The 55,914-nt window shown below is 68.7% G+C and carries 51 protein-coding genes and 4 tRNA genes (1 of these 55 only partly in view); 31 read left to right on the top strand and 24 right to left on the bottom strand.

The window, feature by feature from the left end; all coding sequences use genetic code 11:
• Positions 1–600 carry the 3' portion of a hypothetical protein gene (locus INT51_RS16915; protein WP_193106507.1) on the top strand. 240 nt of this gene lie to the left of the window's left edge, so the window shows 600 of its 840 coding nt (coding positions 241–840); its start codon lies beyond the left edge, outside the window; the stop codon is at positions 598–600.
• Here the strand turns inward: INT51_RS16915 and INT51_RS16910 are convergent, their stop codons facing one another.
• Positions 601–1,962 carry an MFS transporter gene (locus INT51_RS16910; protein WP_193106506.1) on the bottom strand — a complete coding sequence of 454 codons (1,362 nt, stop codon included), beginning with the start codon at positions 1,960–1,962 and terminating at the stop codon, positions 601–603. It lies immediately after the preceding gene.
• A 137-nt stretch (positions 1,963–2,099) separates the two neighbouring features.
• On the opposite strand from INT51_RS16910, the gene INT51_RS16905 reads away from it, so the two are divergent.
• From INT51_RS16905 to INT51_RS16880, 6 genes are read left to right on the top strand one after another with little or no spacing between them, the layout of a single operon-like run.
• Positions 2,100–5,024, top strand: coding sequence for a Na+/H+ antiporter subunit A (locus INT51_RS16905; protein WP_226985857.1), 2,925 nt, complete (start codon positions 2,100–2,102; stop codon positions 5,022–5,024).
• Positions 5,014–5,712 carry a Na(+)/H(+) antiporter subunit C gene (locus INT51_RS16900; RefSeq protein ID WP_193106504.1) on the top strand — a complete coding sequence of 233 codons (699 nt, stop codon included), beginning with the start codon at positions 5,014–5,016 and terminating at the stop codon, positions 5,710–5,712. Before INT51_RS16905 ends, INT51_RS16900 begins: the two co-directional genes overlap by 11 nt.
• Positions 5,709–7,271 carry a Na+/H+ antiporter subunit D gene (locus INT51_RS16895; protein ID WP_226985845.1) on the top strand — a complete coding sequence of 521 codons (1,563 nt, stop codon included), beginning with the start codon at positions 5,709–5,711 and terminating at the stop codon, positions 7,269–7,271. The genes INT51_RS16900 and INT51_RS16895 overlap by 4 nt, the downstream gene beginning before the upstream one ends.
• Positions 7,268–7,807 carry a Na+/H+ antiporter subunit E gene (locus INT51_RS16890; RefSeq protein ID WP_193106503.1) on the top strand — a complete coding sequence of 180 codons (540 nt, stop codon included), beginning with the start codon at positions 7,268–7,270 and terminating at the stop codon, positions 7,805–7,807. Before INT51_RS16895 ends, INT51_RS16890 begins: the two co-directional genes overlap by 4 nt.
• Entirely contained in the window at positions 7,804–8,334 is a 531-nt protein-coding gene (locus tag INT51_RS16885) for a monovalent cation/H+ antiporter complex subunit F (protein ID WP_193106502.1), read from the top strand. The genes INT51_RS16890 and INT51_RS16885 overlap by 4 nt, the downstream gene beginning before the upstream one ends.
• Positions 8,331–8,921: a monovalent cation/H(+) antiporter subunit G gene (locus tag INT51_RS16880; RefSeq protein WP_193106501.1), complete on the top strand. Its 591-nt coding sequence runs from the start codon at positions 8,331–8,333 to the stop codon at positions 8,919–8,921. Before INT51_RS16885 ends, INT51_RS16880 begins: the two co-directional genes overlap by 4 nt.
• A 21-nt stretch (positions 8,922–8,942) precedes the next feature.
• Here the strand turns inward: INT51_RS16880 and INT51_RS16875 are convergent, their stop codons facing one another.
• The gene (locus tag INT51_RS16875; RefSeq protein ID WP_193106500.1) at positions 8,943–10,619 is read right to left on the bottom strand and encodes a formate--tetrahydrofolate ligase; all 1,677 of its coding nucleotides are present in this window, start codon (positions 10,617–10,619) and stop codon (positions 8,943–8,945) included.
• Between the two features lie 170 nt (positions 10,620–10,789).
• Here INT51_RS16875 and INT51_RS16870 point away from each other — a divergent pair, with 170 nt between their 5' ends.
• The 3 genes from INT51_RS16870 to INT51_RS16860 all read left to right on the top strand — a co-directional run bounded on the left by INT51_RS16870 (position 10,790) and on the right by INT51_RS16860 (position 13,330).
• The gene (locus tag INT51_RS16870) at positions 10,790–11,152 is read left to right on the top strand and encodes a hypothetical protein (RefSeq protein ID WP_193106499.1); all 363 of its coding nucleotides are present in this window, start codon (positions 10,790–10,792) and stop codon (positions 11,150–11,152) included.
• Positions 11,153–11,438: 286 nt separating this feature from the next.
• Positions 11,439–12,047, top strand: a complete 609-nt coding sequence (locus INT51_RS16865) for a TetR/AcrR family transcriptional regulator (RefSeq protein ID WP_370540823.1) — start codon at positions 11,439–11,441, stop codon at positions 12,045–12,047.
• Positions 12,048–12,103: 56 nt separating this feature from the next.
• On the top strand, positions 12,104–13,330 hold the full coding sequence (locus tag INT51_RS16860) for an NAD(P)/FAD-dependent oxidoreductase (protein ID WP_193106497.1): 1,227 nt from the start codon (positions 12,104–12,106) through the stop codon (positions 13,328–13,330).
• A 137-nt stretch (positions 13,331–13,467) separates the two neighbouring features.
• On the opposite strand, the gene INT51_RS16855 is transcribed toward INT51_RS16860, so the two are convergent.
• Positions 13,468–14,028: a GNAT family N-acetyltransferase gene (locus INT51_RS16855; RefSeq protein WP_193106496.1), complete on the bottom strand. Its 561-nt coding sequence runs from the start codon at positions 14,026–14,028 to the stop codon at positions 13,468–13,470.
• A gap of 37 nt (positions 14,029–14,065) precedes the next feature.
• Here INT51_RS16855 and INT51_RS16850 point away from each other — a divergent pair, with 37 nt between their 5' ends.
• Complete coding sequence (locus tag INT51_RS16850) at positions 14,066–14,683, top strand: TetR/AcrR family transcriptional regulator (protein WP_193106495.1); 618 nt, start codon at positions 14,066–14,068, stop codon at positions 14,681–14,683.
• Between the two features lie 92 nt (positions 14,684–14,775).
• Here the strand turns inward: INT51_RS16850 and INT51_RS16845 are convergent, their stop codons facing one another.
• On the bottom strand, positions 14,776–15,378 hold the full coding sequence (locus tag INT51_RS16845; protein WP_193106494.1) for a response regulator: 603 nt from the start codon (positions 15,376–15,378) through the stop codon (positions 14,776–14,778).
• The gene (locus INT51_RS16840) at positions 15,375–16,574 is read right to left on the bottom strand and encodes a sensor histidine kinase (RefSeq protein ID WP_193106493.1); all 1,200 of its coding nucleotides are present in this window, start codon (positions 16,572–16,574) and stop codon (positions 15,375–15,377) included. The genes INT51_RS16845 and INT51_RS16840 overlap by 4 nt, the downstream gene beginning before the upstream one ends.
• Before the next feature lie 244 nt (positions 16,575–16,818).
• On the opposite strand from INT51_RS16840, the gene INT51_RS16835 reads away from it, so the two are divergent.
• Entirely contained in the window at positions 16,819–17,214 is a 396-nt protein-coding gene (locus tag INT51_RS16835; protein ID WP_193106492.1) for a DUF1330 domain-containing protein, read from the top strand.
• A gap of 294 nt (positions 17,215–17,508) precedes the next feature.
• Complete coding sequence (locus tag INT51_RS16830; protein ID WP_193106491.1) at positions 17,509–18,606, top strand: dimethylarginine dimethylaminohydrolase family protein; 1,098 nt, start codon at positions 17,509–17,511, stop codon at positions 18,604–18,606.
• Positions 18,607–18,719: 113 nt separating this feature from the next.
• Here INT51_RS16830 and INT51_RS16825 read toward each other — a convergent pair.
• The 4 genes from INT51_RS16825 to INT51_RS16810 all read right to left on the bottom strand — a co-directional run bounded on the left by INT51_RS16825 (position 18,720) and on the right by INT51_RS16810 (position 20,296).
• A tRNA-Phe gene (locus INT51_RS16825) sits at positions 18,720–18,795 on the bottom strand.
• A gap of 95 nt (positions 18,796–18,890) precedes the next feature.
• Positions 18,891–19,913, bottom strand: coding sequence for an NADP-dependent oxidoreductase (locus INT51_RS16820; protein ID WP_193106490.1), 1,023 nt, complete (start codon positions 19,911–19,913; stop codon positions 18,891–18,893).
• A 97-nt stretch (positions 19,914–20,010) separates the two neighbouring features.
• A tRNA-Asp gene (locus INT51_RS16815) sits at positions 20,011–20,084 on the bottom strand.
• A 139-nt stretch (positions 20,085–20,223) separates the two neighbouring features.
• Positions 20,224–20,296: transfer RNA gene (locus INT51_RS16810), tRNA-Glu, on the bottom strand.
• Between the two features lie 171 nt (positions 20,297–20,467).
• Between INT51_RS16810 and INT51_RS16805 the strand changes: the two genes are divergently transcribed.
• Positions 20,468–20,833: a metallopeptidase family protein gene (locus INT51_RS16805; protein WP_193106489.1), complete on the top strand. Its 366-nt coding sequence runs from the start codon at positions 20,468–20,470 to the stop codon at positions 20,831–20,833.
• Between the two features lie 95 nt (positions 20,834–20,928).
• Here the strand turns inward: INT51_RS16805 and INT51_RS16800 are convergent, their stop codons facing one another.
• On the bottom strand, positions 20,929–21,612 hold the full coding sequence (locus INT51_RS16800; RefSeq protein WP_304502228.1) for a response regulator transcription factor: 684 nt from the start codon (positions 21,610–21,612) through the stop codon (positions 20,929–20,931).
• Positions 21,594–22,733, bottom strand: a complete 1,140-nt coding sequence (locus tag INT51_RS16795) for a sensor histidine kinase (protein ID WP_304502227.1) — start codon at positions 22,731–22,733, stop codon at positions 21,594–21,596. Before INT51_RS16795 ends, INT51_RS16800 begins: the two co-directional genes overlap by 19 nt.
• A 199-nt stretch (positions 22,734–22,932) precedes the next feature.
• Here INT51_RS16795 and INT51_RS16790 point away from each other — a divergent pair, with 199 nt between their 5' ends.
• The 4 genes from INT51_RS16790 (at position 22,933) to INT51_RS16775 (ending at position 26,837) form a co-directional block, all read left to right on the top strand.
• The gene (locus INT51_RS16790) at positions 22,933–23,925 is read left to right on the top strand and encodes an ABC transporter ATP-binding protein (RefSeq protein WP_193106488.1); all 993 of its coding nucleotides are present in this window, start codon (positions 22,933–22,935) and stop codon (positions 23,923–23,925) included.
• Positions 23,926–24,069: 144 nt separating this feature from the next.
• Entirely contained in the window at positions 24,070–24,804 is a 735-nt protein-coding gene (locus INT51_RS16785; protein WP_193106487.1) for an ABC transporter permease, read from the top strand.
• A gap of 97 nt (positions 24,805–24,901) precedes the next feature.
• Entirely contained in the window at positions 24,902–26,536 is a 1,635-nt protein-coding gene (locus tag INT51_RS16780; RefSeq protein ID WP_193106486.1) for an alpha/beta hydrolase, read from the top strand.
• A gap of 228 nt (positions 26,537–26,764) precedes the next feature.
• Positions 26,765–26,837, top strand: a tRNA-Thr gene (locus INT51_RS16775).
• A gap of 131 nt (positions 26,838–26,968) precedes the next feature.
• Here INT51_RS16775 and INT51_RS16770 read toward each other — a convergent pair.
• Positions 26,969–27,517: an STM3941 family protein gene (locus INT51_RS16770; RefSeq protein WP_193106485.1), complete on the bottom strand. Its 549-nt coding sequence runs from the start codon at positions 27,515–27,517 to the stop codon at positions 26,969–26,971.
• A 143-nt stretch (positions 27,518–27,660) separates the two neighbouring features.
• On the opposite strand from INT51_RS16770, the gene INT51_RS16765 reads away from it, so the two are divergent.
• Both INT51_RS16765 and INT51_RS16760 read left to right on the top strand, forming a co-directional pair.
• Positions 27,661–28,164: a Fur family transcriptional regulator gene (locus INT51_RS16765; RefSeq protein ID WP_193106484.1), complete on the top strand. Its 504-nt coding sequence runs from the start codon at positions 27,661–27,663 to the stop codon at positions 28,162–28,164.
• A gap of 97 nt (positions 28,165–28,261) precedes the next feature.
• Complete coding sequence (locus INT51_RS16760; protein ID WP_193106483.1) at positions 28,262–29,755, top strand: catalase; 1,494 nt, start codon at positions 28,262–28,264, stop codon at positions 29,753–29,755.
• A 143-nt stretch (positions 29,756–29,898) separates the two neighbouring features.
• Here INT51_RS16760 and INT51_RS16755 read toward each other — a convergent pair whose 3' ends face one another.
• Together INT51_RS16755 and INT51_RS16750 are read right to left on the bottom strand one after the other, a co-directional pair.
• Positions 29,899–30,282 (bottom strand): universal stress protein, encoded by a 384-nt coding sequence (locus tag INT51_RS16755; protein WP_193106482.1) that lies wholly within the window; start codon positions 30,280–30,282, stop codon positions 29,899–29,901.
• Between the two features lie 102 nt (positions 30,283–30,384).
• Complete coding sequence (locus INT51_RS16750; protein WP_193106481.1) at positions 30,385–31,059, bottom strand: 1-acyl-sn-glycerol-3-phosphate acyltransferase; 675 nt, start codon at positions 31,057–31,059, stop codon at positions 30,385–30,387.
• A 258-nt stretch (positions 31,060–31,317) separates the two neighbouring features.
• Here INT51_RS16750 and INT51_RS16745 point away from each other — a divergent pair, with 258 nt between their 5' ends.
• From INT51_RS16745 to nrdE, 4 genes are all read left to right on the top strand, one after another.
• Entirely contained in the window at positions 31,318–33,069 is a 1,752-nt protein-coding gene (locus INT51_RS16745; protein ID WP_226985843.1) for a Gfo/Idh/MocA family oxidoreductase, read from the top strand.
• A 630-nt stretch (positions 33,070–33,699) separates the two neighbouring features.
• On the top strand, positions 33,700–33,957 hold the full coding sequence (gene nrdH / locus INT51_RS16740; RefSeq protein WP_193106480.1) for a glutaredoxin-like protein NrdH: 258 nt from the start codon (positions 33,700–33,702) through the stop codon (positions 33,955–33,957).
• Positions 33,958–33,979: 22 nt separating this feature from the next.
• The gene (nrdI, locus tag INT51_RS16735) at positions 33,980–34,378 is read left to right on the top strand and encodes a class Ib ribonucleoside-diphosphate reductase assembly flavoprotein NrdI (RefSeq protein ID WP_193106479.1); all 399 of its coding nucleotides are present in this window, start codon (positions 33,980–33,982) and stop codon (positions 34,376–34,378) included.
• A 5-nt stretch (positions 34,379–34,383) separates the two neighbouring features.
• Complete coding sequence (gene nrdE / locus INT51_RS16730) at positions 34,384–36,516, top strand: class 1b ribonucleoside-diphosphate reductase subunit alpha (RefSeq protein ID WP_193106478.1); 2,133 nt, start codon at positions 34,384–34,386, stop codon at positions 36,514–36,516.
• A gap of 95 nt (positions 36,517–36,611) precedes the next feature.
• Here the strand turns inward: nrdE and INT51_RS16725 are convergent, their stop codons facing one another.
• The 3 genes from INT51_RS16725 to INT51_RS22755 form a co-directional block, all read right to left on the bottom strand.
• Positions 36,612–37,634: a permease prefix domain 1-containing protein gene (locus INT51_RS16725; RefSeq protein WP_193106477.1), complete on the bottom strand. Its 1,023-nt coding sequence runs from the start codon at positions 37,632–37,634 to the stop codon at positions 36,612–36,614.
• On the bottom strand, positions 37,631–37,966 hold the full coding sequence (locus INT51_RS16720; RefSeq protein ID WP_193106476.1) for a PadR family transcriptional regulator: 336 nt from the start codon (positions 37,964–37,966) through the stop codon (positions 37,631–37,633). Before INT51_RS16720 ends, INT51_RS16725 begins: the two co-directional genes overlap by 4 nt.
• 156 nt (positions 37,967–38,122) lie before the next feature.
• A complete protein-coding gene (locus INT51_RS22755; RefSeq protein ID WP_304502226.1) occupies positions 38,123–39,562 on the bottom strand; it encodes a DUF418 domain-containing protein in 1,440 nt (479 codons plus the stop codon).
• A 328-nt stretch (positions 39,563–39,890) separates the two neighbouring features.
• On the opposite strand from INT51_RS22755, the gene nrdF reads away from it, so the two are divergent.
• Positions 39,891–40,859, top strand: coding sequence for a class 1b ribonucleoside-diphosphate reductase subunit beta (nrdF, locus tag INT51_RS16710; RefSeq protein ID WP_193106475.1), 969 nt, complete (start codon positions 39,891–39,893; stop codon positions 40,857–40,859).
• Between the two features lie 25 nt (positions 40,860–40,884).
• Entirely contained in the window at positions 40,885–41,496 is a 612-nt protein-coding gene (locus INT51_RS16705; RefSeq protein ID WP_193106474.1) for a 4'-phosphopantetheinyl transferase superfamily protein, read from the top strand.
• Positions 41,497–41,506: 10 nt separating this feature from the next.
• On the opposite strand, the gene INT51_RS16700 is transcribed toward INT51_RS16705, so the two are convergent.
• A complete protein-coding gene (locus INT51_RS16700) occupies positions 41,507–42,892 on the bottom strand; it encodes a M1 family metallopeptidase (RefSeq protein WP_193106473.1) in 1,386 nt (461 codons plus the stop codon).
• Positions 42,889–46,758, bottom strand: coding sequence for a Pls/PosA family non-ribosomal peptide synthetase (locus INT51_RS16695; RefSeq protein ID WP_193106544.1), 3,870 nt, complete (start codon positions 46,756–46,758; stop codon positions 42,889–42,891). The genes INT51_RS16700 and INT51_RS16695 overlap by 4 nt, the downstream gene beginning before the upstream one ends.
• Positions 46,759–47,052: 294 nt before the next feature.
• On the opposite strand from INT51_RS16695, the gene INT51_RS16690 reads away from it, so the two are divergent.
• Positions 47,053–47,349: a GlsB/YeaQ/YmgE family stress response membrane protein gene (locus INT51_RS16690; protein WP_193106472.1), complete on the top strand. Its 297-nt coding sequence runs from the start codon at positions 47,053–47,055 to the stop codon at positions 47,347–47,349.
• Between the two features lie 150 nt (positions 47,350–47,499).
• On the opposite strand, the gene INT51_RS16685 is transcribed toward INT51_RS16690, so the two are convergent.
• Positions 47,500–48,153 carry a YigZ family protein gene (locus INT51_RS16685; protein ID WP_193106471.1) on the bottom strand — a complete coding sequence of 218 codons (654 nt, stop codon included), beginning with the start codon at positions 48,151–48,153 and terminating at the stop codon, positions 47,500–47,502.
• Between the two features lie 125 nt (positions 48,154–48,278).
• On the opposite strand from INT51_RS16685, the gene INT51_RS16680 reads away from it, so the two are divergent.
• Positions 48,279–48,845, top strand: a complete 567-nt coding sequence (locus INT51_RS16680; protein WP_193106470.1) for a hypothetical protein — start codon at positions 48,279–48,281, stop codon at positions 48,843–48,845.
• Positions 48,842–49,204 carry a GRAM domain-containing protein gene (locus INT51_RS16675; RefSeq protein WP_193106469.1) on the top strand — a complete coding sequence of 121 codons (363 nt, stop codon included), beginning with the start codon at positions 48,842–48,844 and terminating at the stop codon, positions 49,202–49,204. The genes INT51_RS16680 and INT51_RS16675 overlap by 4 nt, the downstream gene beginning before the upstream one ends.
• A 106-nt stretch (positions 49,205–49,310) precedes the next feature.
• On the opposite strand, the gene INT51_RS16670 is transcribed toward INT51_RS16675, so the two are convergent.
• The 3 genes from INT51_RS16670 to ectA form a co-directional block, all read right to left on the bottom strand.
• Entirely contained in the window at positions 49,311–49,703 is a 393-nt protein-coding gene (locus INT51_RS16670; RefSeq protein ID WP_193106468.1) for an ectoine synthase, read from the bottom strand.
• Between the two features lie 105 nt (positions 49,704–49,808).
• On the bottom strand, positions 49,809–51,080 hold the full coding sequence (gene ectB / locus INT51_RS16665) for a diaminobutyrate--2-oxoglutarate transaminase (protein WP_193106467.1): 1,272 nt from the start codon (positions 51,078–51,080) through the stop codon (positions 49,809–49,811).
• Positions 51,081–51,170: 90 nt separating this feature from the next.
• Entirely contained in the window at positions 51,171–51,734 is a 564-nt protein-coding gene (gene ectA / locus INT51_RS16660) for a diaminobutyrate acetyltransferase (RefSeq protein WP_193106466.1), read from the bottom strand.
• A 330-nt stretch (positions 51,735–52,064) separates the two neighbouring features.
• Between ectA and INT51_RS16655 the strand changes: the two genes are divergently transcribed.
• Complete coding sequence (locus tag INT51_RS16655; RefSeq protein WP_193106465.1) at positions 52,065–53,579, top strand: sodium:alanine symporter family protein; 1,515 nt, start codon at positions 52,065–52,067, stop codon at positions 53,577–53,579.
• 94 nt (positions 53,580–53,673) lie between these two features.
• Here the strand turns inward: INT51_RS16655 and INT51_RS16650 are convergent, their stop codons facing one another.
• Positions 53,674–54,504, bottom strand: coding sequence for a VOC family protein (locus INT51_RS16650; RefSeq protein ID WP_193106464.1), 831 nt, complete (start codon positions 54,502–54,504; stop codon positions 53,674–53,676).
• A gap of 185 nt (positions 54,505–54,689) precedes the next feature.
• On the opposite strand from INT51_RS16650, the gene INT51_RS16645 reads away from it, so the two are divergent.
• Positions 54,690–55,769 carry an acyltransferase gene (locus INT51_RS16645; protein WP_193106463.1) on the top strand — a complete coding sequence of 360 codons (1,080 nt, stop codon included), beginning with the start codon at positions 54,690–54,692 and terminating at the stop codon, positions 55,767–55,769.
• Positions 55,770–55,914: the final 145 nt, after the last annotated feature.

Here is a 55,914-nt window from a genome sequence, read left to right as displayed (position 1 = left end):
GAGGACCCGGCGCCCGAGGGGATGGGGGACTCGCACGGGTACGCACGGGCGTTTCCCGCCGGGCTCCCCTTCGGGGTGGAGCGGCGGGCGCTGGACCTCCTGTGGTCGCTGGGGCGCCGCCTGTACGGCGCGGTCGTCACCGACGACGGGAACCGGCTGGAGCCCCACCCCTTCCATGTGCGCGACCTGACCGTGGTCAGTCCGCACGCGCTGGCCCCGGAGTCCCTCGCCCAGCTGCTGGCGCCGCTGGAACCCGAGGCGGAGCTCGACGAGATCCCCGAGGGCACCCCTCGCACCGGGTACAGCGCGACGATTCCTCTGCCTGACGGGGACGAGATCTCGGTGCGGGTGTCCCGCAGCACGCGGCCGACGGCCCTGGCCGAGCTCAGCTGGTTGGACAGCGCGGTCGCCTACGAGCTGGTCCACCTGCCGGCGGATGGCGAGGAGGATGCGCTCGAGTCGCCGGATGCGGCCACTGCCGATCGGTGGTCGCTGGCGTATCGCCGCGTCGGATTGATCGCCGGACTGCTGACCGAGACCGTCGGCGGCTACATCGTGGATCTCGAGGGCTTCCTGGTGGATCCGGCCGACCTGGCCTGATCAGCCGGCCACCGGTGCCTTGCCGGCGGCGCCGAGCCTGATGGGGACGAACGCGACCAGTCCTACGGTGATCACGATCACGATGCCGAGGATGCCGGTTCGGGTGTCCTGGAAGAGGGCGACGGTCGCGGCGAAAGCGGCGGTTCCCAGGAAACCCAGGGCCCGCCCCGTCGTCGCGTACAGGCCGAAGTTCTCGGTCTCGCGGCCGGGCTGCGACAGCCGCGTGAGCAGGTTCCTGGAGGCGGACTGCACGGGGCCGACGAACAGGCAGATCGACAGGCCCGCCACCCAGAACACGAGCGCCGAGCCGAAGGCCAGCACCACCAGGCCCAGCACGATGATGCCGAGGCAGCCGACGATGATCACCGGGCGAGGGCCGACGCGGTCGTCGACGCGACCGCCGAGGAAGACTCCGATACCGGCGACCAGGTTGGCGGCGATGCCGAAGAGGATGATCTCGACGGTGGAGAAGCCGTAGGCGTTGGCCGCGAGCACACCTGCGATGGAGAAGACCGCGCCCAGGCCGTCACGGTAGATCGCCGAGGCGACCAGGTACTGCAGCATGATGGGTTCCTCGCGGAACGCACGGATCACGCGCTTGATGATGCTCGCGTACCCCTGCCACGGGTTCCACCGTTCGCCGGGGGCCGACGCCGGATGCTTCGGAGCCCAGAGCATGAGCGGCAGCGTGCCGACCAGGATCCACAGGGCCACGAACACCGGGATCGCACGGTAGTTCCACCCGCCCTCCCCGGTGATGCCGAGCAGCCCGGTCCCGGGCATCACGAACAGCACCAGCACCATGCCCAGGCACACGATGGAGCCCCAATAGCCGACCGCCCAGGCGGTGCCGGAGACCTTCCCGCGGTTCTGCGGCGTGGAGACCTCGGGCAGCACGGAGTTCACGAACACTCCGGCGAGCTCGCTGAACACGACGGCGAGGGCGATGAGGATCGCGCCGAGGGCGAGGTAGTCGGAGTCCAGTGCGACCACCGGCATCAGCGCCACCACGACCACGGTGGCGATCGTGGTGATGCGCAGCAGTGCGTTGCGGGCACCGCCGCGGTCCGCGAGATTTCCCAGCAGCGGCGCGAGCAGGGCGATCGCGACGGCGCCGACGGCCTGCCAGGTGGTCAGCACCTGGGAGCCGTGGTCCTGGGCGGCTTTGATCGCCTCCTCGCCGACCGCGCCCTCGGAGGCCACTGCGCTCGCGACATAGGTCGCGAAGACGAAGGTGAGGATGACGGAGCTGAAGGCGGACATCCCCCCGTCCCACAGGGCGAAGGAGACGACGGGACGTCGGGGGTGCCGCGGAGCGGAATCCGGTGCGACCCGGTCGCCCTGGTCAGGGATGGTGGCCATGAGCACACTCTACGGAGCGCGCCGGGCCCCGCTGCACCGCAGGTGCGAGATGACCCTCAGAATTTACTGAGCGCGCTCCCGTAGAATGCTGGAGGCCCCTTTCCCCGCGCACGATGGACGGAGACTGCGTGTATTCGATGCTCCTCGCCCACCTTGTGGCTGCGCTCCTCGGGCCGGTCCTGGTGCGGTTGATGGGGCGCAACGCGTTCTTCCCCCTGGCTGCGGTGCCCGCGGCGTCCACCATCTGGTTGGCGACGATCGACCCGCGCGCTCTCGCCGACGCCCCGCTGGACGTCTCGATCCCGTGGATCCCGGCCTTCGGTATCGACCTCGCCTTCCGCCTGGATCCGTTGAGCTGGGTGATGGCGATGATCGCCACCGGCATCGGGGCGATCGTGCTGCTCTACTGCGCCCGCTACTTCAAGGACACCGAGCCCGGACTGGGCCGGTTCGCGGGCGTGCTGACCGCCTTCGCCGGTGCGATGGTCGGCCTGGTGCTCTCCGACGACGTGATGGTGCTCTACACCTTCTGGGAGCTGACCACCGTCTTCTCCTACCTGCTCATCGGGCACTACCAGGACAAGCAGGCGTCGCGCCGTGCCGCGATGAACGCCTTGATCTCCACCACCGCCGGGGGACTGGCGATGCTGGTGGGCCTGCTGATGCTCGGCGCCGAGGCCGGCTCCCTGCGCATGTCGACGATCCTGGCCTCCTCGATGTGGGCCGACGCCGGCCCCTACCTCGTCATCGCGATGGTGCTGATCCTGGCCGGGGCGATGACGAAGTCCGCCCTGGTCCCCACCCACTTCTGGCTCCCCGGTGCGATGGCAGCGCCGACGCCCGTCTCCGCCTACCTCCACGCCGCCGCGATGGTCAAGGCGGGCGTCTACCTGATCCTGCGCATGGGCCCCGCGCTGACTTTCATGGAGGGGGTCAGCATCGCCATCGCCGTGGTCGGCGCGGCGACGATGCTGCTGGGCGGCTGGCGAGCCCTGCGACAGACCGACCTCAAGCTGCTGCTGGCCTATGGCACGGTCTCCCAGCTCGGCTTCCTCTCCGCGATAGCGGGACTGGCCACGCACGACGCGCTGCTGGCCGGGCTGGCGATGCTGATCGCCCACGCGGTGTTCAAGGCACCGCTGTTCATGGTCGTCGGCATCATCGACAAGAAGTTCGGCACCCGCGACCTGCGCGTCCTGTCCGGGGTCTGGAAAGTGGCGCCGGTGGTCGCCCTGATCGGCACGGTGTCGGCGGCGTCGATGGCCGCGGTGCCGCCGCTGTTCGGCTTCGTCGCCAAGGAGGCCCTGTTCTCCGCGCTCTGGTACGGCGCCCCCTGGCATCGGGTACTGCTGATCGCGTTGGTCGCCGGATCGATCCTCACTGTCGCCTACTCCTGGCGGTTCGTCCACGGCGCCTTCGGCGCCGCACCGGGGGCCCCGGTCGTCGAGACCCCGAAGATTCCCGTGCTGTTCTGGGCCCCGCCCGCCCTGGTGGCCGTGTTCTCGGTGGTCCTGGCATTCCTCGGCGGCCCCCTCGAGACGATCCTGCGCGGCTTCTCCGCCGTGCTGCCGGAGACCGGGGAGGGGATCCATCTCGTGGTGATCCCGCACGTGGGCGTGCCGCTGCTGGCGTCCGTGGTGGCTCTCGGCGTCGGCGCGCTGCTGTGCCTGATCGCACGGCCCGTCGCGAGGATGCAGAAGAAGGTGTCCCCGCTGAGCTGGGCGAACGAGGAGGCGCTCGACCGGATCGATGCCGAGCGCGCCTTCCGTCGGCTGATGCGCAGCATTGATGCCGTGTCCGTGGCCATCACGCCGCTGTTCCAGCGGGGCTCGCTGCCCTACACCCTGGGCACCATGCTGCTGGTGCTGATCGCTCTGGTGGCCCCGATCGCGATCTCGCAGTCCCAGGTCCCGGACAACCTGGTGCTGTTCCACCATCCGATCGAGCTCATCGTGCTTCCGGTCGCCGCGCTCGCCGCGCTCGGCGCCGCGCGGTCCCGGCGCCGCCTGCGCGCGGTATTCCTGATCTCGGTGACCGGTTATGCGGTGGCCTTGCTGTTCCTGGTCGCGGGTGCGCCGGACGTCGCCACCACTCAGGTGCTGGTCGAGACCGCGATGACCGTGGTGCTGGTGCTGGTGCTGCGCAGGCTGCCGACGCACTTCTCCCGTCGGCCGCTGAGGATCGGCGCCTGGGGGCGCTGGGCGATCGCGATCAGCACGGCCGTCGTGCTGTGCGGCTCTGCGCTGTACGCCGCGGATGCTCGCTATCTCGAGCCGCTCGGCCCGGGCCTCATCGAGACCGCCTACACGATCGGCGGCGGGCACAACGTCGTCAATGTGGCCCTGGTCGATGCTCGCGTGTGGGACACGATGGGTGAGATCTCGGTGCTGCTGGTGGTCGCCACCGGCGTCGCCTCCCTGATCTTCGTGACCCGTCGCGAGCAGTCGATCTCCCGTGTGAGGGACCTGGACTCGCGCACCTCGATCTGGCGTCGACACGCGGATCCGGCGCTGCCGCAGAACGCCCTGGACTTCGATGCCCGACCCGATGACGTCGGCGGCGGCAACCGGTGGCGCACCTGGCTCTCGGCCGGCCTCACCCTGGCACCGGAGCGGCGGATGGTCATCCTCGAGGTCACCACGCGCATCGCCTTCCCGCTGATGATGATCTTCTCGCTGTACCTGCTGATGGCGGGCCACAACCTGCCCGGCGGCGGATTCGCCGGTGGCCTGGTGGCGGGCCTCGCCCTGGCGCTGCGCTACCTGGCCGGCGGGCGGTACGAGCTCTCCGAGGCCGCTCCCGTGCAGGCCGGTCTGGTGCTCGGCTCAGGCATGGCGATCGCCGTGATCGCCGGTGTGCTGCCGGTCCTGTTCGGGGGGACCGTGTTCGCCACGGCCACGCCGGTGGTACAGGTGCCGGTCCTTGGTGAGCTCCATTTCCCCAGCGCCCTCCTGTTCGACACGGGCGTGTACCTCGTGGTCGTGGGCGTCCTCCTCGACTTCCTGCGGACCCTCGGGTCCCAGATCGACCAGCAGCAGGAGGCGGAAGTCGATGTCGGTTAGTCTCGCCCTGCTCCTGACCGCCGGGGTGTTCATCGCCTGCGGCGTCTACCTCGTGCTCGAGCGCACCCTGACCCGCGTGATCCTCGGCTTCGTGCTGCTGGGCAACGGCGTGAACCTGCTGTTCATCGTCGCTGCCGGACCGCCCGGCAACCCGCCCTTCGAGGGCACCGCGGAGCCGGAGACGATGACTGATCCGCTGCCCTTCGCCATGGTCCTCACCGCGATCGTGATCTCCCTGGGCATCACCGCCTTCGGCATGGCCCTGGCCTATCGGGCGTGGCAGCTGTTCGGGCACGACGAGGTCCCCGACGACGTCGAGGACCGGCGCGTGCTGCGCCGTCGGCGCCGACGCTCCGAGGATGCCGAGAAGCTGCCGTGGTCGCAGGCGCTGTCGGAGGAATCGCGCCGGGGCGCGCTCATGCATTCGCAGGGCTTCACTCCGGCCGGTGAGGACCAGCTCGGCTCCGACCTCACCAGTGCCGAGGACGTCCCGCAGGACCCGACCGAGGCCGACGAGGGCCAGGCGAGCGCGCCGCGCCGGGTGTTCCGGCCCAAGGAGCGCGCGGGCCACGGGGCTGACGCCTCCGGTTCCGCGACCGGGCCGGACCACCACGCGGCCGGCGCCCCGGGAGCCGGACCTGCGACCGAATCCGACCGCGAAGACCCCGAGGAAGGAGGAGGGACATGAGCATGGAACTCCTCCTCGCGCTGCCGGTGATGCTTCCGCTGGGCGGCGCGGCTGTGACCCTGCTGCTGCGCCACCATCCGCGCATCCAGCTGTGGCTGACGATCCTCACGCTCGTCGCGATCCTCACGGTCGCCCTGACGATGGGCTGGTACGTCAGCCAGGAGAGCGTGCTGGTCCTGCAGATCGGCAACTGGACACCGCAGCTGGGCATCGTCCTGGTCGCCGACCGGCTCACCGCCCTGATGCTCGTGGTCTCCAGCTTCGTGACCCTCGCCGTGCTGGTGTATTCCAGCGCGCAGACGGTCGACGAGCGGACGGGACGCACCCCGGTCGCGATCTACCACCCGACCTACCTCGCCCTGGTCGCGGGGGTGTCGATGGCCTTCCTCGCGGGGGACCTGTTCAATCTGTACGTCGGCTTCGAGGTGCTGCTCGCGGCGAGCTATGTGCTGCTGACACTCGGCGGATCGGCCAGCCGCATCCGTGCAGCGACCACGTACGTGATCGTCTCGCTGCTCAGCTCCGTGATCTTCTTGTCAGCCATCGCGGCGGTGTATGCGGCGACCGGCACCGTGAACCTCGCGGAGATGGCGGTGCGTCTGGACGGGCTGGAGCCCGGCACCCGCATGATGCTCGAGCTGATGCTGCTGGTGGCGTTCGCGATCAAGGCCGCGATCTTCCCGCTGAGCGCATGGCTGCCGGACTCCTACCCGACGGCGCCGGCTCCCGTGACCGCCGTGTTCGCGGGATTGCTGACCAAGGTCGGCATCTACGCGATCCTGCGCCTGGAGACCTTGCTGTTCCCTGCCTCGCAGACCCAGAACCTGCTGCTCGCCGCGGCGGCCCTGAGCCTGTTCGTCGGCATCCTCGGTGCTGTCGCGCAGACGGACCTCAAACGCGTGCTGTCGTTCACCCTCGTCTCCCACATGGGGTACATGCTGTTCGGCATCGGGATGAGCACCCAGATGGGCATGGGCGCGACCATCTACTACGTCGCCCACCACATCACCGTGCAGTCCACCCTGTTCCTGGGGGCCGGTCTGATCGAGACCCGGGGAGGCACGACGAACCTCATCAAGCTGGGCGGGATGGCGAAGCTCGCGCCGGTGATCGCGGTCCTCTTCTTCATCCCCGCGATGAACCTCGCCGGCATCCCGCCGTTCTCCGGGTTCATCGGGAAGGTCGGTCTGATCGAGGCCGGCATCGAGTACGACCGGGCCTCCGGATGGTTCCTCGTCGGCATCAGCGTCCTCACCAGCCTGCTCACGCTCTACGCGATCGCGAAGATCTGGAACCGTGCCTTCTGGCAGGAGCCCAGCGAGGAGATCGTCAGCCGGGCCTACGTGATGCCGAAGGTGATGACGGGCGCGACCGCAGCGATGATCGCGTTCTCCCTGATGCTGACCGTGCTGGCCGGCCCGATCATGACGTACGCGAACGAGGCGGCCTCCTCGGTGCTCGAGCGCACGCCGTACGTCAGCGCAGTGCTCGGCGACGAGGCGGCCGATGACCTGGCTTATCGCATCGATGACGCCGGGCGGAAGGTGGATACCCGATGATGGCCACACGCCTCCTGGATCTGCGGCGCTCCGCGCTGTGGATCGTCGTCTCCGTGGCCCTGTGGTGCCTGCTGTGGGGTGGGGTAGACCTCAAGAACGTCCTGGGTGGCCTGATGGCCGCCGTGATCGTGTTCATCCTGTTCCCGATGCCGCCGACCGGGCATGAGCTCACCCTGCGCCCCGTACGGTTCCTGAAGTTCGCGCTGCGCTTCCTGTACGACCTGTGCGAATCCGCAGTGCAGGTGGGGTGGTTCGCGATCCGTCCCGGTCCGCAGCCGCCGAGCTCGGTGATCGCCGTGAAGATGGCCTCCCGCTCGGACTTCTTCCTCACCGTCACCGGTGTGCTGTGCACCCTGATCCCCGGATCCGTGGTGGTCGAGGCACAGCGCGCGACCGGCATGTTGTTCCTGCACACCATCGGTGCCGGGACCGAGGAGGAGGTCGAGAAGGCTCGGCGGATCGTCCTCGAGCAGGAGAAGCGACTGCTGTGGGCCATCGGGCGTCGTGAGGTCCTCGAGGAGGCGGGTCTGCGATGAGCCCCTTCGACATCGTCCTGGTGGTCTATGGCGTGATCCTCGCCGTGACGGCGATCCTTGTCGTGTACCGCATGATCGTCGGCCCCACCATCCTGGACCGCGCGGTCTCGACCGACTCCCTGGTGGTGCTCGTGGTGCTGGGCATGGCCCTGTACACGGCGTCCGCGAGGGCCAGCTGGGCGGGGCCTGCGATGTTGGGCCTGACGGGGCTCGCCTTCATCGCCACCGTCACCTTCGCCCGCTTCGTGGCGCGTGAGGAGCCTCTGCAGGGTCGGCGTCGGCGACGCGACGCCGAGGAGGCCGGCACCCACACCGGCCCGCTGGATGCCATCCATATCGACCACGACAGTGCGGATGCGGAGCCGGATCCGATCAACTCCGTCGACGACCAGCTCACCGACCATGACGTCCTCGCCGCGGGCGCCTCGGAGCGAGGCTTCGGGGCCGAGGAGGGGTCCCGGGGTTTCGAGGACGATGACGAGGCGCACGGATTCGGTGCCGAGGACGGGACGGAGGGATGGCGATGAGTGTGGTCGAGATCCTCGCTGCGGTGCTGATCGGTGCCGGCCTGCTGCCGGCCGTGCTGGCTGCCATCGGTCTGAACCGCTTCGACGGCGTGCTCATGCGCATCCACGCGGCCTCCAAGCCGCAGGTCCTGGGGCTGATCCTGGTGTTCTCGGGCGTCAGCCTGGCGGCCGGTTCGTGGTCCCTGGCAGCGTTTTTGCTGGTCGTGCTGCTCGCGCAGATGGCTACCGTGCCAGTCGCCAGCGTCATGGTGGGCCGTGCGGCTTTCCGTCGTGGCTTCGTGCGCGGTGGCGATTACGCGATCGACGAGCTCAGCCCGCGCCTGGCGACGCCCACGGACGATGATGACGACGAGGACGGCTTCATCGACGAGGAGGATGACGACCACGAGGGCATGGCCTTCGACGGCGAGGAGCGCTTCCCGGAGAACATCGTGACCACCACCGCCGACGCCCTCACGGATCACAACTGGCAGGAGCCCGAGTCCGGCGCCGACGAGGTCGAGGACGTCGAGATCATCGACGTCGACCTCGAGGACGAGACGGAGCGCGAAGCCGAGGAGGTCGCCGAGCGCGACCCCCGGCCCTGATCGCGTCCGCGTTACCGGGCGTCAGAAGAGCCCGATGGACTCCCCGTCCTCGGTCACGCCCATGCGCAGTGCGGCCGGTTCCTTCGGCAGGCCCGGCATGGTCATGATCGCGCCGGTCAGGGCGACGACGAAGCCGGCACCGATCTTGGGCACGAGGTCCCGCACGTGCAGCAGATGCCCGGTGGGGGCGCCCAGCAGCACGGGGTCGTCGGAGAAGGAGTACTGGGTCTTCGCGACGCACACCGGCAGCGTGTCCCAGCCGTTGCGCTGGAGCATCCGCAGCTGGGCCGGCGCGCGGTCCTCGAAGACGACGTCGTCGGCGCCGTAGATCTCGCGGGCCAGCGTGCGCAGCGACTCCTCGATGCCGGCGGCGGGATCGTAGAGGTGGTGGAAGTCGCTCCCGCCGCCCGCCTCGATCGCGCCGAGCACCTCGTCGGCCACCGCGAGACCGCCGTCGCCGCCCCGGGACCACACCTCCGAGAGCGCCCCGCGGAAGCCGTTCTGCGCAGCCCAGTCGAGCACGGCCTGGAGCTCGGCCTCGGTGTCGGTGGGGAAGCGGTTCACCGCGATGACGGGCTCGAGGCCGAACTTGCGGAGGTTCTCCACGTGCCGGGCGAGGTTCACGGTCCCGGCGAGGACGGCGTCGATGTTCTCCGTGGCGAGGTCGGTCTTGGCGACGCCGCCGTGCATCTTCAGCGCGCGCACGGTGGCGACCACGACGGCCGCATCCGGGGTGAGGCCTCCGAGGCGTGACTTGATGTCCAGGAATTTCTCCGCGCCCAGGTCGGAGCCGAAGCCTGCCTCGGTGACGGTGATCTCCGAGAGCGAGAGGGCGAGCTTCGTCGCCGCCAGGGAGTTGCAGCCGTGGGCGATGTTCGCGAAGGGGCCGCCGTGCACGAGCGCCGGGGTGCCGCCGAGGGTCTGCACCAGGTTCGGCAGCAGGGCGTCCTTGAGCAGCATGGTGATCGCGCCGGCGACACCGAGATCGGCGACCGAGACCGGTTCGCGGTCGTAGGTGAAGCCGATGACCACGGCGCTGATCCGCTCCTCGAGATCGGCGAGATCGGAGGCCAGGCACAGGATCGCCATGATCTCGGAGGCCACCACGATGTCGAAGCCGTCCTCGCGCGGCACACCCTGGGCGGGCCCGCCCAGACCGACCACGATGGAGCGCAGGGCACGGTCGTTGACGTCGAGAACGCGCTTCCACTGGATGCGGCGCGGGTCGATGCCGAGCTGATTTCCCTGGTGGATGTGGTTGTCCACGAGGGCGGCAAGGGTGTTGTTCGCGATCTGGATGGCGTGGAAGTCGCCGGTGAAATGCAGGTTGATGTCCTCCATCGGGACGACCTGGGCGTACCCGCCGCCGGTCGCGCCGCCCTTGATGCCCATGATCGGGCCCAGGGCCGGTTCGCGCAGCGCCACCATGGTGCGCAGGCCCTTGAGGGTGAACGCGTCGGCGAGGCCGACGGTGGTTGTCGACTTGCCCTCGCCTGCGGGAGTGGGGGACATGGCCGAGACCAGCACCAGCGTGGCGGTGGTGGCGGGAGGCGTCATCTTCCGCACGTCGATCTTCGCCTTGTAGGAGCCGTAAGGCACGAGGGCCTCAGCGGGAATGCCTGCGGTCTGGGCGATCTCGGTGATCGGTTGCAGGGTCGCCGCCTGGGCGATCGCGAGGTCCGGGTTCTCGGCTGACATCGTTGTCTTCCTTCACGGGAGTCGGAGCCCAGGGATCGTCCCGGGCGCTTGCGTCCCTACACTACGGTCGCGGCGCCGACTCGGGCCAGGAACGAGAGCACTGGTCGGGACCACTGCCGGACGGGACAGGATGCTGGACGCCGACGGGGACGTGAGTAGGCTCTTCCCTCATGAGCGAATTGAGCGACTGGCTGGCCGTGACCCGCGAGGACGGGGAGACGGTCGGCTATCTCGAGCCGCTGACGATGGAGTACGACACCGTGCAGCCTCGAACGCTGCTGGGCCACGCCCTCGGGGCGCCGGAGGACTTCGAGGCGGGGGAGGAACGCCTCATCGAGCATGGGATCTCCGAGCTCGCCGAGCCCTGGGTGCTCGATGCCGGGACTGAGGGCGAGGTGGCGGGCCTGACCATCATCGAGCTGTCCCCGCACGGTGTCCTGCTGGCCGACTACCTCGCGACCAAAGGCCTCATGGCGACGGAGAACCTGCACGTGGCCTGGCCGGACCTGGAGGAGCGCCTCACCAGGCGGTGAGTGCTCAGAGGTAGCGCGAGCGTTTGCGTCGTCGCACCTCACCGGCAGACCCCCGCCCACTCTGGACAACGACGAACATGTTCGTTATCGTCGCATCGAACGAACATGTTCGTCCCGAACATGTTCCGGTGAGTGTGAGGACGGTGCAGGATATGGCAGCGGAGCAGGCTATGACAGAGGGGGTGAGCGAGTGATGGTGGAATCTTCGGAACCTCGGAGCCGGCGCGACCGTCCCGCGAAACCACCGCTGTCACGTCAGTGGATCATCGACGTCACGATCGACATCATGCGCCGCGAAGGCCTGAAGAAGGCCACGATGCGGCGGGTGGCGGCAGAGCTCGAGACCGGGCCGGCATCGCTGTACGTCTACATCCGCAATACTGCAGAACTGCACGCCGCGGTGCTCGACGAGGTGCTGGGCGAGATCCAGATGCCCCACGACCGTCCGTGGCAGGAGGAGGTCGAGCAGCTGGTCACCGCGTATCGGGATGTGATCGTGCGCTACCACGGCCTCGCGCGGTCCGCGCTCGTGCAGCGGCCCTCGGGCCCCACCCTCTTCGCCGTGTTCGACAGGCTGATCGAACTCTTCATCGACGGGGCGGGGATCTCTCCGGGCCAGGCGACCTGGGGTGCCGATCTCCTGCTGCTGGTGGCGACCGCCAATGCAGCAGAGCATGCCCCTCACGAGACAGGCGACACCGACACAGGTATGAGTGCGGACGAAGAGCTCGACGCCCTGTTCGCCGCCGTCCGCGCCTCCACGTCGGCGAAGACCCCTTACCTCGCCGCCCACGCTGATGCTCTGCTCGCGGGAGCACCGGAGCAGCGGTGGGAATGGACCCTGCGCGCACAGATCGCCGGGATCGTCGCCACTCCTCAGCCCGTCACCCAGTAACCACCACCGACCCCCGGGTCCGCCGCACGAGGGCGGCCGGCCTGAAGGAGCCTCAGATGACTGATACGACCGATATCCCGGACCCCACCGACTCACCCGACACCACTGCCTCCCCGCACGCCCCCGTGCTCATCGTGGGCGGCGGCCTCGGCGGTCTCACCACCGCGCGCGTGCTGCAGCTGCACGGGTTCGCCGTGACCGTTCTCGAGCTCGAACCCGATCGTCATGGCCGCACCCAGGGCGGCATGCTCGACATCCACGACGAGACGGGGCAGAAGGCGCTGCGCACGGCACGGCTGCACGAAAAGTTCCTCACCCGCATCCACCAGGGCGGGGAGGCGATGCGCATTCTCGACAAGCACGCCACAGTTCTTCGCGACGACCTGGATTCAGGCGCCCTCGAGCGCGCCGAGATCGACCGCGGCAGTCTCCGCGAACTGCTTCTGGATTCCCTTGACGTCGGCACGGTCCGGTGGGGCAGCAAGGTCATCGCCGTGCGGCCCGTGGACGGACAGTTCGGTCGTCACGAGGTCGAGCTGTCGGACGGAAGCAGGCTCAGCACCGATCTGCTGGTCGGAGCCGACGGGGCGTGGTCGAAGGTGCGACCGCTCCTGTCCGACGCGACCCCCGAGTACTCGGGGATCTCGTTCATCGAGGTCGACCTCGATAACGCCGATGTCGATCACCCCGAGCAGTCCGCAGTCATGGGCGAGGGGATGCTGTTCGCACTCGGTGGATCCACCGGCATTCTGGGACACAAGGAGAGCGACGGAAGCCTCCACGTCTACGCCGGGCACCGTGCTCCGGAGAACTGGGTGGACACCATCGACTTCACTGATGTCGAAGCCGCGAAGACTGCCGTGCTCGAGCTCCTCGACGGGTGGGGAGAGGCGCTGCGCGGCATGATCATCCACGCGGACTCCGCGCCGATCCCGCGTCGCATCCATGCCCTCCCGGTCGGACACTCCTGGGATCGCATGCCCGGGGTCACCCTGCTGGGAGACGCTGCGCACGTGATGTCCCCCTTCGGAGGGGAGGGTGCCAACCTCGCCATGTACGACGGCGCCGAGCTGGCGCTGTCGCTCGCGAACCACCCGGGCGACGTCGAGTCCGCGCTTGCTCGGTATGAGGCCGCGATGTTCTCCCGCTCTGCGGAGCTGGCGCAGGGCTCCGCCGACAACCTGGAGATGATCTTCGCGCCGGACGCTCCCCGAGGCCTGGTCGAATTGTTCGCGTCGTTCGACGAGGAGGACTTCTCGCGCATCCCGTCTGCAGCGCAGTGAGGAGCCGGCAGCCTCGCTGGCGCGAGGTCGAAGGGGCCCGAGGCGTCGTGCCTCGGCTTCGCGTCAGCCGTTCGGCGGCCTCGGCCGGCGCAGCCGAGGGTGCTGCGGAACCGAGTGGCCCGCCGTGTGCGCACCCTTCAGGCTGATCCGTTCTCCCGCGGACCGTCGCGGAGCAGATGCGCGTAGTGCAGCAGTTCAGCCCGGTGGCCCGATGGGGCCGTACCGGTGTCGCGGCCCTGGAGCGTGAAGCCGGCCTCGTCGAGGACGCGCTGGGACGCGACATTCTCCGGCAGGGTCCTCGCAGTCAGCTCTCGCAGACCGCTGCGTCGGGAGAGTTCGGCGGCGAGGTCGAGGGCCGCGCTCGTGATGCCGGAGCCGCGATGTGCCGGATGGAGCCAGAACCCGACCTCGGCGCTCTCTGCGCTGACGCCGAAGATCACCAGGCTGCCCGCGAACATGTCGGTCCGGGCGCGGGCCATGGCCAGGACGGCGAGATCGCCGCGTTCCAGGCCCGGGGAGGCATCCTGCTCGATCATTGCTCGCACCGACGCCGGTGTGTACTCGGGCTGGGGCAGGTGCCCGAACTGGCGCACCGCGGGGTCGTCGGTGCCTTGGGCGAAGGCCATGGCGTCGTCGGGGTGGAGGGGTCGGAGCCGAGCTCGAGTGTTCTCGAGCGGGAGGATCGAGGCGTCGAGCATGCAAACAAAACTAACATAGTGTGGTTAGTCTGTGGCTATGAGCTACTGGGATCACGTCAAGCCCGCACGGCGGGCACGGGCCGTCCACGTCCACGACGTCGCCCGCGCCTCCGTCGACCTCCTCGATGACGGTGGCCTGCGGGCTGTGACGGTGCGCGCCGTGGCTGGTCGTCTGGGTGTGGCACCGGCGAGCCTCTACTCACGCGTCGAGTCCGCGGAGGACCTGTTCGACCTCGCACTCGACGACGCACTCGGGAACGATCCCGATATGGCTCGAGCGCTCGTCGAGGACGATATCGACGACCTGATGCTCGCCTACTACCGGCACCTGGTCCGTCACCGCTGGGCCTGCCAGGTGGTCGCGATGCGTCCCCCGCGGGGACCGCACTACCTGAGGCTGTCCGAACGGCTGACGGTGCTCCTCGTGGAGCTCGAGGTCGCGGAGCCGCTGACCCTTGCCTACGCCTTGTCCAACTTCGTCATCGGCAGCGCGACCACCGCACACGTCGCGCGAGGCGAGCACGTTGCCGGGGTCGACAGTGCAGTGGCACCGACGTACGCGAGGCTCCACGCGCAGGGCCATGGCGGGAGCGCGGAGCGTACCGTCCACGCGGGCATCGCCGCCCTCCGCGCAGCCTTCGCGAGGGCTTCCTGAGCGCGGTGGTCCGGAACGTCCCGCCCTTCGCGACCGGGGAATCGAGTCGGTCTGGTTCGTCCAGGGCCCACTCGAGGGCCACTCCGAGCACCTCAGATCCAGCCGCGTTCCTCAGCCAGGAGCACCGCCTGTTGCCGTGTGCGCACTCCGAGCTTGCCAAGCACCGTCGAGACATGATTGCGCACCGTCCCAGGAGCGAGCGACAGGGCACGGGCGATCTGCCCGGTCGTCTCGCCGCGTCGCCCGGAGCGCAGCACATCGAGTTCACGATCGGTCAGCGGGCACCGCTCATCGCTGAGGGCATCCGCGGCGATCTCCGGGTCGACATAGCGACCTCCGGCGGCGACTCGGCGAATGACCTCGGCCATGTCGCCCGCTCCTCGAGTCTTCGGCACGAAGCCGGACACGCCCGAGGAGAGCGCCCGCCGGAGCACACCCGGGCGAGCGTGTCGGGTCACCACGACGCATCGCGTGGCCACCCGGCGCGCCAGCCCCTCGGCCACCTCGACCCCGTCCAGGCCCGGCATCTCCAGATCCAGCAGACAGACATCCGGCACGAGACGAGTCGCCTCGGCGAGTGCCTGGGTGCCGTCTGCGCACTCCGCGACCACCTCGATATCCGCCTCCAGTCGCAGCAGGGCCGCCAGCGCTGAGCGGATCATCGCCTCATCGTCTGCGAGCAGCACCCGGATCACGTCACGCCTCCGCCCGGCACGGTGACGACCACCGTGAAATCGCTTCGCCCTCGACTCACCTCGAGGGAACCGCCCGCCTCGCCCACACGGCGGGCGATCCCCTCCAGTCCGGAGCCGTCCGAGTCGTCCGCTCCGGCCGCGCGATCATTGGATATCTCGTAGCGCCACGCCTGTCCATCGTGGGTCAGCGAGAGCCTGGCCCATGTGCCCGAGCCGTGACGGAGCACATTCGTGGTCGTCTCGCGGATGACCGGTCCGAGCACATCCGCTGGCGCGTGCTCGGTATCCGGAGCGAGGGAAGCCTTGGCCCTCGTCCCCGCAGCCCTCAGCAGATCCACTGCATTGGCGATCTCATCACCCAGAGGCACGGATCGGAACCGCGTCGCAAGATCACGAGTCTCCTGCCGTGCGGCATCGACACTCGCCCGCGCGGCCTGCACCTGCTCCAGCGAGGCCGAGGGGTCCTGCGGCATCAGCCTCTCGGCGAGCTCCAGCTGCAGTGCGATCACCTGCAGATGGTGCCCCTGCAGATCGTGCACATCCGTGGCCATCCGCAGTCGTTCCTGCGTCGCCCCGAGCCGTGCCTCCGCGGCGCGTGCGCGGTCCAGCGACACGAGCACATCCCACCACCACAGCGACATCACCGTCAGCGGGGGCGTGGCGATCGTGAACAGGCCCAGGGGCCACCAGAGCGTGGCCTCGTCCGCCGCCATCTGCGGGAGGGTCAGGCGGGTGTCGACGAGCCATAGTGAGGCCAGGAGGAGCGTCGCCGCGACCAGGATCCGGAGGCGCACGCCGCGCGGCCAGTGCACCAGCACGAGGATCTGCAGGACGGGCGCAGCCGAGATGACCCAGATGCCGCTGACGGCCCAGACCGCCCCGCCGTAGACGAGGCCGATCGTCAGCGGCAGCAGGACGGTGCGCCGCCTCATCCGCGGTGCTTTGGCGTCGCGAGATCGGTAGCCCAGGACCAGGGGTGCAGAGGCAGCGATCCACAGGACGCCGCCGATGGCCACGACGGCCACCGAATCCAGGGCGGAGCCGGCGTGCTGCAGCGTTGCGCTCCAGGTCAGGACCAACGGCGCCTGCCAGAGGAGGACCCCGCTCGCCGTGTACCACCAGGCCACGCTGACGTGCCGCGCGAGCCGCAGCTCCCGGTGCGCGGTCGCGGTGCCCGGGGCGGACGCGATGCTCATGTCCCCACCATATGTGCATGACAGAAGTCACGGATGTCGCGGGAGAAGTGCCGGGGGAGCGGTGACAGTCAGACACTCTCGCACGCGGCCGGGAGCTGCTGGACTGGGTGCATCACGGACAGGAGCAGCACGTGAACCTCTGTGAAGTGTTCAGAGCGGCGCTTGTCCGTGACCGGAAGGGTTGATGGAGAACCCCACGAACATCATATTCACGGGGCTCGGGCTCCAGAGAGAGAGCAGAGATATGGACGACATCACGACGACGCGGAGCTATGCCGTCGGCTTGCTGAGCAGGGTCTCGATGGGCGAGGACATCATCGAGTACCTGCGACGGATCGACGCCACGCTGGCACCGTTCGCTGGCCGATTCCTCATCCACGGGTCGTCCGCTCTGGAGAAGGAGAACACGTGGCCGGAAGACCTGATCGTCATCGAGTTCCCCACCTCGACTGCTGCGGCCGCCTGGTACGACTCCGCGGCCTACCAGGAGATCATCTCGCTGCGCACGGCGAATGCCGAAGGCACAGTCGCACTGTTCGCGGGTGTCGAGCATCCGCACCGGGCAACGGACGTCATCCCCGGCCCGCGATCGGCGGAACCTTCGCCGCGGAGTTCGTCTGGAGCAACTCCGCAGTCCTGACTCCTTCTCGACGAGGCCCGCTGCTGGCCATCGCCGGCGACGCCCCGGCGGTGGACCGCCTCCGTCATACCAATGAGCGCTCAATCCTCGTTCGGCCGGAAATGCTGACTGGTGGTCGGAAACGAAGCCTGCGGGCGATCCGTTTCATGACGAAACAACCTGAGCGTCACACGATGAGCAAAATGCGCGGAAGGCCGCGCCCATCAATTCGAAGGATCCTTGTTCCGCAATCGTATGGCAGCTTCGCTCACAGCAAAGCGCGATAGGGCGCCAAGGACCAGTGAGGGAAAAGATATGACCGGACAGTTCAATCGCCGAAGCCTGTTCAGCGCCGCCATGGTGGCCACCGCCGCGAGCGGAATCGCCGCCTGTGCCTCCCCCGGCGACCAGGGAGAGGTCGAACTCTCTTCGGAACCAGGGGTCTGGATGCCCAATGAGTTCGACCGGCTGCAGGACGTCTTCGTCGGCGCCTACGACTATGACGCGCCGCTGCCGGCGTCGAGCTACTCGGTACTGCAGTACATGGGGGCTGAATTTGCCGATGACATGGACCGCAACGCTGGCATGACGATGCGAGAGGCGCACCCGCCAGAGGTGCTCGAACTCTTCGAGCAGGAGATCGAATCCCTGGTGGCGGTGTACGAGTCCCACGGTGTGCGGGTGCGACGGCCCCGCACGCTCACCGCCGCCGAGTATGAGTTCGTCCAGCCCGGCGGGATACCGATCTACGCGCGCGACCCGGTGCTGGCCCTTCACGACACCATGATCGACGGAGCCGTGATGATGCCCTTTCGCCGCAAGGAGGTCTTCGGCTTCCGTGATGATCTGACCGAGTTGGCCGAGGCCGATCCCGCTGCCCGGCACTTGGCTGTGCCACAACCTGTCCCGACTGAACTTCACCGCGATGTCCCCGAGGAGCCGGGGCCCTTCCTGGAAGGTGGCGACGTCTTCGTGCTGGACAACACGGTGCTGGTGGGCGCTTCCGGCCTGGCCTCCAACAAGGCCGGAGTGAATTGGCTTCGTCGCCACTTCGAAGGGCTGGACTTCCACGAGGTTCGCCTTCAGCATCACTGGCTGCATCTGGACTGCGTCCTGGCCGTGGTGCGACCGGGCCTTGCCGTCTGCCACCGCGATGCCTTTCTGGATGGCCTTCCCGAGCCCATTGCGGACTGGGAGATCATCGAGGCGACTGCCGATGAGGCTCACGTCATGGGCTGCAACACGGTGTGCGTGGAGCAGAACAAGGTCATCATCCCCAATGAGCACACCCGGCTGATCGAAGAGCTCGTGAAACGAGATGTCGAGATCATCGGAGATTTCAGTTTTGAGGGGGTTTCCCGAGGCGGTGGCGGAGTTCGCTGCGCGACCATGCCGATCCGCCGCGGCTACTGAGCACGGACTCCCGTGACCTGAGCCCGTGTCTGCGGAGCTGCACAGATCGAACGCCCCCGTCGTGCGCGCGACTGCGAGAAACAGAAAACCCCCGCCTAGGCGGGGGTTTTCTGTGGTGGCTCCGACCGGCGTCGATCCGGTGACCTTTCGATTTTCAGTCGAACGCTCTACCAACTGAGCTACAGAGCCATGGCCGCAAGCGACCGAGGACCAGGCTAGCAGGGTCCACCGGCAGCGCCCAACCGGGCCCGGGCAGTGAGAGGCATGCCACCCGGGCCCCTCCGTCAGGAGACCTGAACGATCGCCTTGCCGAAGTTCGCGCCGCGCAGCATGCCGACGAATGCCTCGGGGGTGCTGTCCAGGCCCTGGGTGATGTCCTCGGTGTACTGGACCTGGCCGGACGTGACCCAGCCGGTCATGTCGCGCAGGAAGTCGGGGAACATCGTGCTGGCGAACTCCCGCTGGATGAAGCCGCGCAGGGTGAGGCTCTTGGCGAGCACCGAGCCCATCAGCTGCCCGCTGCGATCAGGTCCCTCCGGCAGCGCGGTCGCGTTGTAGTTCGCGGCAAGGCCGCACACCGGCACTCGAGCGAACTCGTTGAGCTGGGGCAGCACGGCGTCCCACACGGCACCGCCGACATTCTCGAAGTACACGTCGATCCCCTCGGGCGATGCCTCCGCGAGGCGGCCCGGCAGGTCCGGGGCGCGATGGTCCAGTGCCGCGTCGAAGCCGAGCTCGCGCAGCTGGGCGACCTTGCGCTCCCCGCCGGCGATGCCGATCGCGCGCGCGCCGTGGATCCGCGCGATCTGGCCGACGGCGGAGCCCACGGGCCCGGTCGCGGCGGCGACCGCGACAGTCTCCCCGGGCTGGGGCTTCCCGATCGCCAGCAGCCCGGCGTAGGCGGTGAAGCCGGGCATGCCGAGCACGCCGAGCGCGGTGGTCACGGGTGCGGCCTCGGGGTCCAGGTGGCGCAGGTGCCCGGTGGACTCGACGCTGTACTCCTGCCAGCCGCCATAGGACAGGACCACATCGCCCGGGGTGAAGCCGTCGGCCTCGGAGCGGACGACCTCGGAGACGGTGGCGCCCACGATGACGTCCCCGATCTCCATCGGGGCCGCGTAGGACTTCGCGTCACTCATGCGGCCGCGCACGTACGGATCCAGGGAGATGTAGCGGGTGCGCAGCAGCACCTGGCCGGCGCCGGGGGAGGGGACCTCGACCGCATCGTGCTGGAAATCGGCGGGGGTGGGAACGCCGTGGGGCCGTGCGGCCAGGCGGATCCGGTGGTTCACAGTGGTGGTGCTCATCATCCGAGCGTATGCCCGCCGCCTGGGGTGCTGTCCAGGCGGCGGGTGAGGGAACGACGAAGGCCCCGGAACGATGTTCCGGGGCCTTCGTGAGGTGCGACCCTGACCAGACTTGAACTGGCGACCTCCGCCGTGACAGGGCGGCGCTCTAACCAACTGAGCTACAGGGCCTTACTGGTGTCTTCCGCCGGGGCGGTTCGACCTAGATAACTCTACCGGACCTGCCAGGGGCTCCAAGCCACTTTCGCTGTGAGCCGTCTCGCACTCCGGTCTCGGCGGTCCGGATCGGGTGACGATCGGTCCGCACGAGTACCCCCAACGGGATTCGAACCCGTGTCGCCGGCGTGAAAGGCCGGTGTCCTAGGCCGCTGGACGATGGGGGCCCGGGCAGTAACTGCCCGACGAAAAGCATACCCATCTCGAGCGCCGGCCGTCTCCAGGTTTCCCGCGAATGCGTCGTAGACGACACCTGCGCGCCGCGCGCAGCACCCGCGCAGGCACGAAGCAGGCACGGAGGTGCCCCCTGCGGTGGGTCCGCGTGGTTCGATGAACCCATGATCCGGATCAGCCGCGAGGACTTCGACGAGGCGGTCGACGACGCCCTGGACTCCCTGCCCGAGGAGATCGCCCGAGCCATCGCGCAGGCCAACGTGGTGATCCTGGTCGAACAGGAACCGCAGCAGCAGCGCACCGCGGGCACTGAGCTGCTGGGCCTGTACGAGGGGGTCCCGCTGGACCAGCGCTCCGTGTTCGACGGCTACGCGCAACCGGATCGGATCTTCGTCTTCCGCGGGCCGTTGCAGCGCGTGGCCACCTCCCGCGACCACCTGGTCCGCGAGATCGCCGTGACGGTGCTGCACGAGGTCGGCCACCTGTTCGGCATCAGCGACGAGCGACTGCACGAGCTCGGCTGGGGCTGAGCGTCCCCCCCCCGGGACCCATCCGGAGGGAACGTTTCGAGACCGGCAGCTCGAGGCAGGGCCGGTCGAGGCGGGGCAGCTCGAGACGGGCCGGTTCAGGATGGGTCGGCGTCGAGGTCGCTGAGCCCGGCCTCATGGGCGATGATCGCGATCTGGACGCGATTGGTGCAGTCGAGCTTCGCGAAGATCTTCGAGACGTGGGCCTTCACGGTCGCTTCGCTCATGAACAGCCGCATCCCGATCTGGGCGTTCGAGAGCCCGGCTCCGACTGCTCCGAGCACCTCCGTCTCGCGTTCGGTGAGCTGCTCGATCCCGGGATGGCGGTCCTGACGGGTGCCCGGATTCGCATCGGAGAAGTGCGAGAGCATGCGGCGCGTGATGGTGGGCGAGAGCATGGCATCGCCGCCTGCGACCACGTGCACCGCACGGGCCAGATCCTGCGGCGGGGTGTCCTTGAGCAGGAACCCGCTGGCACCGGCCTCGAGCGCCTGGAACACGTACTCGTCCATGTCGAACGTGGTGAGCATGATGATCTTCGGTGGGCTCTGCAGGGCGCAGACGGCCTTGGTGGCCGCGATCCCGTCCAGCCCGGGCATGCGCACATCCATCAGCAGCACATCGGGTCGGTGCTTCTGCACCAGCGTCACCGCCTCGGAACCGTCGCTGCCCTGGCCGACCACCTCGATGGCCGGATCAGCCCCCAGGATCATGGCCAGGCCTGCGCGCACCAACGAATCGTCATCGACCAGTCCCACGCGCGTCACGTTGTCATCTGCCACGGGATCACCGCCCTCACTTCGAAGCGTCCATCATCGGTGGGGCCCGATGAGATCGTGCCACCCGCGTGCGTCACGCGGGTCTCGATGCCCGACAGCCCCATCCGGGCTCCGGGCAGATCTGTCGTGTACCCCTTGGGCAACACATTACTGACCTCGATCACCAGGTCCGTCCCCGGCTCACCGATCAGGGCGACCCGGGCCTTGGTGTGCAAGGCGTGCTTGTGGATGTTCGTCAGCCCCTCCTGCACCACCCGGAAGGCGGTGCGCGCGAGCTGATCGGGCACGGGATCGTCGATGAAGTCGAAGAGGTCAACGGCGATGCCGGCCTCCTGCGAGGTGGCGACCAGGCGCCGTACGTCGTCCCAGGTCGGCTGGGGCGCGAGTGGGGCCTCTTCGCCGTCGCTGCGCAGCACCCCCAGCACCTCGCGCAGCTCCGCGAGCGCGGTGGTGGCCGTCTGCCGGATCAGCCCAGCGGACTGCTGGACCTGGGCGCGCTCCAGGTTCGGGTTCACCTCGAGAGCGCCGGCCTGCAGGGCGACCAGGGAGATCTTGTGGGCGACGATGTCGTGCATCTCGCGGGCGATGCGCGTGCGCTCGGCGCGGATCGCCTGCTCCTGCGCGGCCGCCTGCCCCGACTCCGCCTGCTCGGCTCGTGTGTGGAGCTGTGCCAGGAGCATCCGACGGGTCGAGGTGTACATGCCGGTGGCGGCGGCTGCGGCGACGATCAGCATCGTCACCACCACTCCCATGATGCCGACGGCGCCGCCGAGTCCGTCGGCCTGCATCATCAGCGACGGCACCACTCCGCTGACCGCTGCGAGCAGCGAGATCAGGAGGGTGCGCAGGCGGCTATGACTCCGGGTCGCATAGGCGTAGGTGACGACGATCAGGGCGCTGAGCGACCACGTCGCCGCGTTGACCACCAGGAGCAGGGGAAGCAGCCACGGCCAATGGCGGTGTCGGAACATCAGGGCGACCCCGAGGGCCAGGGTGAGACCGGCCTGCCAGAGATCTGTCGCGGAGGCGCGGAAGATCACCAGCAGCACTGCCTCCGCCATGACGACGGCGAAGATCAGCACGTCCTGCCAGATCCGGCGCACCGGCGCCCCCAGTTCTTCCACGGCGTCACTGTATCCGTGGCGGCCCCGCCCGAGGCTCCGCGACCGGGTCGGTCGTCGGGATCCAGTCGGAGGTCGCTCCTGTCGTCGACGGAGGTCGCACGTGCGGGGCTCCGAAGGGCACGGTCGGCCGACGTTCGTCGCGCGGCACCTGGCCGCCGGTCGCTGTTGGCGACCCCGGTCGAGAGAGGACTCTCGTCCCATGACCTCACAGACCACCACCGCAGCCCCCGGTGTCGCAGCCCTCGAGGTGCGCGGCGTGACCAAGCGCTACGGAGACCGAGCCGCCGTCGACGACCTGAGCTTCACCTGCCAGCCCGGAAGCGTCACCGGCTTCCTCGGCCCTAACGGAGCGGGGAAGTCCACCACCCTGCGCATCCTCACCGGCCTCGCGAAGGCCGACGCCGGCCAGGCCCTGGTGGGTGGCGCCGAGTACCGCAGCCTGAGCCACCCCGCTCGTTCGATCGGCGTCATGCTCGACGCGGGCGCCCTCCACCGGGGCCGCACCGGACTGGAGACGCTGCGCCTGGCCGCCCGCACCAGTGGCATGCCCGCCGCGCGGGCCGATGAGGTGCTCGAGACGGTCGGGTTGGCGCACGCCGGCGCCAAGCGCGTCGGCGGCTACTCCTATGGGATGCGTCAGCGTCTCGGTATCGGAGTCGCCCTCATCGGGGACCCCGCAGTGCTGGTGCTCGATGAGCCCGCCAATGGCCTCGACCCCGAAGGGATCCGCTGGATGCGGCGTCTGCTGCGCTCCTTCGCCGACGCCGGTGGCACCGTGCTGCTGTCCAGCCACCAGCTGCGCGAGGTGCAGGCCACGGTGGACCGGATGATCGTGATCGCCGGCGGGCGCCTGGTCCGTGAGGGGACGCTCGATGAGCTCACCACCGAGGGTGGAACCCGCGTGAGCGCCCTGGACCTCAAGATGCTGCGCACTGCCCTGGATGCGCACGGCATCGCCTACGAGCAACGCTCCGAGCAGGAGCTCGAGGTGAGCCTCGCCCCCGAGGACATGGGCCGCCTGGCACTGCGTGAGCAGATCGTGCTCACCGCGCTCGGCGCCACCGACCACGGCGGACTCGAGGAGGTCTTCTTCTCTCTCACCGGGCAATCGGAGTCCGAGCAGCCGAGCCCGGTGCACGCGGGCTCCGGCGACGACGAGTCGACCGTGCCCGTCGGCGTCGGCGGATCCTGACCCGGTTCCGAACACGAACCCTGCTGCTCCGGTCGACCCCGGTCGACTCCGCTTGGCTCCGCCTGATTCCGCTCGAACCCTGTGGCCCGACCCGATCCGGCTCACTGCCCGACTTCACCCCGCAGCTCCCCGAGGAGACGACCCATGAGACCTGCACTCGACCTCCGCGCCCATCTCGACACCCGTGGTACCGCGATCCTGCTGACCATCTCCCTGATCGCCATCGTGGCCTTCGCTGCTCTCGGCGGGCTCCTGCAGCCGCTGATCACCCCCGATGAGACTTCGGTCTTCGAGATCACGGCCTTCATCCTGGCGCTCCCGCTGTCGCTGATCATCCCGATCGTCGCGGTCATGATCATCGCGGGGGAGTGGTCCGACGGCTCCATCCAGAACACGTTCCTGCAGCGTCCCGGACGCACCGGCGTCCTGATCTCCAAGGTGATCACTGCCGTCGTCGTGGTCGCGGTGCTGGTGGCGCTCTCCTTCGCGCTGGCCGCGCTGGCCACCTGGGTGGGCGGTGAGCTGTTCGGTGAGGGCGCGAACTTCGACTCCTTCGACTCGGCGCTCGCCTCCCAGCTCGCCATGCTCGCGGCGACTCTGCTGTTCTCGCTGGCCGTCGGCCTCGCCCTGCAGTCCACCGTGCTGGGTCTGCTCGCGGCGATCGGATTCCCCTTCGTGATCGGTACGGCGAGCGGCATCGCGGCGATCACCGGTTCCGAGACGTTCACCGACGTGGTGCGCGCCCTGGATCTGCAGACTGCTGCCATGGTGCTCGCCGATGGGCAGGCGACCGCTTTCGAGCTGCTCCCGCTCGCCGTGCTCGTCCTTCTTCCGGCCGCTTACGGCGTGTGGCGCTGGAACCGGCGCGAAGTGGGGTGAGGAGTGCGGAGCCCGGCCGTCGCCGACGCCTAGGATGGCCGGGCCCGACGCATGACCCTCCGACCCGGCCCTCGCCCCCAGGACAAGGAACTCCCGTATGACACTCGCCGCTCTGACGCGCCGCCCGCTCTCCCGATTCAGCGCAGCGGCGGCCGTGGCGGTCCTGCTCCTGGCCGGTTGCACGGAGTCGGGCGGATCGTCCGGCGGTGGCGCGGACGGGAGCGACAGCGGCGGCGCCGACCAGAGCGCGTCGACCTCGGAGGCGGAACTCCCGCTCACGGAGATCGGCACCTCAGCAGCCCAGGAGCTGCCCACGGACCCGGCCACCGATCCCGCGTACTCCACGTACTACGAGCAAAACATCGCCTGGGGCGAGTGCGAGGACGTCGATGCCGAAGGCGTCGAATGCGGCACCGTCACCGTCCCGCTGGTGTGGAATGACCCGGAGGCGGGGGACATCGACCTCGCGGTGGCGCGGATCGCCGGCGCCGGTGAGGACACAGGATCGCTCGTGATCAATCCCGGCGGCCCGGGCGGCTCCGGCGTGAACTTCCTGGAGTCGGCGCCGTTCCTGTTCTCGCCGGAGGTGCGCAGCGCCTACGACCTGGTCGGCTTCGATCCTCGTGGCGTCGGCCGCTCCACCGGCATCGAATGCCTCAGCGACGAGGAGACCGACGACTATCGCGCGCAGACCCCGGGATCGGACTCCGCCGAGGACCGGCAGGTCGCCGAGGAATGGAGCAGCCGGATCGCCGAGGCCTGCGAGGCGAACTCCGGGGACGAGCTGCCCTACCTCGACACCTATTCCTCCGCGCGGGACATGGACGTGCTGCGTTCCGCGCTGGGCACCGAGAAGCTCGACTACTTCGGATACTCCTACGGCACCTACCTCGGATCGAGCTTTGCCGACCTGTATCCCGAGCGGGTCGGCCACTTCGTGCTGGACGGCGCCATGGACCCGACGATCACCATGAACGAGCTCAACGCCGGCCAGGCCGAAGGGTTCGAGGAGGCCACCGACGCCTTCGTCCAGGACTGCCTGGACCACGTCGACACCTGCCCGCTGAAGGGCGATGTCGCGGGCGGCAAGGAGCAGCTGCAGGCGTTCTTCGCGGCGGTCGACGCCGCGCCGTTGGACAGCGGCGACCCGGAGCGTCCGCTCACCGGTGCGCTGGCCCGCTCCGCGGTGCTGATGCTGATGTACGAGGACGGGCTGTGGGAGTCCGGGCGCCAGGCTCTGGCCGCCGGGATGAACGGGGACGGCAGTCAGCTGCTCGCCATCGCCGACACCTCCGCCGAGCGCTCATCCGACGGCTCCTACCGCACGAACTCCGCCTTTGCGATCACCGCCGTGAACTGCCTGGACCATCCCGGCGTCGCCGATGAGCAGTGGCAGGAGCAGGAGGCCGAGCGTCTCGCCGAGGAGTTCCCGACCTTCGGCTCCTCGATGGGCGGCGACAACTGCGCCCCGTGGCCGGTGCCGCCGCTGCGCGAGCCCGCCCCCATCTCCGCCGAGGGCGCCGACCCGATCGTCGTGATCGGCACGACGGGCGACCCGGCTACCCCGTACAAGTGGTCCACCAGTCTCGCCGAGCAGCTCGACAGCAGCGTGCACCTCACCTATGAGGGCAACGGGCACACCGCCTACGGGCGCTCGGGCGGCTGCATCGAGGAGCAGGTCGACGCCTACCTGCTCGAAGACACTGTGCCGCAGGACGGCCTGACCTGCTGACGGGGCGCGGAGGTCGCCCTTCGCGCCCCGTCGGGCGGCGCGTCGAACGGTGAGGATCAGCCGGTGAGCACCATGTCGAACACATGGATCGACAGGTTCGTCGGCAGCACCACGAAGTCGATCTCCGTGCCGGAGGCTCGACGCGTGACGGGGATCGCGTCCCCGCGCTTTGCGCGCGTCGCCCCCCGTCCCGTACAGTGATGCGGTCCGCGCGTGACCGGCGGGAACGCCGCCTTAGCTCAGTCGGTAGAGCGATTCACTCGTAATGAATAGGTCATCGGTTCGATTCCGATAGGCGGCTCCGGAGAAGCCCTCCGGTCAGGTGGAATACCTGGCCGGAGGGCTTTGTGCTGTCCAGGGGCACAGCCCAAGGTGGCGCGGACGAACGTCCGACCCGAGGGTCGACCGTTCGTCGAGTGCGACGGTGCTGCGTCACGCAGGCGTCGTCGTGCGGGCTCTGTGCTCCTGGTCCAGCCACGAGGTCAGGGCCGGCTTGGAAGCGGCGATGCCCACCGGAAGCAGCAGGACCTTCTGCGTGCTCCCGTCCTCGAGCTCCCGCTCTCCGGTCACGATGCTGGCCGGAGCCTGGCGCTCGGCCTCCTGCTCGGTCACGGCGAGCACGATCTGGACGACGGAGTCCTGCTTCATGGCATCGACCTCGAGGATCTGGGACCACGGGATCAGGCCGGCACCGGCCGACGTCATGGTGATGCCCTCGGGCGAGACCGTCACGGCTGGGGTGCGCACGAACAGTCGCCGGATATGGAACACCGCGAGGCCCAGGAAGAGGAGGGCGGCGATCCAGCCGACGATCTGCACCAGGGTGTCGCCGAGGAGGGCGAAGGCCAGGGCGATCAGTACGAAGAGCAGGCAGAGAAGGATCGTCAGGGCGGTTTTGCCGCGGGAGAGGGTGAAGGGCACGGAGTGGCCGTGCTCGAGTGTGGTCGCCCAGGCATCGACGTCGTTCTTCGGTGTGCTCATGTATTCCATGCTCTCTCGGCGAGTAGTCGTTTCGACGCTCGCAGACTATCCGTTCCCAGGTCACGCAGCGGACCGCTGCGGCCGGGCCGCCTGAACCGGACGATTATCTTGAATAAGTCCAGATAGATGGCTAGGGTGGAGTCATGCCGACCCTCGACCACACGTCCGCGCTGCGAGGCGCGGGGTTGCGTGTGACCGCTCCGCGGCTCGCGACGATGGACGTGGTCGCCGAGCATCCCCATGGCGACGCAGAGGTGATCGCGCAGGCGGTGCGCGAGCGCTTGGGGACCGTGTCCCGCCAGGCCGTGTACGACGTGCTCAACGCCCTGTCCGACGCCGAGCTGCTGCGCCGGGTCTCCGTCGGCGGCCGCAGCATGCAGTACGAGCTGCATCGTCACGACAATCACCACCACCTGGTGTGCCGCCGGTGCGGCCGCCTGGAGGACATCGCCTGCGCGATCGGCGAGGCCCCCTGCCTGACCCCGCATGATGATCACGGCTTCGAGATCGAGCTCGCCGAAGTGGTCTATCGCGGAGTCTGCTCCGACTGTCGAGCGAGCAGTGCTGACTCTGCTGAGCCCCTCGGCGCCCCGCCTGCTCTCGCCGCGCTCGCCCCCACCGCGCCCAGTGCGCCCGATTCCCCCTGAGGTCACCGGCTCTGCCGGCTCCTCAGGAGTGCAGTACCCCACTGTCCATGGTTCGTGACTGCTTGTCAGAATCCCTCACCACCCCCAGGAGTAGCCCATGACCGACTTCGATCCGACGATCCCGAGCACCACCGAGTCAGGTGCTCCGCGCGAGTCCGATGCGAATTCCCTCAGCGTCGGCGCCGATGGCCCGCTGATGCTGCACGACGTCGCCCTGGTCGAGAAGCTCGCCCGCTTCGACCGCGAGCGCGTCCCGGAGCGCAGCCCCCACGCGAAGGGCTCCGGCGCCTTCGGTGAGCTCGAGGTGACCGAGGACGTCTCGCAGTACACCAAGGCTGATCTGTTCCAGCCGGGCCGCAAGACCCCGATGCTGCTGCGCTTCTCCACCGTGGCCGGTGAGCTCGGCTCGCCGGACACCTGGCGCGACGTGCGCGGCTTCTCCATGAAGTTCTACACGCAGCAGGGCAACTACGACCTGGTCGGGAACAACACCCCGATCTTCTTCGTGCGCGACCCGATGAAGTTCCCCGACTTCATCCACTCCCAGAAGCGCACCCCGGATTCCGGCCTGCGCAACAACACCATGCAGTGGGACTTCTGGTCCAACTCCCCGGAGAGCGCCCACCAGGTCACCTACCTCATGGGTGACCGTGGCCTGCCGAAGACCTGGCGCCACATGAACGGCTACGGCTCGCACACCTACATGTGGGTCAACGAGTCCGGTGAGAAGTTCTGGATCAAGTACCACTTCCACACCAACCAGGGCATGGAGTTCCTCTCCAACGAAGAGGCGGAGAAGCTGGCCGGCTCCGATGGCGACTACCACCGTCGGGATCTCTTCGACTCGATCGCCGGTGGCGAGTTCCCGAGCTGGGAGGTCTCCGTCCAGGTGATCCCCTACGAGGACGCCAAGACCTACCGCTTCAACATCTTCGACCTCACCAAGACGGTGTCCCACAAGGACTACCCGCTGATCAAGGTCGGCACGATGACCCTGAACCGCAACCCGGTGAACCACTTCGCGCAGGTCGAGCAGGCGGCCTTCAGCCCCTCGAACACCGTGCCCGGCATCGGGCTGTCCCCGGACAAGATGCTGCTGGGCCGCTCGTTCTCCTACCCGGACGCGCAGCGCCACCGCATCGGCACCAACTTCAATCAGCTGCCGGTGAACCAGCCGATCGTGCCCACGAACTCCTACGACAAGGAGGGGCACATGCAGTTCCTGCACACCGGGGATGCTCCGGTCTACGCACCGAACTCCTACGGTCGTGCCTACCAGGACGAGCAGGGCCCGTCCGAGACCGGCTGGGAGAGCGACGGCGAGCTCGTGCGCGCCGCCTATTCGCTCCACGCCGAGGACGGCGACTTCGTCCAGCCCGGCATCCTGGTCCGCGAGGTCTACGACGACGCCACCCGCGATCGTCTGGTCGAGACCGTCTCGGGCGGTCTGAGCACCGTCGAGGAGCCGGTCCTGTCCAAGGCCCTGCAGTACTGGAAGAACATCGATGCGGTGATCGGCGAGCGGATCGAGCTGGCCGTGGGGACCTCCAAGGGCGACGAGCAGCCCGGCGGCGACCCGCTGAACGCCTGAGTCCGAGGTTCGTCGCCGTGCCCTGAGCGCCGCGCCGGATCGTCATGACATCGCGGCCCGCCTCCTGATCAGGAGGCGGGCCGCGATGCTCTGTCAACTTCTGCGTGCTCCCAGGGGTGCGCCCTGAGAGGCAGGCGGATCTCTCAGACCACGAGGACTTCGCACGGGGCCGAGACCAGGAGCTTCTGCACGGTCAGTCCCATCAGATGGCGGGCCAGATCGTTCTGACGGCGGATGCCCAGCACGAGCAGTTCCGCCTTCTCCTCCTCGACCACCTGGAGCAGGACGTCGGAGATGTCGTCGTCCGTGTGCTCCTGGCGCATCTCCACGCGCATGGTGGCCTGGCGGAGCTGGTCGCGGGCGATCTCGAGCTGCTGGTCGTCGGCGTGGCGAGGGTCCTGGGAGACGCCGTCACGGACGACGTTGACGACGATCAGCGGGCCTCCGCGCAGCTCCGCCTGCTCGCGTGCGGCCGCCAGCGCCTTGAATCCCACGTCGGTGGGGATGAATCCGACGACGACTGCCATCTGTTCTCCTCGGGTGCGGTCCGGGCGTCCGCCGCGCGCGAAAGATGCGCGACTGGCCCCGATCCTACGGGCTGGACGGAGGCCTCGGCGGCGGGGTCGGTCTCAGATCTCCGCGCGTGCCGAGGAGGTGGGGACGTCGGAGCGGCTCTGGCCGGACAGCTGCTGGATCTCGTCCATGATGCGGGCGGTCATCAGGCGGCGCTTGAGCCCCTTGGAGGCGCCGGGATCGATGTCGCTGAAGTCGATCGCGGCGCCGATGCGCACGCTGACCGCGCCGCGCTCGGGGATCTTCTTCGCCATCAGCTGTTCGGTGCCCTTGAGGCCGACAGGGATCACGGGGCAGCCGGATTCGAGCGCGAGCCAGGCGGCGCCCTGCTTGCCAGGGTGCAGCAGGCCGTCCCGGGAGCGGGAGCCCTCCGGGTAGATCCCGAATCCGGCGCCCTCGCGGAGGATGATCAGGGCGGATTGCAGGGCGCCCTTGCCCGAGGAGAGTGCTTCACGATTGACCGGGACCGCGTCCACCGCGGTGAAGAACCAGTTCAGGAGGCGACCCCTCGGGCCCTTCTGGGTCCACAGGCTCTCCTTGGCGACGAATCGGATCTGGCGCGGGAACGCCACCGGGAGCACGAAGCTGTCGACGTTGGAGAGATGGTTGGAGGCGATGATGAAACCACCCTCGGTGGGCACGTTCTCCAGCCCGGTGACCCGGGGGTTCCAGATGAGCGTGACGAAGGGCCGCACGAAGGTGCGGACCCCGAAGTAGAAGCGACGAGCCATATGGTCCTCCTGTGACGTCCTGAACTGCGCTCCACGATATCCCTGCCACGAGGTGCGGACGTGACCTGATCATTGCGACTGAGCGTCGATGACGCGCAGGTCGCACCGGTGAAGCGGCCCGGGGCTGGTCGGTCTGATGTGGTAGAACAGGCGTGCGTCACGCGCCGAATCCGAGGCGCGATGCCGAGGACGGTCGATGCGCCCGCTGCGATCCCGCGGTGCTGCCGCCGATCCCCGCCGAGCCCGAGGAGCCTGCCGATGCCGAAGACCCTGAACATCGCCGTGATCGGCGCCGGAACCATGGCGCAGGCCGTGCACCTCCCGGTGCTGCGCCGGCGCTGGGACCGGTATGCCGTCACCGCCTTGGTCGACCATTCCCCGCGCCGTCGCAGGGAGTCCTCCGAGGTGTGGGGGCTCGAGGAGGACAAGCGCTACGAGAGCGTCGCGGATCTCATCGCCGCGGTGCGCGCCAAGACCGTGAGCATCGACGCGGCTCTGCTGTCCACCGACGGTCTGCACGTCGAGGATCTGCTGCAGCTGATGCGGCGGGGGATCCCGGTGCTGGTCGAGCCGCCGCTGGGCTTCTCCGAGCAGGAGATCGCGAAGATCGCCGATTTCGAGCGGATGACCGGCCGCCGCCTGGTGATGATGGCCTACCCGCAGCAGTACGACGATTCCGTCTCCCGGATGGCCGAGCAGATCGCCACCAAGGATCTGCGGATGGTCGACCACGAGGTGCTGATGCCGGCGAGCCAGCCGCTGTTCGGGGGCGCGCACGTGACCACGTCCTCGTACGACCTGCCCTCCGAGGTGCGCTCGCAGCGGCGCACCGAATTGCAGTCCGCAGTGGTCGCCGGCTCCGGTGATGGCGCCACCCAGCGCGACCGGGATCTCTACGTCAAGGGGCTGCTGACCGGCGTCGCCCATCAGCTGGCGGTCCTGGAGGCCGTGTACGGCCCGATCGCGCGACTGGCCGCTGTGCGCCACTGGCCCAAGGGAGTGATCCCGGGGTCGATCGAGCTGCTCGGAGAGCTGGACGGTGGCGCGCAGGTGAGGCTGGTCTGGCACTATCTCCCGTTCGCGCCCGAGTACTCCGAGCACATCCAGGTGCTCTCCGCGCGCCGTCGGATGCGAGTAGAGCTCCCCGCGCCGTCCCACGGCGACCGCCGTTCGACCGTGTCCTTGCGGGAGAAGAAGAGCGGCGTGGTCCAGGAGACGGCGACCACCGCGACCAAGGGCGCCGCCGAGGCGATGTGGGAGGCCTTCCATGCCTTCGTCGAGAAGGGTGTCCAGCCCCTCTCGGGGGCCGAGGAGGCCCGCGCCCAGGTCTCACTGCTGCGCGAGGTGCTCTCCACGATCGTGGTCACCGACGGCCGCAGCCTCGAGGCGGACCCGGCCGAAGAATCGGATCCGGTTGATGAATCGGATCGGGCCGACGGCGCGGAGTCGGTCGACGGTGATGAGCCGGTCGAGGGTGAGAATCCGACCGACGAGGTAGTGCCCGCCAGCCAGCAGGCCGATGAGGACGAGACCGGCGAGCAGTCGGGGATCGCTGGGCAGGAGACTGCTGCGAGCGAGCCCTCGATCCTGGTCACCGCACCTGCGGACCCTGCGCAGGACGCCGACGCGCGCGGGGCGACCGCGGCCGCGGACTCTGTGGAAGCCACCGATGAGCGAGGGGTGACCGACGCCGAGGCGGAGTCGAGCAGCCCCGGGCTCGAGTCATCCTCCCTGCCTCGAGAACAGCTCAGCTCGGAGCCCGCCTCCGAACCGTCACCGGTTCCCATCGAGGAACCTGCCGCGGTGACGCTCGAGCAGGAGCAGGCTGTGCAGGCCGTCGGCGCGGACGAGGGCGGCGCGACCCCGGAGGTCTCTGCCTCTCGGGACGCCGACTCGGCAGGCGCTGGCTCGGAGGGGCTCGTGCCACCTTCCGACCCCCTGGTGGACGCATGGAGCCTCGACGACGAGACGGACGGGCAGGACGGCGCACCGGGAGATCGACTCCGCTGACGTCCGCGGTCCGCGGTCCGTAGTGGCCGGGCCCGATGGCCGTCCCCTGTGCCTGCACTCGGCTGTCCACGATCCCTGGAGCCCTCGGCTCCAGGGATCGTGCTGTCTGCCCTGTCCCGACACGCCCGGGGACCGATCCCGATCCGTCGGCCCCCTGGATCCCGACACGCCGAAGCGCATGCGGGACACGCCAGGGATACACCTCACGTCTGGCTCGTTCCCGGCCCTTTCGGGCGGGGGAGGACGGTCCGTCGTCCACCGCTGAGGAGGGCTGTCGGACCCGTCATCCACACTGCTCTGTGCATGCATCCTCGGCTTTCGTGCGTGGCCGCCGCACGATGTCCCCAGTCCTCCCGATCCATCCACAGTCCATCAACACTCGATTGTGGATGACAGGGTTGTAACTCAGTACATCTTGTGGTCGTCGCGTCCGGGCACCACTAGGTGTAGTGTTGATGTCGTTGCAGTGATCCGGTCTTCCCGGGGACCTGCCGCCGCATCGGAAGCACAGATGCGGGGGCGGCGCGAAGGGCTCGGAGCTCTGCGGCACGGTCTTCGGACCTCCTGAACCACCTGCTAGAACCATCCTCTTCGCGCCGCCGGCGCGGCGCTCGAGAAAGGCCCCTTCCCTTGGACATCACCGTGTACTCCAAGCCCCTCTGCGTGCAGTGCGACGCCACCAAGCGCGCCCTCAACAAGGCGGGCGTGGCCTACGACGTCGTCGACATCACCGAGGATGCCGACGCCCTCACCCGCATCAAGTCGATGGGCTACGCGCAGGCTCCTGTCGTCATCACCGAGCAGGACCACTGGTCCGGCTTCCGCCCCGACAAGATCAAGGCGATCGTGGCGGGTGCCGGCGCGCAGCGTCACGCCACTGCCATCTGATCGGCTGCACGGAGGTGTCGGCGTGACGAACCTCGTCTACTTCTCCTCGGTCTCGGGCAACACGCACCGCTTCGTCGAGAAGCTCGGGATGTCGGCCCACCGCATCCCTCTCTATCCCCAGGAGGAGCACCTCGTCGCCGACGAGGAGTTCGTCCTGGTGGTCCCGACCTATGGCGGGGGCAACGGCCGCGGTGCCGTGCCCAAGCAGGTCATCAAATTCCTCAACGATGAACGCAACCGGACCCTGATCCGGGGCGTGATCGGTGCTGGCAACACCAACTTCGGAGAGGCGTACTGCTTGGCTGGGGATGTCATCTCCACCAAGTGCCGCGTCCCCCACATGTACAAGTTCGAACTGTTCGGAACCCCTCGCGATGTGCAGCGGGTCCACGACGGATTGGAAGAGTTTTGGCGACACTGACCGAGATGCCCCCGGTCGAGCACAACAGGCAGCTCGACTACCACGCGCTGAACGCGATGCTGAACCTCTACGGAGCGGACGGCAAGATCCAGTTCGAGCAGGATCGGCTCGCGGCGCGCGAATATTTCCTGCAGCACGTGAACCCCAATACGGTGTTCTTCCACTCGCTGCGGGAGAAGCTCGACTACCTGATCGAGAACAAGTACTACGAGGCCGCGGTCATCGAGCAGTACGACTTCGCCTTCGTGGAGTCGCTGTCGGAGCAGGCCTTCGCGAAGAAGTTCCGCTTCCCGACCTTCCTCGGCGCGTTCAAGTACTACACCTCGTACACGCTGAAGACGTTCGACGGCAACCGCTACCTGGAGCGGTTCGAGGACCGCGTCGTCATGGTCGCCCTCGCTCTCGCCGAGGGCGACGAGCAGCTCGCTCGCAACCTCGTCGACGAGATCCTCGACGGCCGTTTCCAGCCGGCCACCCCCACCTTCCTCAATGCCGGCAAGGCCCAGCGCGGTGAGCTCGTCTCCTGCTTCCTGCTGCGCATCGAGGACAACATGGAGTCGATCGGTCGCTCCATCAACTCTGCGCTGCAGCTGTCCAAGCGCGGCGGCGGCGTGGCGCTGCTGCTGAGCAACCTGCGCGAGTACGGTGCGCCGATCAAGCACATCGAGAACCAGTCCAGCGGCGTCATCCCCGTGATGAAGCTCTTGGAGGACTCCTTCTCCTACGCGAATCAGCTCGGGGCCCGTCAGGGCGCCGGTGCGGTGTACCTCAACGCCCACCACCCCGACATCCTGCGTTTCCTGGATACCAAGCGCGAGAACGCCGACGAGAAGATCCGCATCAAGACCCTCTCCCTCGGCGTGGTCATCCCCGACATCACCTTCGAGCTCGCCAAGAATAACGAGCCGATGTACCTGTTCTCCCCGTACGACGTGGAGCGCGAGTACGGCAAGCCGTTCGCCGAGGTGAACGTCTCCGAGGTCTACCACGACATGGTCGACAACCCGCGGATCTCCAAGAAGAAGATCAAGGCGCGCGACTTCTTCCAGATCCTGGCGGAGATCCAGTTCGAGTCCGGCTACCCGTACATCATGTTCGAGGACACGGTGAACCGCGCCAACCCGATCCCGGGTAAGGTCACCCACTCGAACCTGTGCTCCGAGATCCTGCAGGTCTCGACGCCGTCGAGCATGAACGTGGACCTGACGTACGAGGAGCTGGGGCGCGACATCTCCTGCAACCTCGGCTCGCTGAACATCGCCAAGGCGATGGACTCGGACGACTTCGGTCGCACGATCGAGACCGCGATCCGCGGCCTGACCTCCGTCTCGGATCACTCCGACATCGAGTCGGTGCCGACCATCGCCGAGGGCAACCGCAAGTCGCACGCGATCGGCCTGGGGCAGATGAACCTCCACGGCTTCCTTGCTCGCGAGTCGATCTTCTACGGCTCCGAAGAGGGCCTGGACTTCACGAACATGTACTTCTACGCGGTCACGTTCAACGCCATCCAGGCGTCGAACAAGATCGCCAAGGAGCGCGGCGAGAAGTTCTACGACTTCGAGAACTCCACGTACGGCACCGGAGAGTACTTCGACAAGTACACGGACCAGGTGTGGGAGCCCCGCACCGAGAAGGTCCGGGGCCTGTTCGAGAACTCCAGCGTGCACCTGCCCACCCAGGAGGACTGGAAGCAGCTGCGCGAGGAGGTCAAGGCCCACGGCATGTACAACGCGTACCTGCAGGCGGTGCCGCCGACCGGTTCGATCTCCTACATCAACCACTCGACCTCGTCGATCCACCCGATCGTCTCCAAGATCGAGATCCGCAAGGAAGGCAAGATCGGCCGGGTCTACTACCCCGCGCCGTACATGACCAACGACAACCTCGAGTACTACGAGGATGCGTACGAGATCGGTTTCGAGAAGATCATCGACACCTACGCCGAGGCCACGCAGCACGTGGACCAGGGCCTGTCGCTGACGCTGTTCTTCCCGGACACCGCCACCACGCGCGACATCAACAAGGCGCAGATCTACGCCTGGCGCAAGGGCATCAAGACGCTCTACTACATCCGCCTGCGTCAGTTGGCGATCGAGGGCACCGAGGTCGAGGGCTGCGTCAGCTGCATGCTGTGAGTTCCTGACCACGACGAGAGGGCGGGCATCCGGAGATCCGGGTGCCCGCCCTCTTGTTCTGCGTCACTGCGGCACTGAGCAGGTGTCGTCGTCACTCAGGCACTGCTGCGACCGGTGGCCGTTCCCTCCGGATGGCGGCCGACGGCGACGTTCAGACTCCACAGGCCGGCGTAGAGCACTCCGGCCACGGGCCACAGCACCCAGCTGATCTCCCAGGCGCCCCAGATGAAGCTCCACGCCAGATAGATCGCCACGATGACCGGCCAGTACAGAGCCGCGATCGCGCGTATCGCCGGGGAGGTGCTCCAGTCGGGGGAGTCCTCGTCCTCGCTCTCCTTCAGGAGGTTGTCGGCGGCCTGATCGGACCATCCTTGGCGCAGCAGGACCCACAGTCCGAGTGCCACCATCATCAGGGTCAGGCTCACCCCGTACAGCGTGCCGGTCCCCTCGGGTTCGGCGGCCAGGCCGGCGAGGATCGTCGGAACCGCGGACAGGATCCACAGCATGATCGCGATCGCCACGGCTATCGCGACCGCGCGGCGGTTCTGGCGCTTCAGGTCCTTCGCGAAACGGCGCACCGGCGGGCTCAGATCGAAATCGCCCTCTTCGAGATCTGAGAAGTCGCCGAGTTTCGCGTCCCGCGCGACCAGGAGCATCACCGCGGCGCCGACCATGACCAGCAGCAGGACCAGGCCCGTGCCGGTGGCCCAGGGGGGCGGTTGGGGTGAGGCGCTTCCGGTGGCGGCGAACAGCAGCAGCAGTGGCACGGCGCTGAGCACGAACATCGGGACCGCCACGGCCGGCATCCATTGGGAGCGGCGGACCGCGGCGACGTACTCCTCGGCGCGCTCGGGGCTCACGTGCGAGGGCTCCTGCGCCTCGGCGAAGGAGGAGCCGCCCAGTTCGGTGCTGATGCCCAGCACCGGTGCGACCTCTTCGAGGCTGCCGAACTCGGCGATGACCTTGCCGATGGCCTGGGGCTCGGTGAAACCGTCGTCCAAGAGGCCCTGCTGCTTGTCCTCCATCATGGCGCCCAGCTCCGACCTGGCCTCGCGCATCCGTGCGGAGTCGGGGTAGGGGGCGAAAAGGGTGTCGAGGTAGGAGTCGATGACGTTCACGCTGTGTCCTGCCCTTCTGCGAAGTGGTCGACGAGTGCACGGGTGCTGCGCCACTCGGCGCGCTTCGCGTCGAGCTGGTCGTGACCGTCGGGGGTGATCTTGTAGTACGTGCGCGGCTTGCCCGAGGAGGAGACGTCCTCGTAGCTGTCCAGTAGTCGGTGGGACTGCAGGCGCTTCACGGCGGTGTAGAGGGTGGTCTGCTTGACGACGTACTCGCCGCGCGAGCGGTCCGTGATCGTCTTGGAGAGTTCGTAGGCGTACGACGGGCGGGTCTCGAGGATCGCCAGGAGGATCAGATCGATGTGCCCGCGGATCGCGTCAGCTCCAATCACGCAGAGTCCCCCTTCCGGAGCAGGAGTCGAGCTGAAGTAGTGCGCCCAACGTACTACGGCAGACGTAGTATCGCAACGCTCGTCCCGTGTCGTCCCGTGTCGTCCCGTGTCGTCTCGTCCCGGCGCCCGGCGCCGGTGCGCGCTCGGGTCGACGCGTCAGGCGCTGGGCCTCGTGTCCGAGGTGGGGGCGTCGGGCCGTGAACGGTCGTGCGCCCCGTAGGTCATCCGTCGCAGCAGCAGCTCGGCCGGCCCGCGCAGGTTCCGGGAGTCCATGAGTGCGGCGAGCGGCAGGGAGAGCAGCCAGACGCCGAAGGCGATGGCGACGGCTGTCGCCGTGCCCAGGTGTCCCCCGAGGCCGAGGCCCCATGCCGCCATCAGGGGAGCCAGCAGCAGCGACTGGAACAGGTAGAAGGTCAGCGATCGCTGCCCCACGGCGCTCAGCGCGCGCGGGACGGGGCCGAGCGTCCTCGTCGGTTCGGGCGCCTCGTGCGCGGCCGGCACACCGTAGGCGCGCGCGGCCGGTGCCGTCACCGCCTCGGCCGCCGCGGACTCCCGTCGGGCCAGCCGGCGGGCCGCACGGTCGAGCGCGGGCGCAGCGGGCGCGGGGGCGGCCGGGCGTCCCTCCAGGCGTGCGGCTAGCAGGCCGAAGGCCGCCGCGTAGCCGATGCCGCACACCGTGCCGGACAGCGCGGTGAGACCGGAGAACGCCCAGGCCACCTCGTCGGGCAGCGGGATGATCCCGGCGTACGTCAGGGCGTCGGGCATCCCGCCCAGCCACCCGAACGCGATCGCGCCGATCGCGACTCGGGTGAGCAGCCGGGTGTGCCGCCAGGGCTCGTCGAGCACGCGGTGCCGGGCGGCCAGCCACCCCAGCAGGATCGGTACCGGGGCGGCGACCAGCGCCATCGGCAGCAGCCCCACCAGCCAGAACCCGAGCCGGGCCAGGATGGTGACCAGGTACGGCTGGCCGTAGGCGAGGTTGCGCACGAAGCCCATCTCGACACTGCTCGATTCCATGGCGGCGGTGGCCTCCGGCGGTGCGAAGAACACCAGGGCCAGAGCGCTGACGATGGAGAAGAGAGCGAACAGCGCCATGATCCCGACCAGCACGGCGATCCATACGACCAGGGTGCGGGTGCGTCGGCCGAAGAAGATCCACACCAGCAGCAGCCCCCCGACTGCGTACGCACCGAGGATGTCGCCGTAGAACAGCAGGGCGGCGTGCAGCAGGCCCAGCAGCAGCATTGCCCAGTGGCGCCGGCGCATCATCCTCCGCACGATCTGCGCGGTCAGGCCCCTATCCACGCGGGAACGGTAGAACTGCACCATGCCGTAGCCGAACAGGAAGGCGAACAGCGGCATCGCCCGATGATCGACGGCGATCGTCATGAGGATTTGGACGACGGAATCGGCCGCTCCGGCGGGTGGGACGTGTGGGCTCATGCCCACCGAGCTCTCGTGCCCCCACAGGAACCACGACACATTGGCGATCGCGATCAGCGCGAGCATGAGCCCGCGGGCGATGTCCGGCGCGAGCGAGCGGCGCGCTGCGGGCGGGTCGGTGACGGTCGAGCGGGGGGCGGCCGAGCTGGTCACGACGGGACCTCTCCAAGGTGGGTTCCGTGGGCGGAGCCCACCGGTTCAGCAGCGGCTCTCGTGCCGCGCGATGCCCTGAACCTATCGATGCGCTGGGGTGATGTCCCACGACGAAAGTCGGAGGACTGTCATGGTTCGGCGCAGGTCCGCGGGGCCGGCCGCGTCGTCGTCCCGGGCCCGTCCGGCGCGCGGAGGCCCCGGGGTCTCGTCCCGTCGGGGGAGGTGTCCCTTCCCACCGCGCCGGGGGCGCTCCGGTGCCGCCGGTCGTGGGCCCCACTGCCTAGACTGGCTCCGACTGACCCCCCAATCTTTTGACAGTGAGGCTGCGGTGAACGACCACCTGAAGACGACGGTCCAGGCGATCAACTGGAACCGGATGCCGGATCCGAAGGACCAGGAGGTGTGGGACCGCCTGACCGGCAACTTCTGGCTTCCGGAGAAGGTTCCGCTGTCCAACGACATCCAGTCCTGGAACCGCCTGCCCGAGCAGGAGAAGACCCTGACGATGCGCGTGTTCACAGGGCTCACGCTCCTGGACACGGTGCAGGGCACGGTCGGAGCGGTCTCGCTGATCCCCGACTCGATCACCCCTCACGAGGAGGCGGTGTACACCAACATCGCGTTCATGGAGTCGGTGCACGCGAAGTCCTACTCGCAGATCTTCTCGACCCTGTCGGACACGAAGCAGATCGACGAGGCGTTCCGCTGGAGCGAGTTCAACGAGCCGCTGCAGAAGAAGGCCCAGATCGTCATGGGCTACTACGCGGGCGACGATCCCGAGAAGCGCAAGGTCGCCTCCACGCTGCTGGAGTCCTTCCTCTTCTATTCCGGCTTCTACCTGCCGATGCACTACTCCAGCCACGGCGAGCTGACGAACACCGCGGACATCATCCGCCTGATCATCCGCGACGAGGCCGTCCACGGGTACTACATCGGCTACAAGTTCCAGAAGGCCATGGAGAAGGCCTCCCCGGAACGCCGCGCGGAGCTCAAGGAGTACACGTTCTCGCTGCTCATGGAGCTGTACGAGAACGAGGAGGAGTACACCGAGGATCTCTACGACCCGGTCGGCTGGACCGAGGAGGTCAAGACCTTCCTGCGGTACAACGCCAACAAGGCGCTGATGAACCTCGGCTTCGAGGGCCTGTTCCCGCAGGATTCGGTCGAGGTGAACCCGGCGATCCTGGCCGCACTGTCCCCGAACGCGGACGAGAACCACGACTTCTTCTCCGGCTCGGGCTCCAGCTACGTCATGGGCAAGGCCGTCGAGACCGAGGACGACGACTGGGACTTCTGAGTCCGCCGGGAGGCATGCCGAGAGCATGACTTCCCGCAGCACGTCGGAGGGGCCGGGCGATCTCGCCCGGCCCCTCCGGTCTCTCCTGGACCCGATGGAGCCCTGGATCACCGATGCCGAGGCCGACGAGAGGACGTGGAGCGTGGTGTCACCGATCCAGCGTCACCGCGTCGGAGAGGACGCCGACGTGATCCTGCGCCGCCGTGTCGCGGAGCTGCTCGGGGCTCCGGCGGCCGAGGTCCGCGTGGGCAGGTCCTGCGGGCGCTGCGGCTCCGCCGCGCACGGCAGGCCCTGGGCGCGCGCGATCGGCCGACGGGATGAGGTCGGGGTGAGTCTCTCGCGCTGCGGGCCGCACCTGCTCACCGCCGTGAGCGGCACGGCGCGGATCGGTGTCGACATCGAATCGGTCGCGGCGGTCGCTGCCGGCTGGGACCCTGGCCTGGTGCTGCACCCCAGCGAGTCCGGCCACGCGAGCACCGCGCAGGAGCGCGCGGCGATGTGGTGCCGCAAGGAGGCGATCCTCAAGCTGCTCGGTGACGGGCTCGATACCCCGATGAGCTCGATCCGGGTCGCCGACTTCGAGGTCGTCGACGTGCCGGCGCCCCAGGGGTACTGCGCGGCGTACGCGCTGCAGTGAGCTCGGGTGCTCAGGAGCCGCGTGGGCACGCGGGCAGCGCGGTCGAGAACAGCCAGGCTCCGAACAGGTCATCGAGATCCTCACCGGCGAGGCCGGCAGCGTGCTCGACGAACATCTCGGTGGTGACGTTTGCGCCCTGGTGCTCTGCGACCCAGGTGCGCAGGATCTCGAAGAACGTCTCATCGCCCACCCGCACCCGCAGGGCGTGCGCGGTCAGGGCGCCGCGCTTGTAGAGGCGGTCATCGAACATGAGCTTCGCCCCGGGATCTGCCAGCAGCAGGTCCTGCGGGAGGCCGGCGAGCAATGCGTGGTGCTCGTCCACCTGGTCCTGGACGGTCGAGACGTCGGATTCCTCGGCCCACAGCCACTCGCTGTAGCAGGCGAAGCCCTCGTGCAGCCAGATGTCCTGCCACCGGCGCAGTGTCACCGCGTTGCCGAACCACTGGTGGGAGATCTCGTGGGCGACCAGGCGCACGGCGTCCCAGTCCGAGTCGACGAAGTTCAGGCCGAAGGTGGACAGGCCCTGGGACTCCAGCGGGATCTCGAGGTCGTCCTCGGTGATGACCGCGGTGTACGAGGAGAAGGGATAGTCGCCGAAGAGACGGCTGAAGAAGCTGATCATCTCCGGCTGCCGGCCGAAGGATGCCGCGAACTCCTCGACGTCCAGCTTGGGCGACGCGATGGTGCGTACCGGAACCGGGGCGCCCAGCTGCTCGAGCACCTCGTAGCGCCCGATCTGAACGGTCGCGAGATAGGTGGGCATCGGCGCGGTCTGCTCGTAGGTCCAGGTCACCAGGGCGCCGCTGCGTCGAGTGCCGACGAGCTCCCCGGCCACGGCGACGTAGTAGTCCGGCGGCGCGGCGACGGCGAGGGAGTAGCTCGCCTTGTTGTCGGGGCGGTCGTTGCACGGGAACCAGGACGGGGCGCCGTGCGGCTGTGCGGCGACGATGACCCCGTCGGTCAGCTCTTCCCAGCCAGCGGCGCCGTGCACTCGCGAGGGCACCTGGCGGGGTTTGCCGGCGTACTTCACCCGGATCTCGAACTCGTCGCCGGCGCGCACCGGATACCGGATCACGATCCGGTCCTTGTGCTGCGTGACCTTCTGGGGGCGACCACCGACGAACACCTTCTGGGCCCGCAACGTGTGCAGGTCCAGACGGAGGACGTCTGTCTCCCTGAGTGCACGGCAGCGCAGGGTGGCGTCGCCGTCGAGGCGGTTGGAATCGATCTTGTAGAGGAGGCTCAGGTCGTAGTGGAGCACCTCGTAGGACGGGTCGCCGTGACCCGGCACGTAGGGATCACTCCCAGCACTCCCGTCGCCTGCCGGGGGCGCGGTGCTGCCGCTGGTGCTCCCGGCCTTCGCGGAATTCGCGGAGGGTGTCGTCGTGCTGCTCATTCGTCGTCCTCCCACGGGCCGATCGGGTTTCCTGTCCACCGTGTTCCCGAGGGAACACTCTCACCTCGCATGACCAACGAGACCGGTCCGACCGTCGCGTGGCGATCGATGCGCGCGGCCGGAAGGATGACGCTACCGGGTCCCAAGGTCGCGCCCGCACCGAGCTCGACGGTATCCATGCTGAGCACGCGGTCGTGGAAGAGGTGGGTCTGGACCACACAGCCACGATTGACGGTCGATCCGGCGCCGAGCTCGACCAGGTCCGTCTCGGGAAGCCAGTACGACTCGCACCACACGCCTGGCCCGATCTTGGCGCCGAGCAGTCGCAGCCAGGCGTTCAGTGCGACGGTGCCGGAGGTGACCTGGGCGAACCAGGGGGCGGCGAGGACCTCGGTGAAGGTGTCGGCCAGCTCGCTGCGCCACACGAAGGACGTCCACAGGGCGTGCTCGCCGGCTGTGTGGCGCCCGATGATCGTCCACTTCGCGGCCACCGTGATGAGTGCGGCGACGAGGCTGGCTGCCATCAGCACCGGCCCGCCGAGGACCAGGGCGAGCACGACCCCGAGATCCGTGAGGGTGAGCAGCCAGAGCAGGGTCGCGCCGACCGCGACCTGCAGCGCCGCGGACAGCAGCAGGGGGAGGATGCGGCAGGTCTCGACCAGGCCGCGGTACACGTGGAGTCGCATCGGCGGATCGTAGGTGCGGCCCTCGTCCTGGTCGTCCTGGGTGCGCCGCAGCTTGCGCGGCGGGCTGCCCAGCCAGGAGGTGCCGGCCTTCGCAGCGGTGCGGCGCGGGGCAGCGGAGAGCACGGCGACCAGGGACTGCTTGGGGACCTTGCGGCCAGGGGCGAGCATCCCGGAGTTGCCCACGAAGGCGCGCTTGCCCACCTTGACCCGTTCCACGCGTATCCAGCCGCCGCCGAGCTCGTAGGAGCCGACCAGGGTGTCATCGGCGAGGAAGGCGTGGTCGTTCACGTGGACCAGGCTCGGGATCAGGAGCACCGTGGAGGCCTCCACGCCCTTGCCGATCCGGGCTCCGAGCAGGCGCAGCCAGGTCGGGGTGAGGGCGCCGGAGTAGATCGGGAACAGCCAGGTGCGGGACTCGTCGAGCAGCCGCAGCGTGCCCCAGATGCAGACTCCTCCGGCGGAGCGCACCGGGCGGTGGCCCGGGCGGATGCCGAGAGCGAAGAGTCGGGTGAGGGCGAGCACCATCAGCATCAGGGCCCCGAACGCGGCCAGGGCCGCCAGCGGCAGCCACACCAGCGCGGCCAGGAGCGCCGCCGCCAGAGTGGCCGTGCCCGCCACGGCCGGCAGGAGCACCGCGGCACCGACCAGCAGGGAGACGCCAGGCAGCGACGCGATCAGCACGGCGACCAGGCCGTAGACGAGCAGCCAGAGCCGTCCCTTCGGCGGAGCCTCGGTCGACCAGGGTCCGCGGGCGGCGGCCTGGTGCTCGGCGGGGGAGCCGGACCAGAACTCGTCGTCCGGGACCTCGCCGAGCACGGAGGAGCCGGGGGCCACTTCGGCCCGCCGCCCGATCAGGGCGCCGGGGCCCAGGGTGCTGCGGGCGCCGATCCGGGCCCGCTTGCCGATCCGCACGCGGCCGAGGCGGAGGCGGTCGCCGTCGATCCAGTATCCGGCCAGGTCCACCTCCGGCTCGATCGAGGCCTCTGCACCGATCGTGAGCATGCCGGTGACCGGCGGGAGGGAGTGCAGGTCGACGTCGCGGCCGATCCGTGCCCCCAGCAGCCGCGCGTAGTAGGGGAACCACGGGGCTCCGGCGAGGCCCGCGGCCCCGAGCTCCTCCTGGATCTTCTCGGCCAGCCAGAGCCGCAGGTGCACCCTTCCGCCGCGGGGGTGGCTGCCGGGTTCCACTCCGCGCAGGAGCAGCCGGGCCAGGCCTGCAGCCAGAGTCATCCGTCCGGGCGGGAGCAGGAAGACCGCGCCCATGAGGAGCAGCAGCCACAGGGGGAACGGCGTGAGCCACGGCAGCTCGGTGAGCGCGGCGCCGATCGTCGAGGCGATCATCAACCAGCTGAGCCAGCGCATCGCGGCCAGCGCGCGCAGGGGAACCAGGGCGAGCAGTTGGACCAGCTGGGTGCGAGTGCGCAGCGGCTGGATCGTGCGGTCGCTGCGGGTCGTGGCGACGCCCAGCTGGTCGAGGTGCGCGGCGAGACCCGCGATGCGCGGGTGGCTGTAGACGTCGCCGACGGTGACGTCCGGGTGCTTCTCGCGGAGACGGCTGACCACCTGCGCGGCGCTCAGGGAGCCGCCGCCGAGGTCGAAGAAGTCGTCGGCCGCAGAGGTGACGTCGGCGCCCAGCACCTCGGCCCAGATCTCCGCGATCCAGGCACTCGTGCCGGCCAGCGCGGTGGATGTCTCGCGGCGGGTGGGCAGCGGCCAGGGCAGGGCATCCCGATCGATCTTGCCGGAGGTGCGGGTGGGCAGCTCGTCGAGGACGGCCAGGCGGGGCACCAGGGCGGCGGGCATCCGTTCGCGCAGCAGAGCAGAGGCGGCGCCGGAGTCATATCCCTCGTCGACGGTCAGGTAGCCCACCAGCAGCTTGTTGCCGGACTTGGTGGTGCGGACGGCGGCGGCGGCGGAGACCACACCGGGCAGGCGGAGCATCTGGTCGTCGATCTCGCCGAGCTCGATGCGACGCCCCCCGAGCTTGATCTGGTCGTCGGCGCGACCTGCGAACAGGAGCCCCGCCGGGTCATTGCGCACGATGTCGCCGGAGCGGTAGGCGCGGTCCCAGCCCAGGGACGGCATGGGGGCGTACTTCTCGGCGTCCTTGGCGGGGTCGAGGTAGCGGGCCAGGCCGATGCCGCCGATGATCAGCTCCCCGGATTCGCCGGCGGCGACAGGGTTCCCCTCGGCGTCGACGACCGCGAGGTCCCAGCCGTCCAGGGGGAGACCGATCCGCACCGGGTCCGTGCCGTCCAGCTGCGCCCCGCAGGCGACGACGGTGGCCTCGGTGGGACCGTAGGTGTTCCAGACCTCGCGGCCGGTGGCCTGGAGCCGCTGGGCGAGCTCGGGCGGGCAGGCCTCGCCGCCCATGATCAGCAGTCGCACCTCGGTCAGGGCCTGGTTGGGCCACAGGGCCACGAGGGTGGGCACGGTGGAGACGATGGTGATGCGGTTGGCGGTCAGCCACGGGCCGACGTCGACCCCGGAGCGGACCAGGGAGCGGGGCGCCGGAACCAGGCACGCACCGTACGCCCAGGCCAGCCACATCTCCTCGCAGCTGGCATCGAAGGCGACGGAGAGGCCGGCCATCACACGGTCGCCGGGACCGATCGGCTGCTCCTGCAGGAACATCCGGGACTCGGCCTCGACGAAGGCGGCGGCGCCCCGGTGGCTGACCGCGACGCCCTTGGGCTTCCCGGTGGAGCCGGAGGTGAAGATGACCCAGGCATCGTCGCCGGGCTCCACCTCCCGGTGCGTACCGGGGACGGCCGCGCGGGACGCCGGCGTGGGGGTGATGACCAGGCCGTTGCCGACGAGGGCCACCGCCGCGGACTCCTCGACGACGACACGTGCGCGCTCGTCGGGATCGTCGGCGTCGACGGGGACGTACGCGCCGCCGGCCAGGAGGATGCCGATGATCGCGACATAGAGATCGGTGGTGCCGGACTTGATGCGCACGCCGACCTTGTCACCCGGGCCCACGCCGAGCTCGGCGAGCCGAGCGGCGAGCTCCGTGGCCGCCTCGTCCAGCTCGGAGTAGGTCAGCGGTTCGAGACCGTTGTCGACCGCGAGGGCGTCCCCGAACTCGGAGGCGGTGCTTCGGAAGATCTCGACGAGGGTGCTCGGGGCGGGAGCCCGGTCACCAGCGAGGAGTTCGGGGAGGAGGGCGTGCGGCATGACGGTCACCAGGGGATTGTCGTACACCGAGGTGACGGGAAGGTGTCCAGGCGTCACATGGCGACGTGATGTCGTCCACGCCACCACGATTCGGGGTCCGTCCTCTGCCCGCGCGGCGCTCCCACCGGAAGCATGCCCCACGCGCGGCTCGTCACGATTACCTCACGGTGGCAAACCAGCCGGTCGTCCGCGTGACCTGCAGTGACGCGTGCATCCACGGATATGGGGGCGTCAGAGCGCACAATAGCGTTGCAACACCCTTTCTCTTCCCCCACATAGATAGGAATTCCGATCATGGGACTTCTCTGGCTCATCATTTCTTGGATCATCATCGGCGGCATCATCGGCCTCCTCGCACGGGCCGTCATGCCCGGTAAGCAGGGCATGGGCCTCGGTCTGACCATTGTTCTCGGTGTCATCGGCGCGATCGTCGGTGGATTCATCGGCGGCCTCTTCGGCGGCGACGGCATCGGCGGCATCATGGACAACCCGTGGAGCATCGGCACCATTCTGCTCGCCGTGATCGGCGCCATCATCGTCATGGCCATCTACGGCCTGGTGACGAAGAACAAGGGCAAGACCCGCGCCTGACCTCAGGTCATCGCGTCTCGGCCGCTCGTCGGCTGATCTATGGCGGCGCCGTTCCGGATACTCCGGGGCGGCGCCGTCGTCGTGTCTGCATCGTGCTGTGTCTGCGGGTCAGAGCCCGTGCCTGCACAGGCCTGCGCGGACCTGCACAGCTCAGCGCGGCACGTCGGCCGTACGGCGGCCGACGTCCCGCACAGTGACCCGGCCCGAGGACCAGCGGGCGGTATCGGCCGACAGCGCCTCCAGATCCTCCGGGGGAACCAGGACGGTCAGGGTCGCCCCTCGTGAGGAGTACCGCGTGGGCTCCACCTGCGCGGCCTGCGCCGCAGCCCAGATCCGCACCGCGTTCTCGGCGAGGCCGGCCTCCGCGAGCGGCACCTCGAGCTCCGCGATCACCAGCTGGGTGCGGCGCAGCAGCGTCGCGGCGCCGATCGCCTGCTCGACGCCTGCGGTGTACGCGCGCACCAGACCGCCGGCCCCGAGCTTGATACCTCCGAAGTAGCGGATCACGATCGCGAGGGTGTCCACCAGCTCGGCGTGCAGCAGCGACTGCAGCATCGGCATCCCGGCAGTTCCGGCCGGTTCCCCGTCGTCGTTCGAGCGGTTCATCTCGGCGCTGTGCGCGGTCTCGCCGATCACCAGCGCGGTGCAGTGGTGGCGGGCATCGGGGTGATCACGACGCGCGGCCCGGATCAGCACCTCGGCCTCCTCGACCGCGGTGACCCGGTGCAGACGGGTGAGGAAGCGGGAGCGCTTCTCGACCAACTCCGTCCTGACATCGGCGGTGAGGACGAGAGGATCGGGCATGGGGACGAGTCTAGGGCGGCCGGCTCGGTTCGGTGCCGGGTGGGAATCGCACCGCGGGAGCTATTCTGGAACGGTCGCAGCCCTATCCCAGGAGGCCCCCCGTGACCGTCCCGCACTCTGCTCCCATGCCACCCCAGGGCCCCCAGCACGCGCCCGGCACAGCGCCCGGCCCGAAGAAGTTCGGCAAGGTTCCCCACATCCTCCTCATCGTCGGCGGCATCATTCTGCTGATCAGCGTGATCGCCGGCATCGTGCTCGCCGCGATCGGCATCACCAGCACCGTCGGGGGCGTCAACGACATCGAGGTCTTCGACAGCGGCTCGGGCTCGATCACCGCTGAGGAGGGTGACGTGCTGCAGTTCTATGTCGAGGAAGGCACGCAGGTGCCCACCTGCGACATCACCGCGCCGTCGCAGGAAGCCATCGGTGAGGGCACGGCGCAGACCAGCTCGACCTCCCTCGACGGGAAGAACTGGGAGTCCTTCGACTCGATCACCGCGAACGAGGCCGGCGAGTACACCGTGGACTGTGCGGGCACCCCGGTCGCGGTCGGCCCGCCCGTCTCCATCGGCGGCATCTTCGGAGCCGTCGGCGGGATCCTGCTCGGCCTGGGCGGCGGCTTCCTCGGGTTCGTGCTCCTCGCGACCGGCGTGATCCTGCTGATCGTGCGCAAGCGCTCGGCACGATCGTGACCGATCCTGCGCAGGTCCCCGTCGATCTCGAACCGGGGGAGCGCCCGCTGAAGGCAGGCTCGGCGAACATGCAGCGCGGCGCGGAGACGGTGGGCGGGACGCTCTACCTGACCAGCTTGCGCCTGGTGCACGCCCCGCACGCGCTGAACCTGCAGTCGACGATGTTCCAGATCCCGGTGGGCGCGATCACCGAGGTGACGCCCGCATGGACGAAGCTGCTCGGGAAGCTCCCGGTGATCCCGAACTCGATCGAGGCGACGGTGGGCGACGGGACGGTGCACAGCTTCGTGGTCACCGGTCGCAGGGCCTGGATCGCCGCGATCGATCGGGCGCGCGGCGGGGCAGTCGCCGTCGGCTGAGGCACCCGCGTATGACTGAAGGGCCCACCAGGAGCGTTGCTCCCGGTGGGCCCTTCGGCCTGCGCCGCCCGGCACCGTCTGGTGCGGCGGGGTCAGCGCACGAGGCTTAGGCGTCCTCGGTCACCAGCGGGTACACGCCGTTCTCGTCGTGCACCTCGCGGCCGGTCACCGGCGGGTTGAACACGCACACGCACTTGATCTCCGTGCGCGGACGCACGATGTGCTTGTCGTGGTCGTTGAGCAGGTAGATGGTGCCGGGGGCCAGCTGATGCTTCTCACCGGTGGCCAGGTCCTCGATCTCACCCTCGCCCTGGGTGATGAACACTGCCTCGATGTGGTTGGCGTACCAGAACATGCTCTCGGTCCCGGCGTACAGCGTGGTCTCGTGCACTGAGAAGCCGACGCCCTCCTTGGCCAGGATGATGCGCTTGCTGCGCCAGGTCTCCGACTTGATGTCTGCGTCGGTGTCTTCGATCTCCGCGAGGGTGCGAACGAGCATGGGTGAGGGGTCCTCTCCGTGGATGTGCAGGGTCGTGCTCCCGAGCGAGCGCTCAGGGACGTCGGCCCGCTCCGGGTGGGGCGGGCCGACGGGGAGTGGGGTCGCTCAGGCGGACAGCGCTTCGGCGACGGCCTGATCGATGATGTCCAGTCCGCCTCGGAGCTGGTCATCGGGGATGGTGAGCGCGGGCAGCAGCTTGACGACCTCGTCGGACGGGCCGGAGGTCTCCACCAGCAGGCCCTCCTCGAAGGCGCGCGCGGTGACCTGGCCGGCGAGCTCGCCGGTGGGCATCTGGAGTCCCCGGGCGAGGCCGCGGCCCTTGACGATCAGCTCGTGCTCGTCGGCGTGGCGGGCGGCGATCTGGTTGAAGCGGCTCTCGACGTAGGCGCCCTTGGCGATGGTCGACTTCTCGAGCTCGTCGTCGCTCCAGAACAGCTCGAAGGCCTTGGTCGCGGTCGCGAAGGCGGGGCCGAAGCCACGGAAGGTGCCGTTGTGCTCGCCGGGCTCCCAGATGTCGAGCTCCGGCTTGAGCAGGGTCAGCGCCATCGGCAGGCCGTAGCCGCTGATGGACTTCGACAGCGTGACCATGTCGGGCTTGATGCCGGCCTCTTCGAAGCTGAAGAACCCGCCGGTGCGGCCGCAGCCCATCTGGATGTCATCGATGATCAGCAGGATCTCGTGCTTGGTGCACAGATCGGAGAGTCCGCGCAGCCACTCGGCGCGGGCCGCGTTGATGCCGCCTTCGCCCTGGACGGTCTCGACGATCACGGCGGCGGGCTTGTTCAGTCCGCTGCCGCCGTCGGTGAGCAGACGCTCGAGGTACATGAAGTCCGGGACGACCTGGCCGAAGTAGTCGTCGAACGGCATCGGGGTGGCGTGGACCAGCGGGATGCCGGCGCCGCCGCGCTTGAGGGAGTTGCCCGTGACGGACAGGGCGCCCAGGGTCATGCCGTGGAAGGCGTTCGTGAAGTTCACGATCGATTCGCGGCCGGTGACCTTGCGGGCCAGTTTGAGGGCCGCCTCGACGGCGTTGGTGCCGCCCGGGCCGGGGAAGGCGACCTTGTAGTCCAGCCCACGGGGCTCGAGGATCGTCGAGTTGAAGGTCTCCAGGAACTTGTGGCGCACGTCGGTGAACATGTCCAGGCCGTGCACCACGCGGTCCTCGAGGAAGTGGTCGATGACGACCTTCTTCAGCTCGGGGTGGTTGTGGCCGTAGTTCAGGGTGCCGGCGCCGGCGAAGAAGTCGGTGTACTCGCGGCCGTCCTCGGCGGTCAGGGTGGAACCCTTCGCGTGGGTGAAGGTGGTGGGCCAGCTGCGGGAGTAGCTGCGGACCTCGGACTCGAGCTCGGTGGTGGAGGTGGGGACGATCGCGGTCATGTTCTCTCCCTGAGGGTGGAGTGCGGGTGGTCTGGGGTGTCGGGGCGCACGGAAGCGCCCGTGTCGACGGGTGCAGCGGTGGGTCGCCGGTCAGCTGCCGGGGCGGAGGCCTGAGATCACGTGGAGCAGTTCCGCACCGTGCCCGGGATCCGGGAAGTCGCCCTCTTCGAAGAGCTGCTCGATCCGGTGGGCTGCGCCATGGCGCTCGGCGAAGGAGGAGAACAGACGCTGCGACGCCATGTTGTCCTCGGTGATGGTGGTCTCCAGGGTGCCGATGGTCGGCAGGTCGTCCAGCAGTGCGTCCAGCATCCGTGCCGCGACCTTGTGGCCGCGCATGGACTCGTCGACGGCGATCTGCCAGACGAAGAGGCACTCGGGGTCGGAGGGGCGCTGGTAGCCGAGGACGAAGCCGACGACTTCGCCGTCCTGGAGGGCGAGGCGGGAGGTTCCCGCAAAATCGCGAGCCATCAGCAGGTAGGCGTAGGAGGTGTTGAGGTCCAGCGTTCCGCTGTCGCGGGCCACGCGCCACATATCAGCGCCCTGGCGGTGGACAGGGATGGTGATCTCGAGGTCGGAGCCGGAGCTCTCGGTGGTGGATCGAGTCGTACGTCGAGTCGAAGGATGGTTTTCGGAACTCTTAGTCAGCTGGCCCATAACGGTCCCCAACGGTATCGAGATCAGCGACGGATGTGGACCCGGGGGGTCGGTTCGAGGGGGGTGCCTCGGAGTGTCGTGACCCAAACGTGACCGCGAGGGCCCCGACAGTCGGATTGTCGGACAACCTCGGGCCATGTGTGCTGGCCTGCGGTGATGTGGCTCGTGGCAGGGGGTTTCGGGGTGGGAATCATGAAGCCGTGTGGGGTGCGTCACGCTACCGCCGAGAACCACGCTTCCTCGTGCGCGCGAGGGTCAAAGGAACCGACCCGCATCTCGAGGTGGGCGCTTCGCCTGCCGGATCCGTGTCCACTCGGTACCGTCGGGGCCATGAACCCCCTCGAATCACTCAACGAATTTCTTGGAAACGCGGAGGGCTGGCTATGGACCTGGGCAGGGATGCCCGTGGTCATCGTGCTCGGTCTGTACTTCACGATCCGCTCCAAGGGCGTCCAGTTCCGGATGATCCCGGCGATGTTCGGCGCGATCACCCAGAAGGCCCAGCGTGAGCACGTCGGTGAGGGCGGGGCGCGCACCGAGCGCACCAAGTCCCTCAGCGCCTTCCAAGCGTTCTCCATCTCCGCGGCAGCGCGTGTGGGCACCGGGAACATCTCCGGCGTGGCCGGGGCGATCTTCCTCGGCGGTCCGGGCGCGGTGCTGTGGATGTGGGTGATGTGCCTGCTCACCGGGGCAGCCAGCTTCATCGAGTCCACCCTCGCGCAGCTGTGGAAGACCCGTGCGGACGACACCTACAAGGGCGGCCCCGCGTTCTACATCGCGCGCGGGCTGGGCAGCCGGAAGTTCGGCCTGTTCTTCGCGATCCTGTTCATCTTCTGCTTCGCGTTCGCCTTCACCTCGCTGCAGGCCAACACCATCGTCGATGCCTTCTCCGGGGCCGTCGCGGTGTACACCGACCCCGAGGCGCTGTCGTGGCTGCCCATCGTGCTCGGCGTGCTGCTCGCGGTTCTCACCGGCGTGATCGTGTTCGGCGGGATGCGCCGCGTGGCCACCGTGGCCCAGAACATGGTGCCGATCATGGCCGCGATCTACCTGCTCGTCGGCATCGTCATCGTCGGCATGAACCTCGGTGAGGTGCCCCGCGTGATCACCCAGATCGTCACCGAGGCCTTCAGCCCGCAGGCAGCCATCGGCGGCGGCTTCGGCGCGGCACTGGTCAACGGCGTCCAGCGCGGCATGCTCTCCAACGAGGCCGGCATGGGTTCGGTCCCCAACGTCGCCGCCACCGCGTCGGTCAGCCACCCGGTCAAGCAGGGCCTGGTGCAGACCTTCGGCGTCTACTTCGACACGCTCCTGATCTGCTCGATCACCGCGTTCATCGTGCTGGTCGCCTTCCCGGACGTCTCCGTCGGCGGCGAGGGCCTGATGATGGTGCAGCAGTCGCTGACCGACAACCTCGGCGGCTGGGCCGCGATCCTGCTCGCAGTGATCATGTTCCTGCTCGCCTTCACCTCGGTGCTGGGGAACTTCTCCTACGGAGAGGCCAACATGCACTTCATCACCGCCAAGCGCGGATGGCACATCGCCTTCGGTGCCGCCGTCGTCGCCCTGGTGCTCATCGGCTCCGTGATCGCCGTGGACCTCGCCTGGACGATCGCCGGGGTGAGCATGGTGTTCATCGCCCTGGTCAACCTGGTGGTGATCGCCCTGCTCGCGCCCACCGCGTTCAAGCTGCTGCGTCACTACAACGACCAGCGTGCCCAGGGGCTGGATCCGATCTTCGTCTCCTCCGACCTGCCGGAGATCAAGAACGTCGAGGTCTGGGTGGGCGAGGACGTCAGCGACTACCAGGACCAGCGCCGCGAGGACGCCGAGGCGAACAGCTGAGCGTGCGCGCGGCCCCACGGCGCGCGCCGTGAGGTGACTCGACGCCGGGGAGGCGGGGCACCAGCCCGGCCTCGCCGGCGTCCTTCGTGGCGGGTTACGCCAGGAACTGGCTGATCGTGAAGAGCGCCCCGCGCGGGTCGCGGATCGTCGCCTCGCGGCTCCACTCGACGTCGAGTCGGTCCACCACGGTCCCCCCGAGCCGCTCCACGTCCACTCCGGCGGCGTCGCGATCGGCGACGGTGAAGCTGACGCGCCAGTGCGGGGACTCGTCGTCGCCGGCCGCCCCCAGCCAGGCGACGGCATCGGCGAAGGTGCCGTCGTCTCCGATGGCGGCCTGGCGGGCGTAGATCTCCGGATCGATGGTGTCGCGCAGATGGTCCCCGTAGCCCGGCAGCCGGACCAGGGTGGCGAAGCCGGCGTCCTGCAGCTGCCACCCGAAGACTCCGGTGTAGAAGTCCGTGACGACGGAGGGGTCCCTCGCGCGGAGGCCGCTGAAGTTCCACGCGCCGGGCGCGTTCGCGACCTGGGCGCCGTGATGCTCACCGGCCTGCCAGAGCCCGAAGGTGACGCCGGCCGGGTCCTCCGCGAGGGTGGAGCGCCCGGCGGATCCGCACTCGGTTGGGCCCTGCAGGATCCGCCCGCCCGCCGCCTGGATGTGGGCGGCGGTCACCTCGGCATCCTCGACGGCGATGTACGTGGTCCAGCCCGGGCCGGTCTGCGCGGTGCGCGCCGGCGCACTGATCCCGGCGACGTCCTGTCCGTCGAGCTGCCCGACCAGATAGCGTGAGCCGGCACCTGGCGCCGTCGCCTCGGTGAAGGTCCAGCCGAACAGCTCGCCGTAGAACGCGGTCGCGGAGTCGAGGTCATCGGTCTCGACGTCCACCCAGGAGGGGACGCCCTGCGGGTACGTGCGTGGCTCGGTCATGTCTCTCCTCGGTCGACGTGCCGTGGTGACGCGGATCCGTGTCATCGCGCACGGTAGTCCCGCGCGAGAGCCGGCGCAGGTGAATACTCGGACGGGGCACGACGACCGGCGCCAGGCGGGGTTCGCGACGCGCTGACCGCGCAGGGTGCGCAGAGCGCACGGCTAGCCCGACTACCCTCAATCGGATGATTTCCTCAGAGACCGTGGCCCCGAGCGGGCGGCAGCACTGGATGGACCTGCTGCGGGGCACGGCGATCATGTTGGTGATCGGTCACCACCTCCGCCTGGTCCAGCAGATCTGGGACGGTTCCACACCCCACGAGATGGTGGTGCTGTCCGAGGCGACGGCGCCGTTCCGGATGCCGGTGCTGCTGTTCGCCTCCGGTCTGCTGCTGGCCCGGTCGCTCGAGAAGCCCACCGCGCGCTATCTCTCCGGCAAAGCCCGCAGCCTTCTGTGGCCCTGGCTGATCTGGTCAGCGGTGATGCTCCCGATCATGGGGTGGGCGTTCGGCGCCGACCCGCTGTGGTGGCTCAACGGCATCTACACCTGGTTCTTGGTGGCGCTGTTCCTGTACTACGTCGTCGGCCTGGTGACGCGGTATATCCCGCCCGGCTGGCTCGCCCTGGCCAGCATCGCCGGGTGGACAGCGCTGCCGCTGCTGGGCGTTGAGCTCGATGTGTCCGGGAACCGGCCGGACAAGTTCCTCTACTACGCCGTGTTCTTCTTCGCGGGAGCGGCGCTGCGGCGCGTCCTCGCCGCGCGCACCGTGCCGATCGCGATCCTGGTCCCCGCTCTCCTGGTCGCCGCAGCCTGGGCGGGCTACGCCGCGCGGATCGACCTCGAGCCCGCGATCCCGGTGATCTCACAGCTCGCCGTACTGCTCGGCGTCATCGCCGCGATCGGGGTCGCGCAGCGGCTCCCGCGGGTCCGGCCGGTACGTGCGCTCGAGTGGATCGGGCGCAATTCGATCGTGCCGTACCTGGTGCACCTGCCGGTCATCGAGATCCTCGGCCGACATATCGATCTCGCCGCGGGACGTGCGACCTTCGCGCTGTACTTCCTGGTCACTCTCGGGATCTGCGTGCTCGCCGTACTGGCGCGCCCCGCGACGGGATTCCTCTACGCCCTGCCCGGCCGTGCGCTCTCGCGGGCCCGCGATCAGGCAACCGACCCGAAGGGGGACTCCGAGGCCGAGACGCTCGTGCCCGGCGCCGACCTCGAGCCAGCCGCGGCGCAGGGCGTCGAGCCCGTGCTCCGCGGCTGAGATCGGGATCCGTGGTGCCGCGCAGATTCCAGGACCGCCGCAGCGGGCCGAGGCTCACAGTCGCGGAGTCGATCTGCCCCTCTGATCGCCGCTAGGTGTTGCGGGTCATGACGTTGTAGTCACGGAGCGGGGATGAAGGAACGGG

Origin of the sequence: Brachybacterium sp. FME24 (assembly GCF_014897705.1) — a bacterium.
Taxonomy (GTDB): domain Bacteria; phylum Actinomycetota; class Actinomycetes; order Actinomycetales; family Dermabacteraceae; genus Brachybacterium.
The sequence above is the reverse complement of the archived record's forward strand: the minus strand, read 5'-3'. Positions and strand labels throughout refer to the sequence as shown.

Excerpts from the sequence above, each read along its gene's own strand:
- INT51_RS16910 (WP_193106506.1), bottom strand. The coding sequence starts at position 1,962 with ATGGCCACCATCCCTGACCAGGGCGACCGGGTCGCACCGGATTCCGCT.
- INT51_RS16905 (WP_226985857.1), top strand. The coding sequence starts at position 2,100 with ATGCTCCTCGCCCACCTTGTGGCTGCGCTCCTCGGGCCGGTCCTGGTG.
- INT51_RS16900 (WP_193106504.1), top strand. The coding sequence starts at position 5,014 with ATGTCGGTTAGTCTCGCCCTGCTCCTGACCGCCGGGGTGTTCATCGCC.
- INT51_RS16895 (WP_226985845.1), top strand. The coding sequence starts at position 5,709 with ATGAGCATGGAACTCCTCCTCGCGCTGCCGGTGATGCTTCCGCTGGGC.
- INT51_RS16890 (WP_193106503.1), top strand. The coding sequence starts at position 7,268 with ATGATGGCCACACGCCTCCTGGATCTGCGGCGCTCCGCGCTGTGGATC.
- INT51_RS16885 (WP_193106502.1), top strand. The coding sequence starts at position 7,804 with ATGAGCCCCTTCGACATCGTCCTGGTGGTCTATGGCGTGATCCTCGCC.
- INT51_RS16880 (WP_193106501.1), top strand. The coding sequence starts at position 8,331 with ATGAGTGTGGTCGAGATCCTCGCTGCGGTGCTGATCGGTGCCGGCCTG.
- INT51_RS16875 (WP_193106500.1), bottom strand. The coding sequence starts at position 10,619 with ATGTCAGCCGAGAACCCGGACCTCGCGATCGCCCAGGCGGCGACCCTG.
- INT51_RS16870 (WP_193106499.1), top strand. The coding sequence starts at position 10,790 with ATGAGCGAATTGAGCGACTGGCTGGCCGTGACCCGCGAGGACGGGGAG.
- INT51_RS16865 (WP_370540823.1), top strand. The coding sequence starts at position 11,439 with ATGCGCCGCGAAGGCCTGAAGAAGGCCACGATGCGGCGGGTGGCGGCA.
- INT51_RS16860 (WP_193106497.1), top strand. The coding sequence starts at position 12,104 with ATGACTGATACGACCGATATCCCGGACCCCACCGACTCACCCGACACC.
- INT51_RS16855 (WP_193106496.1), bottom strand. The coding sequence starts at position 14,028 with ATGCTCGACGCCTCGATCCTCCCGCTCGAGAACACTCGAGCTCGGCTC.
- INT51_RS16850 (WP_193106495.1), top strand. The coding sequence starts at position 14,066 with ATGAGCTACTGGGATCACGTCAAGCCCGCACGGCGGGCACGGGCCGTC.
- INT51_RS16840 (WP_193106493.1), bottom strand. The coding sequence starts at position 16,574 with ATGAGCATCGCGTCCGCCCCGGGCACCGCGACCGCGCACCGGGAGCTG.
- INT51_RS16835 (WP_193106492.1), top strand. The coding sequence starts at position 16,819 with ATGGACGACATCACGACGACGCGGAGCTATGCCGTCGGCTTGCTGAGC.
- INT51_RS16830 (WP_193106491.1), top strand. The coding sequence starts at position 17,509 with ATGACCGGACAGTTCAATCGCCGAAGCCTGTTCAGCGCCGCCATGGTG.
- INT51_RS16820 (WP_193106490.1), bottom strand. The coding sequence starts at position 19,913 with ATGAGCACCACCACTGTGAACCACCGGATCCGCCTGGCCGCACGGCCC.
- INT51_RS16805 (WP_193106489.1), top strand. The coding sequence starts at position 20,468 with ATGATCCGGATCAGCCGCGAGGACTTCGACGAGGCGGTCGACGACGCC.
- INT51_RS16790 (WP_193106488.1), top strand. The coding sequence starts at position 22,933 with ATGACCTCACAGACCACCACCGCAGCCCCCGGTGTCGCAGCCCTCGAG.
- INT51_RS16785 (WP_193106487.1), top strand. The coding sequence starts at position 24,070 with ATGAGACCTGCACTCGACCTCCGCGCCCATCTCGACACCCGTGGTACC.
- INT51_RS16780 (WP_193106486.1), top strand. The coding sequence starts at position 24,902 with ATGACACTCGCCGCTCTGACGCGCCGCCCGCTCTCCCGATTCAGCGCA.
- INT51_RS16770 (WP_193106485.1), bottom strand. The coding sequence starts at position 27,517 with ATGAGCACACCGAAGAACGACGTCGATGCCTGGGCGACCACACTCGAG.
- INT51_RS16765 (WP_193106484.1), top strand. The coding sequence starts at position 27,661 with ATGCCGACCCTCGACCACACGTCCGCGCTGCGAGGCGCGGGGTTGCGT.
- INT51_RS16760 (WP_193106483.1), top strand. The coding sequence starts at position 28,262 with ATGACCGACTTCGATCCGACGATCCCGAGCACCACCGAGTCAGGTGCT.
- INT51_RS16755 (WP_193106482.1), bottom strand. The coding sequence starts at position 30,282 with ATGGCAGTCGTCGTCGGATTCATCCCCACCGACGTGGGATTCAAGGCG.
- INT51_RS16750 (WP_193106481.1), bottom strand. The coding sequence starts at position 31,059 with ATGGCTCGTCGCTTCTACTTCGGGGTCCGCACCTTCGTGCGGCCCTTC.
- INT51_RS16745 (WP_226985843.1), top strand. The coding sequence starts at position 31,318 with ATGCCGAAGACCCTGAACATCGCCGTGATCGGCGCCGGAACCATGGCG.
- nrdE (WP_193106478.1), top strand. The coding sequence starts at position 34,384 with ATGCCCCCGGTCGAGCACAACAGGCAGCTCGACTACCACGCGCTGAAC.
- INT51_RS16705 (WP_193106474.1), top strand. The coding sequence starts at position 40,885 with ATGACTTCCCGCAGCACGTCGGAGGGGCCGGGCGATCTCGCCCGGCCC.
- INT51_RS16700 (WP_193106473.1), bottom strand. The coding sequence starts at position 42,892 with ATGAGCAGCACGACGACACCCTCCGCGAATTCCGCGAAGGCCGGGAGC.
- INT51_RS16695 (WP_193106544.1), bottom strand. The coding sequence starts at position 46,758 with ATGCCGCACGCCCTCCTCCCCGAACTCCTCGCTGGTGACCGGGCTCCC.
- INT51_RS16690 (WP_193106472.1), top strand. The coding sequence starts at position 47,053 with ATGGGACTTCTCTGGCTCATCATTTCTTGGATCATCATCGGCGGCATC.
- INT51_RS16685 (WP_193106471.1), bottom strand. The coding sequence starts at position 48,153 with ATGCCCGATCCTCTCGTCCTCACCGCCGATGTCAGGACGGAGTTGGTC.
- INT51_RS16680 (WP_193106470.1), top strand. The coding sequence starts at position 48,279 with ATGCCACCCCAGGGCCCCCAGCACGCGCCCGGCACAGCGCCCGGCCCG.
- INT51_RS16670 (WP_193106468.1), bottom strand. The coding sequence starts at position 49,703 with ATGCTCGTTCGCACCCTCGCGGAGATCGAAGACACCGACGCAGACATC.
- ectB (WP_193106467.1), bottom strand. The coding sequence starts at position 51,080 with ATGACCGCGATCGTCCCCACCTCCACCACCGAGCTCGAGTCCGAGGTC.
- ectA (WP_193106466.1), bottom strand. The coding sequence starts at position 51,734 with ATGGGCCAGCTGACTAAGAGTTCCGAAAACCATCCTTCGACTCGACGT.
- INT51_RS16655 (WP_193106465.1), top strand. The coding sequence starts at position 52,065 with ATGAACCCCCTCGAATCACTCAACGAATTTCTTGGAAACGCGGAGGGC.
- INT51_RS16650 (WP_193106464.1), bottom strand. The coding sequence starts at position 54,504 with ATGACCGAGCCACGCACGTACCCGCAGGGCGTCCCCTCCTGGGTGGAC.
- INT51_RS16645 (WP_193106463.1), top strand. The coding sequence starts at position 54,690 with ATGATTTCCTCAGAGACCGTGGCCCCGAGCGGGCGGCAGCACTGGATG.